This window comes from Variovorax sp. LjRoot130, assembly GCF_964253755.1.
Taxonomy (GTDB): domain Bacteria; phylum Pseudomonadota; class Gammaproteobacteria; order Burkholderiales; family Burkholderiaceae_C; genus Variovorax.
Map to the genome: position 1 here is coordinate 1,581,466 of NZ_CAXURM020000001.1, position 53,735 is coordinate 1,635,200.

Annotated in this window: 61 protein-coding genes (2 of these 61 only partly in view); 39 read left to right on the forward strand and 22 right to left on the reverse strand. The window is 65.6% G+C overall.

Annotated features, from left to right (window positions below; translation table 11 throughout):
* The 6 genes in view from ACSQ86_RS07900 to ACSQ86_RS07925 are tightly spaced (at most 10 nt apart) and all read right to left on the reverse strand, a layout consistent with a single transcriptional unit that may run on beyond the window.
* Window positions 1-643: the 5' portion of an ABC transporter permease gene (locus ACSQ86_RS07900; protein ID WP_436308689.1), read on the reverse strand. 620 nt of this gene lie to the left of the window's left edge; only the first 643 of its 1,263 coding nucleotides appear in the window; the start codon lies at window positions 641-643; its stop codon lies beyond the left edge, outside the window.
* Window positions 640-1,347: an ABC transporter ATP-binding protein gene (locus tag ACSQ86_RS07905; RefSeq protein WP_436308690.1), complete on the reverse strand. Its 708-nt coding sequence runs from the start codon at window positions 1,345-1,347 to the stop codon at window positions 640-642. The genes ACSQ86_RS07900 and ACSQ86_RS07905 overlap by 4 nt, the downstream gene beginning before the upstream one ends.
* Window positions 1,344-1,898, reverse strand: a complete 555-nt coding sequence (locus ACSQ86_RS07910) for a DUF2796 domain-containing protein (protein WP_436308691.1) — start codon at window positions 1,896-1,898, stop codon at window positions 1,344-1,346. Before ACSQ86_RS07910 ends, ACSQ86_RS07905 begins: the two co-directional genes overlap by 4 nt.
* A complete protein-coding gene (locus tag ACSQ86_RS07915; protein ID WP_436308692.1) occupies window positions 1,895-2,806 on the reverse strand; it encodes a sulfurtransferase in 912 nt (303 codons plus the stop codon). Before ACSQ86_RS07915 ends, ACSQ86_RS07910 begins: the two co-directional genes overlap by 4 nt.
* Before the next feature lie 10 nt (window positions 2,807-2,816).
* Window positions 2,817-3,749, reverse strand: a complete 933-nt coding sequence (locus tag ACSQ86_RS07920; RefSeq protein ID WP_436308693.1) for a DMT family transporter — start codon at window positions 3,747-3,749, stop codon at window positions 2,817-2,819.
* 9 nt (window positions 3,750-3,758) lie between these two features.
* Window positions 3,759-4,895 (reverse strand): aromatic ring-hydroxylating oxygenase subunit alpha, encoded by a 1,137-nt coding sequence (locus ACSQ86_RS07925; RefSeq protein ID WP_436292654.1) that lies wholly within the window; start codon window positions 4,893-4,895, stop codon window positions 3,759-3,761.
* 182 nt (window positions 4,896-5,077) lie between these two features.
* Here ACSQ86_RS07925 and xseB point away from each other — a divergent pair, with 182 nt between their 5' ends.
* The 4 genes from xseB (at window position 5,078) to ACSQ86_RS07945 (ending at window position 9,335) form a co-directional block, all read left to right on the forward strand.
* On the forward strand, window positions 5,078-5,353 hold the full coding sequence (gene xseB / locus ACSQ86_RS07930; RefSeq protein WP_436308694.1) for an exodeoxyribonuclease VII small subunit: 276 nt from the start codon (window positions 5,078-5,080) through the stop codon (window positions 5,351-5,353).
* Window positions 5,350-6,267, forward strand: a complete 918-nt coding sequence (locus ACSQ86_RS07935) for a polyprenyl synthetase family protein (RefSeq protein ID WP_093106315.1) — start codon at window positions 5,350-5,352, stop codon at window positions 6,265-6,267. Before xseB ends, ACSQ86_RS07935 begins: the two co-directional genes overlap by 4 nt.
* A 15-nt stretch (window positions 6,268-6,282) precedes the next feature.
* Window positions 6,283-8,166, forward strand: a complete 1,884-nt coding sequence (gene dxs / locus ACSQ86_RS07940; protein WP_436303222.1) for a 1-deoxy-D-xylulose-5-phosphate synthase — start codon at window positions 6,283-6,285, stop codon at window positions 8,164-8,166.
* Between the two features lie 89 nt (window positions 8,167-8,255).
* Window positions 8,256-9,335: a TRAP transporter substrate-binding protein gene (locus ACSQ86_RS07945; RefSeq protein WP_436292656.1), complete on the forward strand. Its 1,080-nt coding sequence runs from the start codon at window positions 8,256-8,258 to the stop codon at window positions 9,333-9,335.
* A gap of 34 nt (window positions 9,336-9,369) precedes the next feature.
* Here the strand turns inward: ACSQ86_RS07945 and ACSQ86_RS07950 are convergent, their stop codons facing one another.
* Genes ACSQ86_RS07950 through ACSQ86_RS07960 form a run of 3 tightly spaced genes read right to left on the reverse strand, consistent with a single transcriptional unit; the run spans window position 9,370 to window position 11,962 of the window.
* On the reverse strand, window positions 9,370-9,831 hold the full coding sequence (locus tag ACSQ86_RS07950; protein ID WP_436303223.1) for a hypothetical protein: 462 nt from the start codon (window positions 9,829-9,831) through the stop codon (window positions 9,370-9,372).
* Entirely contained in the window at window positions 9,828-11,369 is a 1,542-nt protein-coding gene (locus ACSQ86_RS07955; RefSeq protein ID WP_436308695.1) for a TRAP transporter large permease, read from the reverse strand. Before ACSQ86_RS07955 ends, ACSQ86_RS07950 begins: the two co-directional genes overlap by 4 nt.
* 53 nt (window positions 11,370-11,422) lie before the next feature.
* Entirely contained in the window at window positions 11,423-11,962 is a 540-nt protein-coding gene (locus ACSQ86_RS07960) for a TRAP transporter small permease subunit (RefSeq protein WP_093106303.1), read from the reverse strand.
* 168 nt (window positions 11,963-12,130) lie between these two features.
* On the opposite strand from ACSQ86_RS07960, the gene ACSQ86_RS07965 reads away from it, so the two are divergent.
* The 5 genes from ACSQ86_RS07965 (at window position 12,131) to ACSQ86_RS07985 (ending at window position 17,159) form a co-directional block, all read left to right on the forward strand.
* Window positions 12,131-13,423, forward strand: a complete 1,293-nt coding sequence (locus ACSQ86_RS07965; RefSeq protein ID WP_436303225.1) for an SUMF1/EgtB/PvdO family nonheme iron enzyme — start codon at window positions 12,131-12,133, stop codon at window positions 13,421-13,423.
* Window positions 13,424-13,453: 30 nt separating this feature from the next.
* Window positions 13,454-14,110 (forward strand): TetR/AcrR family transcriptional regulator, encoded by a 657-nt coding sequence (locus tag ACSQ86_RS07970; RefSeq protein WP_093106297.1) that lies wholly within the window; start codon window positions 13,454-13,456, stop codon window positions 14,108-14,110.
* Window positions 14,111-14,117: 7 nt separating this feature from the next.
* Window positions 14,118-14,684, forward strand: a complete 567-nt coding sequence (gene dcd / locus ACSQ86_RS07975; RefSeq protein ID WP_093106295.1) for a dCTP deaminase — start codon at window positions 14,118-14,120, stop codon at window positions 14,682-14,684.
* Between the two features lie 13 nt (window positions 14,685-14,697).
* A complete protein-coding gene (gene ypfJ, locus ACSQ86_RS07980; protein WP_436303226.1) occupies window positions 14,698-15,579 on the forward strand; it encodes a KPN_02809 family neutral zinc metallopeptidase in 882 nt (293 codons plus the stop codon).
* Between the two features lie 119 nt (window positions 15,580-15,698).
* The gene (locus ACSQ86_RS07985) at window positions 15,699-17,159 is read left to right on the forward strand and encodes a DEAD/DEAH box helicase (RefSeq protein ID WP_436303227.1); all 1,461 of its coding nucleotides are present in this window, start codon (window positions 15,699-15,701) and stop codon (window positions 17,157-17,159) included.
* Window positions 17,160-17,163: 4 nt separating this feature from the next.
* Here ACSQ86_RS07985 and ACSQ86_RS07990 read toward each other — a convergent pair whose 3' ends face one another.
* Entirely contained in the window at window positions 17,164-18,006 is an 843-nt protein-coding gene (locus ACSQ86_RS07990; RefSeq protein WP_093106288.1) for a symmetrical bis(5'-nucleosyl)-tetraphosphatase, read from the reverse strand.
* 22 nt (window positions 18,007-18,028) lie between these two features.
* On the opposite strand from ACSQ86_RS07990, the gene ACSQ86_RS07995 reads away from it, so the two are divergent.
* Complete coding sequence (locus ACSQ86_RS07995) at window positions 18,029-19,342, forward strand: hemolysin family protein (RefSeq protein WP_436308696.1); 1,314 nt, start codon at window positions 18,029-18,031, stop codon at window positions 19,340-19,342.
* A 44-nt stretch (window positions 19,343-19,386) separates the two neighbouring features.
* Here ACSQ86_RS07995 and ACSQ86_RS08000 read toward each other — a convergent pair whose 3' ends face one another.
* The gene (locus tag ACSQ86_RS08000) at window positions 19,387-19,875 is read right to left on the reverse strand and encodes a thermonuclease family protein (protein ID WP_436308697.1); all 489 of its coding nucleotides are present in this window, start codon (window positions 19,873-19,875) and stop codon (window positions 19,387-19,389) included.
* 268 nt (window positions 19,876-20,143) lie between these two features.
* Here ACSQ86_RS08000 and ACSQ86_RS08005 point away from each other — a divergent pair, with 268 nt between their 5' ends.
* Entirely contained in the window at window positions 20,144-20,806 is a 663-nt protein-coding gene (locus tag ACSQ86_RS08005; protein ID WP_436308698.1) for a hypothetical protein, read from the forward strand.
* Window positions 20,807-20,842: 36 nt separating this feature from the next.
* Here ACSQ86_RS08005 and ACSQ86_RS08010 read toward each other — a convergent pair whose 3' ends face one another.
* Window positions 20,843-21,265, reverse strand: coding sequence for an Hsp20/alpha crystallin family protein (locus ACSQ86_RS08010; protein WP_436303230.1), 423 nt, complete (start codon window positions 21,263-21,265; stop codon window positions 20,843-20,845).
* A gap of 132 nt (window positions 21,266-21,397) precedes the next feature.
* Here ACSQ86_RS08010 and ACSQ86_RS08015 point away from each other — a divergent pair, with 132 nt between their 5' ends.
* Together ACSQ86_RS08015 and ACSQ86_RS08020 are read left to right on the forward strand one after the other, a co-directional pair.
* On the forward strand, window positions 21,398-22,369 hold the full coding sequence (locus ACSQ86_RS08015; protein ID WP_436303231.1) for a DHHA1 domain-containing protein: 972 nt from the start codon (window positions 21,398-21,400) through the stop codon (window positions 22,367-22,369).
* 50 nt (window positions 22,370-22,419) lie between these two features.
* Window positions 22,420-25,317 (forward strand): adenosylcobalamin-dependent ribonucleoside-diphosphate reductase, encoded by a 2,898-nt coding sequence (locus ACSQ86_RS08020; RefSeq protein WP_436303232.1) that lies wholly within the window; start codon window positions 22,420-22,422, stop codon window positions 25,315-25,317.
* A 6-nt stretch (window positions 25,318-25,323) separates the two neighbouring features.
* On the opposite strand, the gene ACSQ86_RS08025 is transcribed toward ACSQ86_RS08020, so the two are convergent.
* The 3 genes from ACSQ86_RS08025 to ACSQ86_RS08035 all read right to left on the reverse strand — a co-directional run bounded on the left by ACSQ86_RS08025 (window position 25,324) and on the right by ACSQ86_RS08035 (window position 27,734).
* Window positions 25,324-26,028, reverse strand: coding sequence for a glutathione S-transferase N-terminal domain-containing protein (locus ACSQ86_RS08025; protein WP_436303233.1), 705 nt, complete (start codon window positions 26,026-26,028; stop codon window positions 25,324-25,326).
* 65 nt (window positions 26,029-26,093) lie between these two features.
* On the reverse strand, window positions 26,094-26,948 hold the full coding sequence (locus ACSQ86_RS08030; protein WP_436303234.1) for a methylglyoxal synthase: 855 nt from the start codon (window positions 26,946-26,948) through the stop codon (window positions 26,094-26,096).
* A gap of 18 nt (window positions 26,949-26,966) precedes the next feature.
* Window positions 26,967-27,734, reverse strand: coding sequence for a class I SAM-dependent methyltransferase (locus tag ACSQ86_RS08035; RefSeq protein WP_436303235.1), 768 nt, complete (start codon window positions 27,732-27,734; stop codon window positions 26,967-26,969).
* Between ACSQ86_RS08035 and ACSQ86_RS08040 the strand changes: the two genes are divergently transcribed.
* From ACSQ86_RS08040 to ACSQ86_RS08135, 20 genes are all read left to right on the forward strand, one after another.
* Entirely contained in the window at window positions 27,645-28,994 is a 1,350-nt protein-coding gene (locus ACSQ86_RS08040; protein WP_436308699.1) for a lanthionine synthetase C family protein, read from the forward strand. The two genes, ACSQ86_RS08035 and ACSQ86_RS08040, sit on opposite strands and share 90 nt — an antisense overlap.
* Window positions 28,995-29,058: 64 nt before the next feature.
* Entirely contained in the window at window positions 29,059-29,379 is a 321-nt protein-coding gene (locus ACSQ86_RS08045) for a class II aldolase/adducin family protein (protein ID WP_436303237.1), read from the forward strand.
* Window positions 29,380-29,409: 30 nt separating this feature from the next.
* Window positions 29,410-29,613 carry a 4-oxalocrotonate tautomerase gene (locus tag ACSQ86_RS08050; RefSeq protein WP_436303238.1) on the forward strand — a complete coding sequence of 68 codons (204 nt, stop codon included), beginning with the start codon at window positions 29,410-29,412 and terminating at the stop codon, window positions 29,611-29,613.
* A gap of 282 nt (window positions 29,614-29,895) precedes the next feature.
* A complete protein-coding gene (locus ACSQ86_RS08055) occupies window positions 29,896-30,429 on the forward strand; it encodes an excisionase family DNA-binding protein (protein ID WP_436303239.1) in 534 nt (177 codons plus the stop codon).
* On the forward strand, window positions 30,426-31,130 hold the full coding sequence (locus tag ACSQ86_RS08060) for a PIN domain-containing protein (protein WP_436308700.1): 705 nt from the start codon (window positions 30,426-30,428) through the stop codon (window positions 31,128-31,130). The genes ACSQ86_RS08055 and ACSQ86_RS08060 overlap by 4 nt, the downstream gene beginning before the upstream one ends.
* Before the next feature lie 108 nt (window positions 31,131-31,238).
* Window positions 31,239-32,924 (forward strand): FxLYD domain-containing protein, encoded by a 1,686-nt coding sequence (locus ACSQ86_RS08065; protein ID WP_436308701.1) that lies wholly within the window; start codon window positions 31,239-31,241, stop codon window positions 32,922-32,924.
* Between the two features lie 185 nt (window positions 32,925-33,109).
* A complete protein-coding gene (locus ACSQ86_RS08070) occupies window positions 33,110-33,334 on the forward strand; it encodes a hypothetical protein (RefSeq protein ID WP_436303242.1) in 225 nt (74 codons plus the stop codon).
* A gap of 480 nt (window positions 33,335-33,814) precedes the next feature.
* Entirely contained in the window at window positions 33,815-34,399 is a 585-nt protein-coding gene (locus ACSQ86_RS08075) for an A24 family peptidase (RefSeq protein WP_436308702.1), read from the forward strand.
* 38 nt (window positions 34,400-34,437) lie between these two features.
* Window positions 34,438-35,289, forward strand: coding sequence for a Flp pilus assembly protein CpaB (gene cpaB / locus ACSQ86_RS08080; RefSeq protein WP_436308703.1), 852 nt, complete (start codon window positions 34,438-34,440; stop codon window positions 35,287-35,289).
* 50 nt (window positions 35,290-35,339) lie between these two features.
* The gene (locus ACSQ86_RS08085) at window positions 35,340-36,836 is read left to right on the forward strand and encodes a type II and III secretion system protein family protein (RefSeq protein ID WP_436310263.1); all 1,497 of its coding nucleotides are present in this window, start codon (window positions 35,340-35,342) and stop codon (window positions 36,834-36,836) included.
* A 10-nt stretch (window positions 36,837-36,846) separates the two neighbouring features.
* Window positions 36,847-37,122: a hypothetical protein gene (locus ACSQ86_RS08090; RefSeq protein ID WP_436308704.1), complete on the forward strand. Its 276-nt coding sequence runs from the start codon at window positions 36,847-36,849 to the stop codon at window positions 37,120-37,122.
* A gap of 124 nt (window positions 37,123-37,246) precedes the next feature.
* On the forward strand, window positions 37,247-37,459 hold the full coding sequence (locus tag ACSQ86_RS08095) for a Flp family type IVb pilin (RefSeq protein WP_436308705.1): 213 nt from the start codon (window positions 37,247-37,249) through the stop codon (window positions 37,457-37,459).
* 153 nt (window positions 37,460-37,612) lie between these two features.
* Window positions 37,613-37,789 carry a Flp family type IVb pilin gene (locus ACSQ86_RS08100; RefSeq protein WP_436308706.1) on the forward strand — a complete coding sequence of 59 codons (177 nt, stop codon included), beginning with the start codon at window positions 37,613-37,615 and terminating at the stop codon, window positions 37,787-37,789.
* Window positions 37,790-37,824: 35 nt separating this feature from the next.
* On the forward strand, window positions 37,825-39,126 hold the full coding sequence (locus ACSQ86_RS08105) for a pilus assembly protein TadG-related protein (protein WP_436308707.1): 1,302 nt from the start codon (window positions 37,825-37,827) through the stop codon (window positions 39,124-39,126).
* A gap of 9 nt (window positions 39,127-39,135) precedes the next feature.
* Window positions 39,136-39,585 (forward strand): TadE/TadG family type IV pilus assembly protein, encoded by a 450-nt coding sequence (locus ACSQ86_RS08110; RefSeq protein WP_436308708.1) that lies wholly within the window; start codon window positions 39,136-39,138, stop codon window positions 39,583-39,585.
* On the forward strand, window positions 39,582-40,016 hold the full coding sequence (locus ACSQ86_RS08115; RefSeq protein ID WP_436308709.1) for a TadE/TadG family type IV pilus assembly protein: 435 nt from the start codon (window positions 39,582-39,584) through the stop codon (window positions 40,014-40,016). The genes ACSQ86_RS08110 and ACSQ86_RS08115 overlap by 4 nt, the downstream gene beginning before the upstream one ends.
* A gap of 17 nt (window positions 40,017-40,033) precedes the next feature.
* Window positions 40,034-41,185 carry an AAA family ATPase gene (locus tag ACSQ86_RS08120; RefSeq protein WP_436308710.1) on the forward strand — a complete coding sequence of 384 codons (1,152 nt, stop codon included), beginning with the start codon at window positions 40,034-40,036 and terminating at the stop codon, window positions 41,183-41,185.
* Between the two features lie 35 nt (window positions 41,186-41,220).
* Window positions 41,221-42,594, forward strand: a complete 1,374-nt coding sequence (locus ACSQ86_RS08125; protein WP_436308711.1) for a CpaF family protein — start codon at window positions 41,221-41,223, stop codon at window positions 42,592-42,594.
* 11 nt (window positions 42,595-42,605) lie between these two features.
* Window positions 42,606-43,598 (forward strand): type II secretion system F family protein, encoded by a 993-nt coding sequence (locus ACSQ86_RS08130; RefSeq protein WP_436308712.1) that lies wholly within the window; start codon window positions 42,606-42,608, stop codon window positions 43,596-43,598.
* Between the two features lie 11 nt (window positions 43,599-43,609).
* The gene (locus tag ACSQ86_RS08135) at window positions 43,610-44,518 is read left to right on the forward strand and encodes a type II secretion system F family protein (RefSeq protein WP_436308713.1); all 909 of its coding nucleotides are present in this window, start codon (window positions 43,610-43,612) and stop codon (window positions 44,516-44,518) included.
* A 19-nt stretch (window positions 44,519-44,537) separates the two neighbouring features.
* Here ACSQ86_RS08135 and ACSQ86_RS08140 read toward each other — a convergent pair whose 3' ends face one another.
* A complete protein-coding gene (locus ACSQ86_RS08140; protein ID WP_436308714.1) occupies window positions 44,538-45,224 on the reverse strand; it encodes a response regulator in 687 nt (228 codons plus the stop codon).
* A 10-nt stretch (window positions 45,225-45,234) separates the two neighbouring features.
* Window positions 45,235-46,920 (reverse strand): sensor histidine kinase, encoded by a 1,686-nt coding sequence (locus ACSQ86_RS08145; RefSeq protein ID WP_436308715.1) that lies wholly within the window; start codon window positions 46,918-46,920, stop codon window positions 45,235-45,237.
* A 223-nt stretch (window positions 46,921-47,143) separates the two neighbouring features.
* Between ACSQ86_RS08145 and ACSQ86_RS08150 the strand changes: the two genes are divergently transcribed.
* Entirely contained in the window at window positions 47,144-48,286 is a 1,143-nt protein-coding gene (locus ACSQ86_RS08150) for a zinc-binding dehydrogenase (RefSeq protein ID WP_436308716.1), read from the forward strand.
* Window positions 48,287-48,354: 68 nt separating this feature from the next.
* Here the strand turns inward: ACSQ86_RS08150 and ACSQ86_RS08155 are convergent, their stop codons facing one another.
* Genes ACSQ86_RS08155 through flgA form a run of 5 tightly spaced genes read right to left on the reverse strand, consistent with a single transcriptional unit; the run spans window position 48,355 to window position 50,495 of the window.
* Window positions 48,355-48,684 (reverse strand): type II toxin-antitoxin system RelE/ParE family toxin, encoded by a 330-nt coding sequence (locus ACSQ86_RS08155; RefSeq protein WP_436308717.1) that lies wholly within the window; start codon window positions 48,682-48,684, stop codon window positions 48,355-48,357.
* On the reverse strand, window positions 48,681-48,932 hold the full coding sequence (locus tag ACSQ86_RS08160) for a type II toxin-antitoxin system ParD family antitoxin (RefSeq protein WP_436308718.1): 252 nt from the start codon (window positions 48,930-48,932) through the stop codon (window positions 48,681-48,683). Before ACSQ86_RS08160 ends, ACSQ86_RS08155 begins: the two co-directional genes overlap by 4 nt.
* 59 nt (window positions 48,933-48,991) lie before the next feature.
* Window positions 48,992-49,450 (reverse strand): flagella synthesis protein FlgN, encoded by a 459-nt coding sequence (locus ACSQ86_RS08165; RefSeq protein WP_436308719.1) that lies wholly within the window; start codon window positions 49,448-49,450, stop codon window positions 48,992-48,994.
* Window positions 49,447-49,743 carry a flagellar biosynthesis anti-sigma factor FlgM gene (flgM, locus tag ACSQ86_RS08170; RefSeq protein WP_436308720.1) on the reverse strand — a complete coding sequence of 99 codons (297 nt, stop codon included), beginning with the start codon at window positions 49,741-49,743 and terminating at the stop codon, window positions 49,447-49,449. The genes ACSQ86_RS08165 and flgM overlap by 4 nt, the downstream gene beginning before the upstream one ends.
* 59 nt (window positions 49,744-49,802) lie before the next feature.
* Entirely contained in the window at window positions 49,803-50,495 is a 693-nt protein-coding gene (gene flgA / locus ACSQ86_RS08175) for a flagellar basal body P-ring formation chaperone FlgA (protein ID WP_436308721.1), read from the reverse strand.
* Window positions 50,496-50,657: 162 nt separating this feature from the next.
* Here flgA and flgB point away from each other — a divergent pair, with 162 nt between their 5' ends.
* The 5 genes from flgB to ACSQ86_RS08200 form a co-directional block, all read left to right on the forward strand.
* Window positions 50,658-51,062 (forward strand): flagellar basal body rod protein FlgB, encoded by a 405-nt coding sequence (gene flgB / locus ACSQ86_RS08180; protein ID WP_436308722.1) that lies wholly within the window; start codon window positions 50,658-50,660, stop codon window positions 51,060-51,062.
* 8 nt (window positions 51,063-51,070) lie between these two features.
* Window positions 51,071-51,487: a flagellar basal body rod protein FlgC gene (gene flgC / locus ACSQ86_RS08185; protein WP_436308723.1), complete on the forward strand. Its 417-nt coding sequence runs from the start codon at window positions 51,071-51,073 to the stop codon at window positions 51,485-51,487.
* Window positions 51,488-51,511: 24 nt separating this feature from the next.
* On the forward strand, window positions 51,512-52,198 hold the full coding sequence (locus ACSQ86_RS08190) for a flagellar hook assembly protein FlgD (protein WP_436295943.1): 687 nt from the start codon (window positions 51,512-51,514) through the stop codon (window positions 52,196-52,198).
* 80 nt (window positions 52,199-52,278) lie between these two features.
* A complete protein-coding gene (flgE, locus tag ACSQ86_RS08195; protein WP_436308724.1) occupies window positions 52,279-53,493 on the forward strand; it encodes a flagellar hook protein FlgE in 1,215 nt (404 codons plus the stop codon).
* 16 nt (window positions 53,494-53,509) lie between these two features.
* Window positions 53,510-53,735: the 5' portion of a flagellar basal body rod protein FlgF gene (locus ACSQ86_RS08200; protein WP_436308725.1), read on the forward strand. 518 nt of this gene lie beyond the right edge of the window; 226 of the gene's 744 nt are visible here — the first part of the coding sequence; the start codon lies at window positions 53,510-53,512; its stop codon lies off the right edge, out of view.

The window sequence follows — 53,735 nt, forward strand, 5'->3', positions numbered from 1 at the left end:
CCCATTCGAGATGGATGGCTTCCATCGCCGGCAGGCCGATGTGCACCGTGCGGTCGACCGGCGTGCCGGTGCGCGCCAGCACGCCCACCACCGTGAAGGGCTTGTCCGCGTGCTCGGCCACGTTGAGCTCGCCGCTGCCGTGCGCGAGCGTGATCTTCTGGCCCACGTGGTAGCCCAGCCGGTCGGCCACCTCGGCGCCGACGACCGCATCGAAGAGCTCGGCTAGGGCCGTGCCCTCGCGCAGCTGCAGCGGCTGGCGCTCGCCGTAGCGGAAGTGCTGGAAGTACTCGGGCGTGGTCGCGAGCACCGCAAAGCCGCGGTGCGAATCGCCGAGCGAGAGCGGCAGGACCCAGTCCACGCCCGGGTGCTGGGCCAGCGCCTGCACGCTCTTCCACTGCATGTTGTTGGTGGCGGCGCCGATGCGGAACACCGAGTAGAGCAGGAGCTGCGAAGAGCCCGTGCGCGCGCCCACGATCAGGTCGGTGCCCGAGACGGAGGACGAGAAGTTCTCGCGCAGCTCGGTGCGGATGCGTTCGACGCCGAGCAGCAGGAAGGTCGACAGCGCGATCGACAGCACCGTGAGCGCGAGCGTGAAGCGGCGGTTCCAGGCGCTCTTCCAGGCGATGCCGAACAAGGCCTTCATGCAGCGGCTCCCACGGCCGCGGCGCGATTGATATCGGGCAGGAGGATGTGGCGGCCGAAGCGCGCCGCGATGCGCTGGTCATGGCTCACGAACACCAATGCGCTGTGACTGGCCTGGCAGGCCGCGACCAGCACGTCGAGAAAAGCCTCGCGCCGGTCTTCGTCGAGCGCCGAGGTCGGCTCGTCGGCGATCACGACCTCCGGCTGGCCGATCAGCGCGCGCGCCGCCGCCACGCGCTGCTGCTGGCCCACCGAGAGCAGCATGGCCTGGCGCTGCCACAGGCTGGCGTCCAGACCCATCCGTTCCAGAAGCTGCTGTGCCTGCACCCGCGCCGAACCCGCGCGCGAGGCCTGCGCCATGCGGCGGGCCGAGAAGCGGCAAGGCAGGAGCACGTTGTCGAGCACGCTGAGGTAGGGCAGCAGGTTGAACTGCTGGAAGATGTAGCCCACATGCGCAACCCGGTTGCGGTCGCGCGCGCTGCCCGAGAGTGCGGCCCAGTCGTGGCCCAGCAGCGTGACGCGGCCTGCACCGGCCACCAGCACGCCGGCCAGCAACGACAGCAGCGTGCTCTTGCCGCAGCCGCTGGGACCGTGCAGGAACACGGCCTCGCCGGCCGCGATCTCGAGCCGCTCGATGTCGATGCAGGGTGCGCCGGCGTCGGGCCAGGCGAAGCGCAGCGACTCGACGCTGAGAACCGGAGTCACTTGCCCCAGGCCAGCCGTGAATTCGGTCGTTTCAGCGTGCGCTTGAACTGGCCTTCGCGCGAAACGATCTGGGCATCGATCTGGCGCATGCCCTTGAAGGCGGTGAACAGGCCGATGTCGATGAATTTCGCCGCTGCCGCATTGGTGCAATTGAAGGCAAAGGTGCCGTCCAGGTCGGCGTGGCCTTCGGCGGCGCCGGTGCCGGCCTCGGCCTTGCCCAGGCCCAGCACCGTCGATTGCAGTGCGATCGGGCCGAGCTTGCAGTTGGCTGCCGGATCGATCTTGAACAGTTGGTCGGCCGCGCGCAACTGGGCGACCGCAGCCTCCGCGGTCTTCTTCTCGGCATCGGTCTTCGGCGCATGCTCGAAGCCGACGAAATTCTCGAGTGGCGACTCCATCGCAATCACGATCGCCGGCCCGTCTATCGCGACGTCGAGCTTGACCTGGCCGTGCACATGCGCGCGTTGCTGTGCCTGCGCCATGGTGGCCCAGGGCGCCGCCGCGAGCAGGGACGCCAGCGCGAGACCGGAAAAAGCGCGTTGGAAATTCATGCTTTCGCACCTTGCCGGGTCGGCAGCCCCGGCGTGTTGCTCCACTCGCTCCAGCTGCCGGCATAGAGCGCGGTCGGCCCCAGCCCGGCGATCTGCATCGCGAGCAGGTTGGGCACGGCGCTCACGCCGCTGCCGCAGTGATGGACGACCGTTGCGGGATCCCGGCCCGCCAGCAGCGCTTCGAACTCGGCGCGCAACTGGGCGGCCGGCTTGAACTTGCCGTCGGGACCGAGGTTTTCGGTGAAGGGCCGGTTCAGGGCCCCGGGGATGTGACCCGCGATCGGGTCCAGAGGTTCCACCTCGCCGCGATAACGTGCTGCGGCGCGCGCATCGATCAGCGTCTGGTCAGCTTTCTCGAGCCGCGAGGCGACGGTCTGCGTGTCGGCGAGCGCGAGCAAGGGCGTGCCGGCGACGAAGTTCGACTGGAAGCGCGCGGGCTCTTCGCGGGCGGTCACTGCGCCACCCGCCGCCTGCCAGGCCTGCAGCCCGCCGTCGAGCACGGCCACGGCCTCGTGCCCCATCCACTTGAGCATCCACCAGAGCCGGCCGCAGTAGTTGGCGCCGTTGCGGTCGTAGACCACGGCCTGCATGTTGTTGCCAAAGCCGACGCTGGACAGCCAGGCCGCGAACTTCTCGCGGCTGGGCAGCGGGTGGCGCCCGCCCGAGGCTGGCGGGCCCTCGTCCGTCGTCACGATTACCACCTCGCCGCGCGCGCCGGGCAGGCCGTGCTTCGCGCTCAGGTCGGTGTCGAGGTTGGCGTAGACCGCGCCCGGAATGTGGGCCGCGCGGTACTGCTCGCCGCCGGCTTCGGGCTTCATCAGGTCGAAGCTGCAGTCGAACACCATCAGCGGTGCGCCGCTGTCCTGCAGCGCCATGAGCTGGTCGACGGAAATCAGGGTCGTGTACATATGAGCTCCTTCAATGCTCTTCCGCAGGCGCCTTGGGCAGCGAGCGCTGGCGCAACACGGTGGCGGCGATCCCGCTCACGACAATCAATGCCATGCCGGCCCAACCGGCCGCGTCGATGCGGTCGCCGAACAGCAGCACGCTGTAGATCGCCGCGAAGACGATGCCCGAATACTGCAGGTTCGCGACCACCAGCGTACCGCTTTCGGTCTTGGCACTGGAATAGGCGCGCGTCATGCAAAGCTGTCCCAGCGCCGCCAACACGCCCACCGGCACCAGCCACAGCGCATGGCGCCAGGTCCATTCGGCCCAGGGCGTGAAGCCGCCCAGCAGGGCGGCCAGCCCGCCCGCCACCGCGGAGCCGAGCGCGAAGTAGAACACCGTGCGCGCCTCGGGCTCGCCGGCCCGCGAGAGCGCCACCACCTGCATGTAGGCGAAGGCGGCGGTCAGCCCGGACAAGAGCCCTATGAGCCCCGCAAAACCCTGGTTGTCGCCCACCGCGGGCTTGAGCATCAGCACCACGCCGCCGAAGCCCGCGAGCACGGTGAGCACCAGCGGGCCTTGCAGCGGCGGCCGCGGTATGCGTCCGTCGCGGCCCGGCACCGGCACCCAGGCGAGCAGGGCGCCCCCGACCAGGAAGGCGGCGATCCAGACGCTGCTCATGTAGTTGAGCGTCATCGCGGTGGCGAGCGGCATGTGCGCGATCGCGTAGAACCAGGCGCCGAGCGAGAACACGCCGATCAAACTGCGCCATGCGTGCATGCCGGGGTAGCGCGTGGCCAGCGTGACGCCGCGGCTTCTCGCCAGCACCCAGAGGAAGACGATGCCGATCAGCCCGCGGTAGAGCACCAGCTCGGCGCTCGTGAACCAGGCCGAGGCGACCTTCACGCACACGCCCATGGTGGCGAAGATCAGTGCGCCCAGCACCATCCAGAGCGCCTGCATCGCGGGGTCTTAAGCCTTCATCTCGTGGCGGTACCACTCATGGAACTGCAGCATGCCGTCTTCCATCGGGCTCTGGTAGGGACCGCTCTCGTCGTCGCCGCGCTGCATCAGCGCGCGGCGGCCGGCGTCCATGCGCTCCGCGATCTCGTCGTCTTCCACGCAGGTCTCCATGTAGGCGGCCTGCTGCGCCTCGACGAACTCGCGCTCGAAGGCGACGATCTCCTCGGGATAGAAGAACTCGACCATGTTGAGCGTCTTCTGCGGGCCCACCGGATGCAGGGTCGAGACCGTGAGCACGTGCGGGTACCACTCGATCATCACGTGCGGGTAGTAGGTGAGCCAGATCGCGCCGTACTTGGGCGGCTTGCCCTCGCGGTACTTCAGCAGCTGCTCCTGCCACTTCTGATAGACCGGGCTGCCGGCGCGGCCGAGCCGGTTGGCGACGCCGACCGTCTGCACCGAGTAGTAGCGATTGAATTCCCAGCGCAGGTCGTCGCAGGTGACGAAGCTGCCGAGGCCCGGATGAAAGGGGCCGACATGGTAGTCCTCGAGGTAGACCTCGATGAAGGTCTTCCAGTTGTAGTTGCACTCGTGCAGCTCGACGCGGTCGAGCGCATAGCCCTCGAAGTCGAGGTCGGCGCGCGGGCCGAGGCTCGCGAGTTCGGCCGCGATGTCGCGCTTCCTGCCCGTGGCGTTCTTCTCGAACAGGAGGCCGTTCCACTCGGTCAGCGGGTAGTTGTGCAGGTTGAGGCAGGGGTCCTGCTCGAAATGCGGTGCGCCGATCAGCTGGCCGGTGGTGCGCGGGTCGGCCGCCGCATAGGTCCAGCGGTGCAGCGGACAGACGATGTTGCCGCCGGTCTGGGCATCGAGCTCGCCGCGGCCCTGCAGGATCAGCGCCTGGCGGTGGCGGCACACGTTGGAAACCAGCTCCACGCCCTTGGGCGTGTGCACCAGCGCGCGGCCCTGCTGCTCCTGCGGCAGGGTGTGGTAGTTGCCCGGCTCGGGCACGGCGAGCCGGTGGCCGACGTAGCGCGGGCCGGCGGCGAAAAGCGTTTGCAGCTCGCGGGCATAGAGCGCCTCGTCGAAGTACGCGGAAACCGGGAGTTGGCTCGAAGCCTGCTGCAGTTGAAGACTTAAATCAGACATGGGTGACCTGACCAAGCTCCCCACAGGGAGAGAAAGAGAACGGAAGGCTGCCGTCGAAGAGGGGTGCGACGGCTCGGTGAAAAATGCCGGCGGGTGCCGGCTTGGGAGACCTGGGATTGTACCCGTGGGCATAGGCTCACGCCCCCCGCCCTAAAATGCCCGGTTTCATCCCCGATCGCCGCATGCCCAAGGTGCCTCCCATTTCTCCGCCGGCCCCGCCTGCCTCGCCTGCCTCGCCCGACACCGGTGCACTGCCCGCAAGCTACGAAGCCGGGCTCCAGGAACTCGAACAGCTGGTGACCGAACTCGAATCGGGCCAGTTGCCGCTCGACCAGCTGCTCGGCAGCTACCAGCGCGGTGCGGTGCTGCTCGCGTTCTGCCGCGACAAGCTGCAGGCGGTCGAAGACCAGATCAAGGTGCTCGACGCGGGCGGCCTCAAGGTCTGGACCGGCGAATGACGGTCGCGGATGCCTTGCGCTGGGATGCCCGACGCCTTGCCGCGTGGAGCGATCCGCAGCTGGCGCGCGTCGAGGCCGCGCTGTCGCAATGGGTCGGCATCGACGCGCCGGTGCTGCTCGGCGACGCGATGCGCTATGCCGTGCTCGACGGCGGCAAGCGGCTGCGTCCCTTGCTGGTGTTCGCGGCCAGCGAGGCCGTCGGCGGCCAGGCCGAGGCCGCGCTGCGCGCTGCCTGCGCGGTCGAGCTGATCCATGCCTATTCGCTGGTGCACGACGACCTGCCGTGCATGGACAACGACGTGCTGCGCCGCGGCAAGCCGACCGTGCACGTGAAGTTCGGCGAAGCCGATGCACTCCTGGCCGGCGATGCCTTGCAGGCGCTGGCCTTCGAATTGCTCACGCCCGATGGCGACGGCATCGCGCCCGTGGTGCAGGCGACCCTGTGCCGCTTGTTGGCCCGTGCGGCCGGCAGCCAGGGCATGGCCGGCGGCCAAGCCATCGATCTCGCGAGCGTCGGCGTGGCGCTCGACGAGGCGCAGCTGCGCGAGATGCATCGGCTCAAGACCGGCGCCCTGCTGCAGGGCAGCGTCGAGATGGGCGCGGCTTGCGGCGGCACCATCGCGGCCGATGCGCTCGCGGCGCTGCGCGACTACGGTGCGGCCATCGGCCTCGCCTTCCAGGTGGTGGATGACATCCTCGACGTCGTCGCCGATTCGCAGACCCTGGGCAAGACCGCCGGCAAGGACGCCGCGAGCGACAAGCCCACCTACGTGTCCCTGCTCGGCCTCGACGGCGCGCGGGCCCAGGCCCGCGAACTGCTGGCCCAGGCGCTGGCCGCGCTCGATCGCAGCACGCTGGCCGATACCGGCGCGCTGCGCGCGCTGGCCCACATGGTCGTGGACCGCGACCGATAACAAAAAAGTCTCCCCATGGCTCCGTTGCTCCCCACGATCCACGATCCTTCCGTCCTGCGGCAGTTCGACCGCGCGCAGCTCAAGCAGCTGGCCGACGAAGTGCGCAGCTGCGTGCTCGACAACGTGTCGCGCACCGGCGGGCACCTGAGCTCCAACCTCGGCACGGTCGAGCTCACGGTCGCGCTGCACCATGTGTTCAACACGCCGCACGACCGGCTGGTGTGGGACGTGGGCCACCAGACCTATCCGCACAAGATCCTGACCGGCCGGCGCGAGCGCATGCCCACGCTGCGCCAGATCGGCGGCATCTCCGGCTTTCCGCAACGCACCGAGAGCGAGTACGACACCTTCGGCACCGCGCATTCGTCGACCAGCATCTCGGCCGCGCTCGGCATGGCGATGGCGGCCAAGCAGAAGGGCGAGGACCGCCACGCGGTCGCGATCATCGGCGACGGCGCGCTGACCGCCGGCATGGCCTTCGAGGCGCTCAACAACGCGGGGGTCTGCCACTGCAAGCTGCTGGTGATCCTGAACGACAACGACATGTCGATCAGCCCGCCGGTCGGCGCGCTCAACCGCTACCTCGCGCAGCTCATGAGCGGCAACTTCTACGCCGCGGCCAAGAACGTCGGCAAGACCGTGCTGCGCGCCGCGCCGCCGCTGTTCGAGCTGGCCAAGCGCTTCGAGCAGCATGCCAAGGGCATGGTGGTGCCGGCCACGCTGTTCGAGCAATTCGGCTTCAACTACGTCGGCCCGATCGACGGCCACGACATCGATTCGCTGGTGCCGACGCTCGAGAATCTCAAGCATCTCGAAGGCCCGCAGTTCCTGCACGTGGTCACCAAGAAGGGCCAGGGCTACAAGCTGGCCGAGGCCGATCCGGTGGCCTACCACGGGCCTTCCAAGTTCGATCCGGCGGTCGGCCTCGTCAAGCCCGCCACGGCGCCCAAGCAGACCTTCACGCAGGTCTTCGGCAGCTGGCTGTGCGACATGGCCGCGCAGGACGGCCGGCTGGTCGGCATCACGCCCGCGATGCGCGAGGGCTCGGGGCTGGTCGAGTTCGAGCAGCGCTTTCCCGAGCGCTACTACGACGTCGGCATCGCCGAGCAGCATGCGGTCACCTTCGCGGCCGGCCTGGCCTGCGAAGGGCTCAAGCCGGTGGTTGCGATCTATTCGACCTTCCTGCAGCGCGCCTACGACCAGCTGATCCACGACGTTGCGATCCAGAACCTGCCGGTGGTGTTCGCGCTCGACCGCGCCGGCCTGGTGGGTGCCGACGGCGCCACGCATGCGGGCGCCTACGACATCGCCTTCATCCGCTGCATTCCCAACATGAGCCTGGCCTGCCCGGCGGACGAGGCCGAGTGCCGGCAGCTGCTCTCCAGCGCCTTCGCGCAGAACCATCCGGTGGCGGTGCGCTATCCGCGCGGCGCTGGCGCCGGCGTCACGCCCGGTCTCACGCTCGACGCGCTGCCCTTCGGCAAGGGCGAAGTCCGCCGCGAAGGCAAGCGCATCGCCATCCTCGCTTTCGGCACCTTGCTCTATCCGGCGCTGAAGGCCGCAGAGGCGCTCGATGCCACGGTGCTCAACATGCGCTGGGCCAAGCCGCTCGACGTCGAGCTGCTGCTGCAGGTGGCCGGCACGCACGATGCCATCGTGACGATCGAGGAGGGTGCCGTCATGGGCGGCGCGGGCAGTGCCGTGCTGGAAGCCTTGCAGGCCGCGCAGGTGGACAAGCCCGTGCTGCAACTCGGCCTGCCCGATCGCTTCATCGAGCATGGCGACCCGGGCAAGCTGCTGGCCAGCATCGGCCTCGATGCGGCGGGCATCGAGCAATCGATCCGGCAGCGCTTCGGCGATGCGTCTGCCGCAGGGAAAACCCCCCCCGGCACGGTGTAAGCACTTTTTACAATCGCGCTCGACTCAACAAGTCAGCAACGCGGCCACAAGCCGCGTTCTCGTTTTTCAATGCACTCGGAGTGAATTCAATGGATCGTCGTTCCCTCATCAAAAACGCAGGCATCGCCGGCGTCCTCGCTGCCGGCATCGCGCCGGCAGTCCATGCGCAGGCCGCGGTTCGCTGGCGTCTGGCATCCAGCTTCCCGAAGTCGCTGGACACCATCTTCGGAACGGCCGAGACGTTCTCGAAAAAGGTGAGCGACATAACGGGCGGCAAGTTCCAGATCTCGGTGCATGCCAGTGGTGAGCTGATGCCGGCCTTGGGTGTGCTCGACGGCGTGCAGAACGCTTCGGTCGAGATGGCGCACACCGCGCCGTACTACTTCTACGGCAAGGACCCGACCTTCGCGTTGGGCTGTGCGGTGCCCTTCGGCATGAACACGCGCCAGATGAACGCATGGATGTACGAAGGCAACGGCCTGAAGCTGATGCGCGAGTTCTACGCCAAGTACAACGTCTTCAGTCTGCCGGGCGGCAATACGGGCGCGCAGATGGGCGGCTGGTTCCGCAAGGAAATCAAGTCGGTCGCCGACCTGAAGGGCCTGAAGTTCCGCACCAACCCGATCGCGGGCAAGGTGCTCGAGCCCTTCGGCATGATCCCGCAATCGATCCCGGGCGCCGACCTGTATCCCGCGCTCGAGAAGGGCACGATCGACGCGCTCGAGTGGGTCGGCCCGTACGACGATCAGAAGCTCGGCTTCAACAAGGTTGCGCCGTTCTACTACTACCCTGGCTGGTGGGAAGGCGGCCCGCAGCTGGACTTCTATATCAATAGCAAGGCATGGGAAGGCCTGCCGGCCGAATACAAGGCGGTGGTCGAGGTGGCTGCTGCGCATGCCCACGTCACGATGACGGCCAAGTACGATGCCAAGAACCCGATCGCGCTCAAGCAGCTGGTCGGTTCCGGCACCAAGCTGCGCCCCTTCACGCAGGACGTGATGAACGCGGCCTTCAAGTCGGCCCAGCAGATCTACGCGGACCTGAACAACAGCAACCCGGAGTGGAAGAAGGTCTACACCGACTACGCCAAGTTCCTGGCCGACCAGAATGCCTGGTTCCGCTTCACCGAAGGCACCTACGATCGCTTCATGCAGCAGCAGAAGCTCTGAGCGCGCTTCGCTTCAAGACAAAAAGCCCCGCCGGTTACGGCGGGGCTTTTTTCATGGCGATGCGCTCGGCGACGCGTTCGGCAAAGCCCGTGAGCAGCCGCGCGTCGGCCGAATGGAACCAGGTGACGGCGCCATTGCGGCGGCGCACCAGCAGGCGCGGCGCAATGACACGCTCGAGCCAGCGCCAGTGCACGAGCTTGAGTTGCGCCACGTCGGCCGCATGCTCGCGCTTGGTCCAGAGCCAGGTCTGCGTGAGCACATCGCCTTCGAGGCGCGTGCGGCTGTAGACGATCCAGTAGCCGACCCAGAGGATGCACAGGGCCGCCACTCCAAAAACCAGGAGGCTGGGCGTGGACCAGTCGACGCTCCGCAGCGACGGCAGGCTCCAGAGGCCGAAGCCGATCAGGTCGATCACCAGAACGACCGCCAGCGTTCGCACGAAAGGCGGGTAGGCCGGGCTCTCCAGCGCGACAGGGGCGTCGACTGCGTCGCTCACTGCTTCTTGTCGGCGCCAGGGCTCGGGGGCTCGGGCTCCGGCATCGGCAGGGCGTCGGGCTCGGCCGGCTTCTGGGTGCCGAACGGATCTTCCATGTTGATGCTGCTGCCCGGCCCCTGCGAGTCGGCCGGCATCTCGAGCTGCACCTTGTCGACGTCGACCTCGATCTTCTTGTCGAGGAACACGGTAACGGCCTGCGGGAAGAAGATCACGATCGCCACCAGCAGCAGCTGCAGCCCGACCCACGGGATCGCGCCCAGGTAGATGTCGCGCGAATCGATCTTGCGCGGCAGCGCGTTGTTCTTGAACAGCGTGTCGGCGATGCCGCGCAGGTAGAACAGCGCGAAGCCGAAGGGCGGATGCATGAAGGAGGTCTGCATGTTCACGCACAAGAGCACGCCGAACCACACCATGTCGATGCCGAGCTTGGCCGCGACCGGCCCGAGCATCGGCAGGATGATGAAGGCGATCTCGAAGAAGTCGAGGAAGAAGGCCAGGAAGAAGACGAAGATGTTGACGACGATCAGGAAGCCGATCTGTCCGCCGGGCAGGCCCGAGAGCATGTGCTCGATCCACTTCGCGCCGTCCACGCCCTGGAACACGAGCGAGAACACGCGCGAGCCGATCAGGATGAAGACCACCATGGCGGTGAGGCGCATGGTGCCGTTCATCGCTTCCTTGAGCATCGGCCAGTTGAGCCGCCGGTGGAGCGCGGCCAGCAGCAGCGAGCCGACGGCGCCCATCGCGCCGGCCTCGGTCGGCGTCGCGATCGCATGCTCCATGAAGGGCAGGCCGCCCATCGAGCCGAGCACGGCGAAGATCAGGATGGCCGAGGGGATGATGCCGCGCAGGCACTTGCCCCACAGCGCCCAGCCGACGAGCGTGCGTGCGGTGACCGGCACGCCGGGCACGTAGCTCGGGCGGATGCGCGAAACCAGGAAGGTGTAGAGCGCGAAGATCAGCACCTGCAGGATCGAGGGCCCCCACGCGCCCTTGTACATCTGGCCGACGTCGGTGCCGAGCTGGTCGGCCATGACGATCAGCACGAGGGAAGGCGGCACCAGCTGCGTGATGGTGCCCGAGGCCGCCAGCACGCCGGTGGAGTAGCGCATGTTGTAGCCGTAGCGCATCATCACCGGCAGCGAGATCATCGCCATCGCGATCACCTGGCCGGCCACGGTGCCGGTGATGGCGCCGAGGATGAAGCCGACGATGATCACCGAGTAGCCGAGGCCGCCGCGCACCGGGCCGAAGAGCTGGCCCATCGAGTCGAGCATGTCCTCGGCCAGGCCGCACTTCTCGAGCACGGAGCCCATCAGCGTGAAGAAGGGGATTGCCAGCAACGTCTCGTTGGACAGGATGCCGAACACGTTGAGCGGCAGGTTGGCCATGAAGCCGGCCGGGAACCAGCCCATCTCGATCGCGATGAAGCCGCTGAGCAGGCCCAGCGCCGAGAGCGAAAACGCGACCGGAAAACCGATCAGCATGATCACGATCAGCCCCGCGAACATGATCGGGGCGAAATTTTCCATCTGCATTTCTTATCCTGCGAAGCGGTGCGTGGGACAGCGGGGACTCGTGGCGGCGGTGCTCACTGCACCGGCTTCTCGTAGTGCGTGTCCATCTCGATCAGGCCGCGCAGGTAGGCGACGCGCTTGATGATTTCCGCCACGCCCTGCAGGAACATGGCGCCGAAGCCCAGCGGCATCATCAAGGCCGCGGGCCAGCGGATGAGGCCGCCGATGTTGCCCGACATCTCACCGCTCCTGAGCATGCCGAGGAAGAAGGGGAGGGTCAGCCAGAAGAGCAGGCCCATCACCGGCAGCAGGAAGAAGACCAGGCCGAAGAGGTCGACGTACACCGGGCCATTGCGCCTGAGCTTGCCGTAGATGATGTCCACGCGCACGTGTTCGTTGAGCTTGAGCACGAGCGGCGCGCCGAGCATCACGGTGGCGGCGAACAGGTACCACTGGATCTCGAGCCACGCATTGGAGCTGAAGTCCAGGCCGTAGCGCACGAAGGCGTTGCCGGCGGAGATCACCGAGGCGGCGAGGACGGCCCACGCCGCCACCTTGCCGAACTGGGCACTGATCCAGTCCATGGCCAGCGCGAATTTGAGGAATGCGGACAAGGCTTGTCTCCCTGCGGGAAAAGTTCTGGCGCCAGTCGGGGGGGGGGTCGGCGCAAAGCCCGCAATGGTAACGCCGTGCTGCAAGGCCTCGACAGGGCGCGAGCGACGGGTTTACCCGTGGAGTTCCATGGCCGTAGCGAGCCGCAAGGCAGGTGGCCATAATGGCCCATGCCTTCGAGCCCGCCGTCCAGCACGCCCTTCGGCACCCCCAGCCTGCCTTTTTCGATCGATTCGCCCGACATGCGTCGTGCGGGCCGCGAACTGCTCTCGCTGGCGCTGATCGATGCGCGCAATTACACGCTGCATCTGCTTTCGCTTTACGAACAGGCGCTGGGTTCTGCTGCGTTGGCCGTTCCCCGCCAGGACGGGGTCGAGCCGCCGGTGTGGTTGGCCGGCCACATCGGCTGGTTCGCGGAATGGTGGATCGGGCGCAATACCCAGCGCGCCTTCGGGGTCGACTGCCCGGTGCGTCCGACGCGGCTGGCTGCGATCGAACCGCAGGCCGACGCGTGCTGGAATCCGGCGCAGATCGCCTGGGTGGACCGCTGGTCGCCCCAGCTGCCCGATCTCGCGCAGACCAAGGCCTATCTGCTCGACACGCTGGAAAGCACGCTCGAACTGCTCGAACATGCAGTCGAGACCGATACCGGTCTTTACTTCTACCGGCTCGCGCTGTTCCACGAAGACTTGCGCGGTGAGCAACTGGTGGTGATGGCCCAGACGCTGGGTTTGCCGCTGGGCATCGAGCAGGAGCCGGCCGCGGTCGAGCGCGAGCCGCTCCTCATGCCGGCCACCGCCTGGGAGCTGGGCGTGGCCGACGCCGGCTTCGCGTTCGCGCAGGAGCGAGGCGTGCTCCAGGTCGAAGTGCCGGAGTTCGAGATCGACGCCCAGCCCGTCACCTGGAGCCAGTACGTGGAATTCGTCGACGACGGCGGCTACGACCGCGAGGACTTGTGGCATCCCGAAGGACTCCTGTGGCTCGAGCGGCAGGCCGAAGGGCGGCGCGGCCCGCGCCATGTGGCCCAGATCGGCGCCGCGCGCCATGGTGCCGGCGGTTCCGTGCTGCAGCAGCGTTTCGGCCGGACGGTGCGCGCGGCGGGCAACCAGAGCGCGGTGCACGTGGCCTGGTGGGAGGCCGATGCCTGGGCGCGCTGGGCCGGGCGCCGTCTTGCGACCGAGGTGGAGTGGGAAATCGCGGCCCACACCGCCGCGCGCCGCGGCTTCCGCTGGGCCGACGTCCATGAATGGACCGCGGGCACGCTGAAGCCCTGGCCGGGCTTCCGTGCCGATCCCTGGAGCGGCGGCACCGAGTTCGATCCGCAGCCGGTCTTCGGCCAGGCCCACGTGCTGCGCGGCGCATCGCTCGCCACGCGCGCGCGCCTGCGCTCGCCGAAGCGCCGCGGCTTTGCGATGCCGCAGCGCGACGACGGTTTCTTCGGGTTCCGCACTTGCGCATATTGACAACAACATCAACGGAAAGGGCGCTGCCGAATGGCTCGCGTGCGTGACCCGGCCGGCTACGACGGCCAGCGAGAAATGATTCTTTCCAATGCGGCGCAGCTGTTCGCGCAGCGCGGCTTTGCGGGTACTTCGATGAACGAGGTGGCCGCAGCCTGCGGCGTGTCGAAGGCCACGCTCTATCACTACGTGCGCGACAAGCACGACCTGGCGGTGCGCATCGCCGAGGAGCACGTGCAGAGGCTCGAGTCGGTGGTGCAGGAGGTGCTGCGCGAGCACCAGGCGCCCGAGGCCCGGCTCGCCGAACTCATCCGGCGCTTCGTGGCGGAGTACGCGATTGCCCAGAACGCCCAGCGCGTGCTGACCGAAGACGTGCGCTTCCTGCGCGAAGAGGACCAGGAGCGCATCTTGAACGTGGAGCGGCGCGTGGTCGCGGCCTTCGCGCGCACCATCGCCGAGGTGCGCGGCGAGGATCCGCAAAGCAAGCTCGGCAAGCCGATGGCGATGCTGCTGTTCGGCATGATCAACTGGATGTTCACCTGGCTCAAGCCGGGGCGCGAACTCGATCACGACGCGATCGGCGCGATGGTGTCCGAACTCTTCTTCGGCGGCGTTCGGGCCGTGACGCTTCCGGAGGCGCTCGCGGCCGATCAGCGGCATGCCACAATCCGCGGCACCCCCGCAGCGTAGACCTCACATGAGCATCAAGAGCGACAAATGGATCCGGCGCATGGCCGAGAAGAACGGCATGATCGAGCCCTTCGAACCAGGCCAGATCCGCGAGCAGGACGGCCATCGCATCATCAGCTACGGCACCTCGAGCTACGGCTACGACATCCGCTGCGCGCCCGAGTTCAAGGTCTTCACCAACATCCACAGCACGGTGGTCGATCCGAAGAACTTCGACGAGAAGAGCTTCGTCGATTTCCATGGCGACAGCTGCATCATCCCGCCCAACAGCTTCGCGCTGGCACGCACGATGGAGTACTTCCGCATCCCGCGCAACGTGCTGACCATCTGCCTGGGCAAGAGCACCTATGCGCGCTGCGGCATCATCGTCAACGTCACGCCCTTCGAGCCCGAATGGGAAGGCTACGTGACGCTGGAATTCAGCAACACCACGCCGCTGCCGGCCAAGATCTATGCCGGCGAGGGTTGCGCGCAGGTGCTGTTCTTCGAGAGTGACGAGGTCTGCGAAACGAGCTACAAAGACCGCGGCGGCAAGTACCAGGGCCAGCGGGGTGTGACACTGCCGAAGGCCTGAGCAGGAGAGCGTCATGAAGTGGGAAGGCAACCGCGAATCCGACAACGTGGAAGACCGCCGGGACGAAGGCGGCGGCGGCTTCGGCGGCTTGCCGATCGGCGGGCGGAGTGTCGGCATCGGCACCATCGTCGTGGCACTGCTTGCGGGCTGGATCTTCGGCATCAATCCGCTCACGCTGCTCAGCATGTTCGCCGGCGGCGGCGAAGCGCCGATCGTCCAGCAGCAGCAGCGGGCTCCGGCGCCGCCGGCCAACGACGAGGCGGCACGCTTCGTCTCGGTCGTGCTGGCCGACACCGAGGACGTCTGGACCCCGATCTTCCAGCAGGCCGGTTCGACCTACCGCCAGCCCAGGCTGGTGTTGTTCCGCGGCGCCACGCCCACGGCCTGCGGCACCGGCCAGAGCGCCATGGGTCCCTTCTACTGTCCGGGCGACCAGAAGGTCTACATCGATCTCGGCTTCTTCGACACCCTGAAGCGCGAACTCGGCGCCCCGGGCGAGTTCGCGCAGGCCTACGTGATCGCGCATGAGGTCGGCCACCATGTGCAGAACCAGCTCGGCATCACGGGCAAGGTCGATTCGATGCGCGGCCGCATCAGCCAGGCCGACAGCAATGCGCTGAGCGTGCGCGTCGAACTGCAAGCCGACTGTTTCGCCGGCGTCTGGGCCAACAAGGCGCAGAACGCGCGCCAGATCCTCGAGCAGGGCGACGTGGAGTCGGCGATGAACGCCGCCGCGAAGATCGGCGACGACGCGCTGCAGCGTTCGGCCGGCCGGGCGGTGGTGCCCGACAGCTTCACCCACGGCACCAGCGCCCAGCGCCAGCGCTGGTTCACGAACGGGCTGAAGAGTGGTTCGATGAAGGCCTGCGACACTTTCAATACCCGCAATCTTTGAGGCGCAGGGGCTCGATGGCCCGTTTTTACTGCGATGCCTGCTATCGAAAAGATAGCTGGCCGCGAAGTCACCGCACTGTCATCGCCGTCTTTTGCCGCAGTGCGACAATACCCGGCTTCATGACAAGCTCCTTCTCCAATCTTTCCCTGGCCGAACCGCTGGCGCGCGCCGTGGCCGAAATGGGCTACGAAACCATGACGCCGATCCAGGAGCAGGCCATTCCGGTGGTCCTCGCGGGCCAGGACGTGATGGGCGCGGCGCAGACCGGCACCGGGAAAACCGCTGCCTTCTCGCTGCCGCTTTTGCAGCGCATGCTCAAGCACGAGAACAGCTCGACCTCGCCGGCGCGCCATCCGGTGCGTGCCCTGGTGCTCCTGCCCACGCGCGAGCTGGCGGACCAGGTGGCGCAGCAGGTCAAGCTCTACGCCAAGCACACCCAGTTGCGCAGCGCGGTGGTGTTCGGCGGCATCGACATGAAGCCGCAGACGCTGGAACTCAAGAAGGGCGTCGAGGTGCTGGTCGCCACGCCGGGCCGGCTGCTGGACCATATCGAAGCCAAGAACGCGGTGCTCAACCAGGTCGAATACGTGGTGCTCGACGAGGCCGACCGCATGCTCGACATCGGCTTCCTGCCCGACCTGCAGCGCATCCTCTCGTTCCTGCCCAAGCAGCGCACCACTTTGCTGTTCTCGGCCACCTTCTCGCCCGAGATCAAGCGTCTCGCGGGCAGCTACCTGCAGAACCCGGTCACCATCGAGGTGGCGCGGCCGAACGAAACCGCTTCCACCGTCGAACAGCATTTCTACAGCGTGAGCGACGACGACAAGCGCCGCGCGCTCAAGCAGATCCTGAAGCAGCGCGGCCTCAAGCAAGCCTTCGTCTTTGTCAACAGCAAGCTGGGCTGCGCGCGGCTTGCGCGTTCGCTCGAACGCGAAGGTTTGAATACCACCGCCCTGCACGGCGACAAGAGCCAGGACGAGCGCCTGAAGGCGCTCGCGGCCTTCAAGGCCGGCGAGGTCGACCTGCTGGTGGCCACCGACGTCGCGGCGCGCGGCCTCGACATCAAGGACGTGCCGGCGGTCTTCAACTTCGACATTCCGTTCAACGCCGAAGACTACGTGCACCGCATCGGCCGCACCGGCCGCGCCGGCGCCTCCGGCCTGGCGGTGAGCTTCGCGAGCGGCGGCAACGACGTGCGCCTGGTGGCCGACATCGAGAAGCTGATCAAGAAGAAGATCGAGCTGGAACCGATCGAGTTCGAGGAAGACCGCCCGCGCGGCCGCATCAACGACGGCCGCCGCCACTGGCGCGACGAAGGCGAGGCCGGCGATGCGCGCGACGTGCTCGACCAGCCGCGCGAACGCAGCGAAGCCCGTCCTGTGCGCAGTGGCCGGCCGCACCGCGCACCCGCGGCACCGCGCGATCCCTTCTTCGAGCAGCCCTACGAAACGCCGGAGCGCGAAGCCGCGCCGGCCTGGGAAGCGGCCGCCAAGACCACGCCCTCGCGCGGCATCTCGAGCAACATCAAGAGCAAGCGCAAGGTCGCGGCGCTGTTCAAGACCGCAGCACAGCCGAATTAGGGGCTCAGCCCGGCTTCTGCGCTGCCGGGCAGCGGGCCTGGATCAGTTCGCGCTCCTCGAGCGTCGCGCCCATGCGCACCGCGCTCAGGCAGCCGCCCCAGACGCAACCGGTATCGGTGGACAACAGGTCGGGCCGAGAGAGCCAGCCCAGCGTCGACCAGTGCCCGCAGGCGATGGTGGCGGCTTGCGTCCTGCGGCCAGGCACGTCGAACCACGGCATGAAACCCGCGGGCGCGGACGCGGTCCCGTCCTTGGTTTCGAATTCCATCAGGCCATCCGTCGTACAGAAACGCAGCCGCGTGAGCGCATTGACGATCGCGCGCAGCCGCGCATGGCCACTGAGCGTGTCGCTCCACTGCGCGGGCTCGTTGCCGTACATCTCGTGCAGGAATTCGCCGGATGCGGAACCGCGCAGCACCGACTCGACCTCGGCCGCGTAGACCAGCGTATCGGCCACGCTCCACTGCGGCAGCACGCCCGCATGCACCATCAGCAGGTCGCCGCCGCCCACCGAGCGGTGCAGCGCCATGGGCTGCTGGCGCAGCCAGTCGAGCAGGGCCTCGCGGTCGGGCGCTTCGAGCACGCCGTGCAGCGTGTCCTTGCGCCCGAGCTTGCGCGCGCCCTGTGCGACGCCGAGCAGGTGCAAGTCGTGGTTGCCGAGCACGGTCTTCGCCGCGCCGCCGTAGCGCTGCACGCGCCGCAGCACCTCGGCCGACGCGGGGCCGCGGTTGACCAGGTCGCCCAGGAGCACCAGGGTGTCGCGGCTGGGAGAGAAAGCGATGTCGTCGAGCAGGCGCTGCAGGGGCTCGTCGCAGCCCTGCACATCGCCGATCAGGTAGAGTGCCATCTCCCCATTCTCTCCCGCATACATGGATGTTTTTCTGCTGGCCTTGCTGACCACGCTCAACGCGTTGTTCGCAATGTCCGAAATGGCCCTTTCCACCAGTCGTCGAGCGCGGCTCGCGGCGCTGGCCGAAGCGGGGGATACGGGGGCGGAGGCTGCGCTCAAGCTGATGGAGGATCCGACGCAGTTTCTCTCCAGCGTGCAGATCGGCATCACCTCGATCGGCATGTTGAGCGGCATCGTCGGCGAGGCGGCCTTCGCGGCGCCGCTCGCGTACTGGATGGAAGGGCTGGGTCTGGGTGCGGGCGGTGCGAGCTTCGTGTCGACGGCCATCGTGGTGACCTGCATCACCTTCTTCACGATCGTCTTCGGCGAGCTGGTGCCCAAGCGCATCGGCCAGCTCTACCCCGAGCCGGTGGCGCGCTACGTGGCGCGGCCGATGCGCGCGCTGGCCACCGCCGCCAAGCCCTTCGTGCTTTTGCTGTCGGGTGCCACGGCCGCCATGCTCAAGTTGCTGCGCATCGATTCGAGCGCGGCCCGCATGATGACCGAGGAGGAGATTTCCGCCAGCCTCGAGGAAGGCGTCGATGCCGGCGTGATCGAAATGCACGAGCACCAGATGGTGCGCAATGTGTTCCATCTCGATGATCGCCGGCTGAGCTCGCTGATGGTGCCGCGTGCCGATATCGAATGGCTGGAGGCCTCTTTCACCGTCGCGCAGAGCCTGCAGAAGGTGTCTGCTGCGAGCGCGCTCAACCTGGTCCACTCCTGGTACCCGGTGTGCCGCACCTCGCTGGACGATGTGGTGGGCGTGATCAGCGTGGCGCACCTGTTGACGTTGAGCCCGACGCACGAGGGCACCATCGAGTCGGTGGTGCAGCCCGCGGTGTTCGTGCCCGAGACGCTCACCGGCATGGAGCTGCTGGAGCAGTTCCGCACGCGCGCCGGCCGGCTGGTGTTCGTGGTCGACGAATACGGCGTGGTGCAGGGCCTCATGACGCCGCGCGACTTGCTGGAAGCGATCACCGGCGAGCTGCAGACCGCCACCCAGGGCGATGCCTGGGCCCACGAACGGCCCGACGGCGTGTGGGAGCTCGACGGCCTGATGCCGGTGTCCGAACTGCGCGCGCGGCTCGGCATCCGCGAGCTGCCCGAGGAGGAGCGCGGGCGCTACAACACCGTGGCGGGTTTGCTGATCTTCGTCTCCGGCCATCTGCCCGAGCTCGGCGAGCGCATCGATTGCGAGGACTGGAACTTCGAGATCACTGCGATCGACGGCAGGCGCATCGACCGCGTGCTGGCGCGTCCGCTCAGCGTGGCCGCGCACGCCGCGAGCTGATCGCCGGCGGCGTCGAGCAAAAGCCTATCCGCCGAGCCTCATTTTCACCGGGGGTACGGATGCGCCGGCCGCCATTTCCAGGGCGGTACGGGGTCGCGTTCGGCCCACAAGCCCACGCGCCTGGCCCTGGCCTCGCGTTCGGCGAAGCCGTACTGGCCGCGCTCGGTCGGGCTCTGCTCCGAGGCATGGGCGCGCGACCACCAGGCCATGCCGAGGGTGAGCATGGCGAGACCGACATCGAGCGTCTTCGGGCAGCGGGCGTCGGTGCAGGACGCGGGCGCCACCCACACTTCGCAGACGCGACGGTCGTAGCGGTCGGTCTGGCCGCAGTCCAGCCGCGCGGTCTTGCGGTAGGCGATGTCCGAAAGCGCGCGCTTGGCGCGGCGGCCGTAGGGTTGGCCGATCTCGGGCGCATCGATGGCATGCAGCCGCACGGTGAGCCGGCGGTAGGCGTCGGGCTCGCCGCAACGAAGCTTGAGGGTGTCGCCGTCGCTGACGGCGACGACGAGGCAGAGGAGGGCAGCAGAAAGCATGGAGGCAAACCGGGCGATGCTAACGCGACTTCCCGGCGCCAGAGCCCCCTGATCAGCCCTCGCATGCGCGCTGGAGTTCGGCGGGGCATCGATGAAATGGCGAAGCGCTTGTCCCGGTTGTGAGAATCAGCCTTGCACGCCGGTCGGCCTGTGGCTTCAAAGCCCCGAATGGCGAGGTTTGCATGCGAATTCCTCAAAAGTCGCTTTGGAAAGTAACTATTTGTGTGATTCAATCGACCCCCGGAGTGAGGACCAGTCGAGGGATTTCATGAAGAAACTGCTGAGCATCGTGTGCGCGACAGCCTTGGTCTGTGGATGCGCAACCCGGCCCCAGGAGGGCCCCGGTTCGGGTTCCGGCGCGGACTACGTGCCCATGGTGGCGCCGTCGGCGGTCGAAAGCTCGGTCTACGACCAGGACGTGGCCAAGTGCCGCGCGAACGCGAAGAACGTGCCTTTCAATGCCAGCCAGCACGACGATGCGCTGGTCGTGGTCGACGGGGGCGTGATCGGCGTCGGCATCCTGCAAGGGTGGCCGACGCTCGTCGGCGGCGTGGTGATCGGCGGGCTGGTCGGCTTCAACCACTGGGTCTACACGCCCGAGCGGCGCGCCTGGAAGACCAAGCAGGAAACCGTGATGGCCAACTGCATGGCGCAAAAGGGCTACATCAACACCGACCCTAGCGTGCGCGTCACCTGGGTGCCGCCTGCACTGCGGGCGGTGGAAAGCATCCGGCCCACGGGCCGGGACACCTACAACGTGGAGCAGCTCGCCAAGGCGCAGCGTTGCAATGCCACGCCGCAGGCGACGCTGGTGGAGAAGGGGCCGGGCTTCGAGCGCCACACCGTGGCCTGCACCAACGGCCAGGTCATGGCGGTGCGCTGCGAGTTCGGCCAATGCCGGGTGAGCCAGATGACGGCGCTGCGCAGCTAGTCGCCAGCAGCCAATACCGCTTGTAGAGCGGGCCCCCTAGTCGATCTTCAGCACGCGGCTGGAGCTCCCCTGCCGCTTGGGCAGCGTGAGGCGCAGCACGCCGTCCTCCAGCTTGGCGACGGCGGTCTTTTCGTCCACGTCGCTGCCGAGCGTGAAGCCGCGCGACACGCTGCCGTGATAGGTTTCTTTCGTCAGCGTGCGGCCGTGCTTTTCTTCCAGCTCCTTCTTGATCTCGGCGGCGATGGAGACGTAGTTGCCGTCGATCGAGACGCGGATGTCCTCCTTCTTCGCGCCCGGGATCTCCGCGCTGACCAGGTATTCCTTGTCGTTCTCGCTGATGTCGACGCGAATGTCGGACGGCACGTCCACCTCATCCAGCATCTGCAGCGGCCGCGCCCAGCGGCGCATCATTTCGGGGAACAGGTTGTCGATGCGCTCGAGACGGGTAAAGGCATTCATGGTGAATGGCTCCAGGTAGGTTGAACAACACGTCGCTCCGTTCCATGATTCATGAACGGCGACACCCAAGGAATATGGTCGACCCTTGCCAAGCCCCTGGCGTGCCCGCGGAATTCGGCTAGCGGAAGAGAGATGGCCCAACGATTCGATGTCTGCAACGGCGATGCCGACGGCCTGTGCGCTGCCGTGCAATGGCGGCTGCACGAGCCCGCGCCCGCGGCGCTGCTGACCGGCCTGAAGCGCGAGATCGCGCTCGTCGGGCGCGTGCCCGCGAAGGCCGGCGACGAGCTCAATGTCTTCGACCTGTCGATGCGGCCCAACCGGGGGGCCTTGCAGCGCCTGCTCGACGCCGGCGTGCGCGTGCGCTATTTCGACCATCACGTGGTGGAGGACATGCCCGCGCACCCGCTGCTCGAGTCGCACGTCGACACCGCCACTGACGTCTGCACCAGCCTGCTCGTCGACCGCCATCTCGGCGGCACCTTTCGCGCCTGGGCGCTGGTGGGCATCTACGGCGACAACCTGGCCGCGGTCGCCGACCGGCTGGCGCTCGATTCGAACGTCGACGCCGGCGACTGCGCGCTGCTGCGGCGGCTCGGGGAAGCGATCAACTACAACGCCTACGGCGACGAGGAGCGCGACGTGCACATCGCGCCGCGCGACTTGCACGCCATCATGCTGCGCTACCGCGACCCGCGCGACATGCTGGCCTACGAGCCCGTGGTCGACGAGATCGATGCGCAGCGCCACAGCGATCTGCAGCAGGCGCTTGCCGTTGCCCCGCTCTGGCAGGATGCGGGCGCCAGCGTGCGCGTGCTGCCGGATGCGCCATGGAGCCGCCGCGTGCTCGGTTGCATCGCCAACGAGCTCGCGAACGCCGAGCCGCAGCGCGCCCATGCGGTGCTCAAGCAGCAGGGCAAGGGCTATTCCGTCAGCGTGCGCGCGCCGCTGGCGTCGCCGTCGGGCGCCCACGCGCTGTGCAGCCGCTTCGGCGGCGGCGGGCGGGCTCGGGCCGCCGGCATCGACGGGCTTGCGCAGGATGAGCTGGAGCGCTTTATCTGCGCCTTCGCGAACGCACGCTGGGGCGAGCCGCCCGGCCCCTGACGCACATCGGTCGCCTCGACGAAGATGCAGGACGCATCAGGAGCGAAACCATGGATCCTCAGGCCAACTCGACGAGTTCGATCAGTGCGCCCGCGCTGCCGCTGCAGCCGATCAGCGAGGAAGTGCTGCTCGAGAAGTACGCCAAGGGCAATGAACGCAGCATCGACGACGTTCGCCGCCGTGTCGCGCGGGCATTGGCGCAGGCCGAGCCGCCCGAGGCACGTGCGCAGTGGGAAGCGCGCTTCCTGCAGGCCTTGCAGGACGGCTTCCTGCCCGCGGGGCGCATCAATTCGGCGGCCGGCACGGCGTTGTCCGCCACGCTGATCAACTGCTTCGTGCAGCCGGTCGGCGACTCGATCGCGCAGGAGGAAGAAGGCCATCCGGGCATCTACACCGCGCTCACCGAGGCCGCCGAGACCATGCGCCGCGGCGGTGGCGTGGGCTACGACTTCTCGCGCATCCGGCCGCGCGGCGCCTGGGTCGGCAGCACGCAGTCGAGCGCCTCGGGGCCGGTGTCGTACATGCGGGTGTTCGACCGCTCCTGCGAGACGGTCGAATCGGCCGGCGCGCGCCGCGGCGCGCAGATGGGCGTGCTGCGCTGCGATCATCCGGACATCGACGAGTTCGTGCATGCCAAGGACCGGGGCGACCTGGCCAACTTCAACATCTCGGTGGGACTGACCGACGCCTTCATGCAGGCCGTGCAGGAGGACCGGCCGGTCGATCTGGTGCACCGCGCGGCGCCGGGCCCGCGGCAGAAGGCCGGCGGCGCCTACCAGCGCGACGACGGCCTGTGGGTCTATCGCACGCTGCCGGCGCGCGCGCTGTGGGAGCAGATCATGCGTTCGACCTACGACCATGCCGAGCCCGGCGTGCTGTTCCTCGACCGCATCAACGCCGACAACAACCTCTCGTACTGCGAGACCATCGCCGCCACCAACCCCTGCGGCGAGCAGCCTTTGCCGCCCTACGGTTGCTGCTGCCTCGGCTCGATCGACCTGACGCGCTTCGTGCGCGATCCCTTCGAGCCGGCCGCGCGCTTCGACGAGGAGGCCTTCGCGCGCCTGGCCCGCATGGCCGTGCGCATGCTCGACAACGTGCTCGACATCAGCGTCTGGCCGCTGGAGCGCCAGCGCGAAGACGCGCGCAACAAGCGCCGCATCGGCCTCGGCTTCACCGGCCTGGGCGATGCGCTCGTCATGCTGAACCTGCGCTACGACAGCGCCGCCGCGCGCGCCGCGGCGCGCCGTATTGCCGAAGTGCTGCGCGATGCGGCCTACGGTGCGTCCGCGGACCTGGCGGCCGAGCGCGGCGCCTTCCCGCTCTTCAACGCCGACCTCTACTTGCGCCGCGGTACCTTCGCCTCGCGCCTGCCAGCGCCGTTGAAGGAGCGCATCCGCGCTGCAGGCCTGCGCAATTCGCACCTGCTTTCCATCGCGCCGACCGGCACCATCAGCCTGGCCTTTGCCGACAACGCGAGCAACGGCGTCGAGCCGGCGTTCTCGTGGACCTACACGCGCCGCAAGCGCAGCGCCGAGGGCACTTTCGAAGAACACGTGGTCGAAGACCATGCCTGGCGGCTGTACCGGCATCTGAAGGGCGAGCAGGCGCCGCTCACCGAGGCCTTCGTCACCGCGCTGCAGATGAGCGCGCAGGCGCACGAGGAGATGGTCGCGGCGGTGGCGCCTTACGTCGATACCGGCATCTCGAAGACCGTCAACGTGCCGGCCGACTACCCGTATGCGGATTTCCAGGATCTGTACCTGCGGGCATGGAAGTCCGGCCTGAAGGGACTCGCGACCTACCGGCCCAACACGGTGCTCGGCGCGGTGCTCAGCGTCGATGCAGCCGCCGCGGCGAAGGCGCAGGCGCCGGCAACGCTCGACGCCCCGCACCTGAACCAGCGCCTCGCGCTCGAACGCATGCCGCGGCCGGTGCTGGCCTCGCTGCGCTGGCCCGGGCGCCCGGAGCTGCCCGGCGGCAACGCGGCCTGGACCTACATGGTCCGGCATCCCTTCGGCGAATTCGCGCTCTTCATCGGCGAGCTGCCCGAGGACGGCAAGCCCGCGCCCTTCGAGGTTTGGATCAACGGTGCCGAACAGCCGCGCGGGCTCGGCGCGCTGGCCAAGACCTTGTCGATGGACCTGCGCGCCAAGGACGCGGCCTGGGTGCGCCTGAAGCTCGATGCGCTGGCCACCGTGCAGGAAGAGCGCGCGTTCGAGATGCCCTTTCCGCCCCATGGGGAGATGCGCCGTTTTCCCGGTGTGGTGGCCGCCACGGCCGCCGTGATCCGCTGGCGTTGCGAGCAGTTGGGGCTGTGGGCGGAGGGCGAATCCGCGCCCACGCCGGTGATCGACGCGATGTTCAGCCGCGAGGAGCCGCAGACCGGCCCGAACGGAACGCTCGCCTGGTCGGTGGACGTGCACAACCCGGCCAGCGACGAGGCCTTCGCGCTGACGCTCAAGGAGGTGCTGGTGCCGGACGGGCAGGGCGGCACGGTCACCCGGCCTTGCGCGCTGGGGCTTTCGGGCAACTGCCCGCGCGCGATGGACGGGCTCGCGCGCGTGCTCTCGCTCGACATGCGCGTGCTCGACCCGGCATGGATCGGCATGAAGCTGCGCAAGCTCTTGAACTACGCCGAGCCGCTCGGTCACTTCATGGCTTTCGTGCCGGGCTTGCCGCACGGCCAGCAGCGGCAGCAGACCTGGCCCTCGACGGTGGCGTACCTGGCGCGCCTGATCATCCACCGCTACGCGATGCTCGGCGTGCTGGACGAAGAGGGCTACCCGCTGCAGGAGATGGGCATCCTGCAGCTGCCGGCATCCACGCCCATGCAGGCGGAGCCGATGGCCGGCGCGCGCTGCCCGGAGTGCGGCAACGCGACGATGATCCAGAAGGACGGCTGCGACTTCTGCACCGCCTGCGGACACATCGGCAGTTGCGGCTAGCGGGGTTCAGTCCCGCTGGGGAATGCCCAGGCCTCGCGCGACGGCCGGCCGTGCGAGAAACATCTCCAGCGCCCGCGTGACCTGCGGGAAGTTCCGGATCTCGACCAGGTCCGCCGCTTCGTAGAAACCGATCAAATTGCGCACCCAGGGAAAGGTGGCGATGTCGGCGATGCTGTAGGCATCGCCCATGATCCAGCTGCGGCCCGCGAGCCGCCCTTCGAGCACGCCGAGCAGGCGCTTGGCCTCCTCGACGTAGCGGTCGCGCGGGCGCTTGTCTTCGTAGTCCTTGCCGGCGAACTTGTTGAAGAAGCCGAGCTGGCCGAACATCGGACCGATGCCGCCCATCTGGAACATCAGCCACTGGATGGTTTCCCAGCGGCCGGCCGCGTCCTTCGGCATGAGCTGGCCAGTCTTGTCCGCGAGGTAGAGAAGGATCGCGCCCGATTCGAACAAGGCCAGCGGCTTGCCGCCCGGACCGTCGGGATCGAGGATGGCCGGGATCTTGTTGTTGGGATTGAGCGAGAGGAACTCGGGCGACATCTGGTCGTTCGTCGAGAAGCTGACCAGATGCGGCTCGTAGGGCAGGCCGGTCTCTTCGAGCATGATCGAGACCTTGACACCGTTGGGCGTCGGCAGGGAATAGAGCTGCAGCCGATCGGGATGCCGGGCGGGCCATTTCTTGGTGATCGGAAAAGCCGATAGGTCGTTCATGGTGTTGCGTGTCCTTGATGCCGCGGAAACGGCTGAAGGCGGGGATTCTGCCTTCGGCCGGCGGTTCAGGAGAAGGTTGAAGCCCAGCGCTCGGCCATCGCCGGGGAGTTGAAGCAGGTGGTGTCCCGCGTCGTGCTGCATACGGCGCGTTCGAGCAGCTGGATGTCGGCCTCGTGCTGGCGCGCGACATGCGGGTCCTCGAAGAAGATGGCTTTCTGGCAGCGGCGGTCGAGCACCAGCTCGGCGATCTGCGCATCGCCGCCCAGCGGACCGCTGAGATAGCGCTGGACCCAGGGCTGGTCCTTGGGCCAGCCGCGCGACCAGGCCATGTCGTTGAGCCGGCCGCCCGTCGTGCCCGTCCCGACACGCGCCTTGAACCTCGACAGCAGGTCGAAGTGGGTCGCCGCGAACTCGACCATGCGGTCCTTCAAGGCGTCGTGCGCGATCAGGGCGACCGTCTGCGAGTCGATCGCCGAGAGCCGGGTTTTCTCTTCCGAAGCCAGGCCCGCATGCGCGAGTTCCACCGCCACCCATTCGGCGGCACCTGCGACCGTGGAGACGAAGGGCTTGCCGTGGACCACGCACTGGCGCTTGAGCGCCAGCGCTTCCGGATACAGCGAGGACGGATCCACAGGATCAATCAGGTAGATCACGCCATCGAGTTCGCTGGCGGTGGCGAGGCCGCCGGCAATATGCGACACCAGCCGCATCACGCCGCCGTCCCGGCCGTCGGGATAGCGCACCAGGCGGTCGTAGCCCGCGAGCAGGCCTTGCCGCATCAGCGCATCGTAGGTGCCGCCGACCGCGTGAAGCTCGAGTTGCAGCGCGCGGATGCCGTCGTCGCAAACAGCGGCCCAGTGGGCCAGCCCACCGCTCGCGTCCTGGCGATGCAGCCTGCTGGCGATCAGTCCGAAACGCATGGCCGTCACTCCTGTTGATCAAGCCGGTTTGACGGCCGTGTACTCGGAGAAGATGCCGAGTTCGACATGGCGATGCGCGTCCTCGAAGCCGGCGGCGCGCAGCGCGGCCAGCACCGATTCCGGGGGAATGCAGGCCTCGATCGTGTCCCAGTAGTAGCGCCAAAGCTCGGCGGTGTCGCGCCGGCGCGCCACGATCCGCGCGATCACCGGCACGACAGTGCGCATGTAGGTCTTCAGCAAGGCCGTGCCGATCGGTCCCGCAGGCTTGGTGATCTCGAGCACGAGCAGCCGGCCGCCCGGGCGCAGCACCCGGAAGAATTCGGCAAAGGCCGCATTCACGTCGGCGATGTGGCGCAGCGCATAGCCCATGCTGAGGAAGTCGCTGCCGGCCTCCGGCAGCGGCAGCGCTTCGGCCCGGCCGCGGATCAGCTCGACCCCAGGCAGTGCCACCTCGCGCATCATGCCCGGACTGGGATCGATGCCCACCAGCCGGCCGTGCGGGCCGATCAGCGCGAGCGCCTCGCGCGCGACCAAGCCGGTGCCGATGCCGACGTCGAGCACCTGCGCGCCGGCTGCGAGCCCCGCTCGCAGCAGCGCGGCGCGCCGGTAGCGCGGCCCCGAGCCGAGCGCGAGCAGCCGCTCGATGCGCTCGTAGTCGGGCGCGGTGTCGTCGAAGATGCGGCGCAGGAACCGGTCGTGCTCGACCTCGTCGCCGTAGTAGGCCGGCAGCGGTGCGTGCGGCGGCAAAACCTCGATGGGAGCGATGGACGGGCTTGGTTTCTGCATCGAAGCCATTATCGTGAGCTCCACCTCGTCATCCTCGCCGACACCGCCATGCTCTTTTCGACGGACCGCCATGAACCACTGAGCCCGATCGCCTGGGACGAAGCGCTTGCCCGCGAGACGATCGAGCGGATCGTGCGGCAGACGGAAGCGCGCTTCTCTCCCGAGCTGCTGTGGCCGACGCATCCCAACGACAGCGCCGATCCCGCGCCTTCCTGCATGCTCTATTGGGGCGCCTGCGGCGTGTTCTGGGCGCTTCGCTACCTGGAGGCGCGCGGTGCGTGCCGGCTGCGGGGCGACTACGCCCCCTTCGTTCATTCACTGCTGAAGCCGAACCGGAAGGCGATGGGGCACCGCGGCCCATCGGCCTTCGGCAGCTACCTGATGGGCGACAGCGGCATTCAGCTCCTGCGCCATTGGAACGATCCTTCGGAAGAAACGGCGGCCGAGTTGGCCGTGCTCATCGAGGCGACGATGGACCATCCCGCGCGCGAACTCATGTGGGGTTCGCCGGGCACGCTGCTCGCTGCTCTCTTTCTTCAGGAACGGACGGGTGACCCGCGGTGGGCCCGGCTCTATCAGGCAACCGCACGCAAGCTCTGGTCGCAGCTCGAATGGTCGTCGGCGTTTGCCTGCAGCTACTGGACTCAGGACCTGTACGGGAACACACACACCTTCCTGGATGCGGTGCATGGCTTCGTGGCGACCGCGGCGGTACTCATACGGGGACGGCATCTGCTGGACGGTGCCGAATGGGCCGCGTGGCAGCAGTGCATCGCCGACACCGTTCGGCAGACCGCGGAATGGGACGGCCAGCATGTCAACTGGCGGCCGAAACTGGACTCTGCGCCGGTCAGCGACTTGGCCACGAAGCTCGTGCAGTTCTGCCACGGCGCGCCCGGCTTCGTCATCTGTCTCGCGGACTTCCCCGATGCCTCGTTGGACGACCTGCTCCTGGCCGGCGGCGAAACGACATGGGCCGCCGGTCCGCTCCGCAAGGGCTCCAATCTTTGCCATGGAACAGGCGGCAACGGCTATGCCTTTCTCAAGCTCCATCGCCGCTTCGGCGATGCGCGGTGGCTGGAGCGGGCACGCGCATTCGCCATGCACGGCATCCGGCAGACCGACGACGACCTCGCAAAGTTCGGCGACCTGCGCTACTCGCTCTGGACCGGAGACTTGGGCTTCGCGATCTACCTGTGGGATTGCATCCACGGGACCGATCGCTTCCCCACCTTGGACGTGTTCTTCGCGGGCGCGTGAGTGGCCGCATCCGAGATCACCGCATCGAGCCTGGTCAAGGTGAATGTGCGCGGCGAGGTGGTCGATGCTGGGTGTCGATGAGCAGCAACGGCTCGTCTCGGACCTCGGTGCGCTCGACGGCCTGATCCTCGACAACCACGGCACGCTGGTCGTGGGTCGCACCGTGGCCGAGGCCTGGATGCTGATGCACTTGCTCGAGCGCGCTGCGCAGGCGCAGTTGCGTGCCATGGCGGCCACCGGCGGCGCGGTGCGCGTGGTCAGCGACGAACTCGCTGCACGCACCCACGGCGAATGGGTCGGCGACGGCAGCGGGTGGGACGGCGACGTGGAATGGCCGGCCCTGCTGCGGCGGCTCGACCGCGCCTCGCCCGGCTATCGTGATTGATTGACTGAACCATTCATCTGGAGAACAAGCATGCCAACCATCCGCGTCGAGATGTTCGATGGCCGTACCGTCGAGCAGAAGCGCGCACTCGCGCAGGCCCTGACCGAAGCCACCGTGCGCACACTGGGCGGCTCCCCCGACGCCGTCGACATCCTGTTCTACGACATTGCGAAGCACGACTGGGCCACCGGCGGCAAGCTCTGGAGCGAGCCCACGCCGCCGCCGGCCGGGTGAACGCGAGCGGCTGCTGCGGGGCACGTCCGTAGCGGCGCGTAGGTGTCCCACTCGCCCTTCATGCCCGGGTCCCCATGTCGGCGCCGAACAGATCCCTCGCCCAGGGCCTGCGCAAGCTGCACTTGCGTGGTATGTTGGTCTTGCGAAACAAGGCGATGCGCTCGCCTTCAACTCGCTAGCCGCGGTCGCGGTCTGGAGGCGAGCAGGCACGTATTCGCCGAGCGCTGCTTGCTGTTTCGAGTATTTCGAATATTTCGATTTCGTGATAGCCTCGACCACACCATGAGCACGAAGCAATCGCCCGCCCGTTCCAGAAGGACATCGACCGCCAGGGGTGCCGCCAAAGCCGGATCTGCCCCCCAGAAGGCGAAGGCTTCGCCGCGTTCATCGCGCGTTGAGCCGGTGTTCAGGCTGTCGTTCGCTGTCGAGCCGTTCATCGACATCGTCGGCCGACACGTCAAGATCAATGACAAAGCCCGACAGGCGATCGAGATCGACTTGACCGAAGCCCTTGGCCATGGCGGTGTGGTGTTGACCGCTTCGAGCGTCACCCCGGCTGAGCAGGCTGCTGCAGAGGCTGCCGTGGCCGATCCGGTTCTGACGACGGAGCAAGCGGCTCAACTGGCCGGCGTCAGCAGACCCTTCATGGTCAAGCTGATTGATTCCGGGGCGGTGGAGTTGCATCAGAGGGTGGGCAATCAGCGCAGGCTTCTGCGTAGCGCCGTGTTGCGCTGGCGTGCCGACGAGCGCTCGCGTCAGCTCAAGGCCTTGAAGCGCGTGTCCGAGGATTTCGACGGGGAAATCTTCTCCTCGTGATCATTCCGGTCGTCGCCGATGCCGACACGCTGTTTCCGGCCACCACGCGCGGCTTGTTGATCTACCTGGACTACCGCGGCGTCATCAAACTTCACTGGTCGCCGCTCATACTCGACGAAATGAGTCGCGCGCTGGTGGATGCCGGACGCAAACATTCATTGGCCGATGCGAAGGCGCATGAGAAACGCATGTGCGACGCACTTCCGAATGCAACGGTGGCCGCTGCGGTCGTCCAGTCTCTCTTCAAGGATGTAGCGCATGCCGTCAATTCGCCCAAGGACATCCATGTTGCGGCATGCGCCCGCTCACTGATAGCTGCGAATGCCTATCCAGCCTCTGAGGCTGTTGTGCTGACGACGCGCAACACGAAGGATTTCAAGAAAGGAGCTCTGGCAGGGCTCGGCATCGAGTTGCGTAAGCCGGATGCGTTTCTCCAGAGGCATCTTTGCGATGCAAGCGCAGGACTTTGCTTTCGCGTTCAATCACTTCCGGAGAGACCTCGTGTCGAAGCCGCAGCCGGAGGTCTTGCTCGAGAAATTGCGCCTGGATGGTCAGGAGGAGACAGCCCGGGCGCTACTCGCGGCACACCGGGCTGGCGTGGTGAAACTTTAAAAGGCACGGCCGCCTGCGTGCGCGGCGTGGTCAGGGCACAAACATGCTCCACGGCGTCTCGTTCTCGCGCAACCCACGCCGCTTCGTGATCTCCCCCAACGCCTCCCCCGCCTCGAACCGCGCAATCATCTGCTCCGGATCGGTCCCTCGCTAAGATCGCGCCGTACCGTCGCCGCCACTCCCAACAAGGAACCCCAGTGACCATCAACCTGCAAACGCTCAAGTGCGGGGAATGCGGCAGCGGCGTGCTCGAGCGCTCCGGGCTCAACCAGTACACCTGCGCGCATTGCGGCTCGGTCTCGATCGTCGAAGACGACGTGTCCGAGCGGCTGAGCCGGGTGCTCGACCAGGTCAAGGACGAAGCCGCGCGCCGGCTGGCGGCGGAACAAACGGCGCGCGGCCGGCAGGTCGGCCGGTCGTTGGCCATCGCCGCGGCGGCCGGCGTGGTGCTGATCACCGGCGTCTTCGTGGTCACGGCCTTCATCGTGGACCGCAAGGAGCCGTCCGGAGCGGGCAGGCCGGTGGTGGCCTCGATGGCGCCGCGCACGATCCCGATCGACGGGCTCAAGCTCGATTCGCCGCGTCAGGTGCTGGTGGGCGCCGGCACCTCGGCTCGGCCCAGGCTGCTGGTGATGGCGCGCAATGAAACCGGCACGCCGCTCGAGCGGCCAAGCGTCAAGGCCATCTTCTACGACGGCGAAAGCCGGATCGGCGAGCGCAGCGAATCGGTGCCGATCGGCACGCTGATGCCGGGCGAATCGGCGCCGCTCCTGATCGACCTGCCGAGCGACAAGACCGTCACGCGCCAGGAGCTTCAGGTGGCCTCGCTGTCGGCACCGTACCGGACCGTGGAGGGGCCGCGGCTGCAGTTCACGCGCGTGCGCCTGGTGCAGCAGGAGGGCGAGGTGCGACTGGTCGGCCGCATCGTCAACGCGCGCAAGGATGCCGCGGCGCTGACCGCCGTGGAAGTGCTGGTCACGCTCTACGACGACGCCGGCGCGGTTATCGGCTTCGGCCGCGGCTTCTCGCAGGCCAATGAGATCAAGCCGGGCGAGCGCAGCGCGGCGGAGGTGCGCATCGAGCGCTTCGGCAGCCGCCAGGTGCCGATCGCGGCATGGGACTACCGTATCGACTACAACCTGAGCGAAGGGGAGCAGCAGGGCCGCACGCGCGTGCTGAGCAGCAACCGCGTGATCCGCACGGCCGGGGCGCCGGAGGCCTTCCATCCATCGCTGCGCCTCGGCAGCGAGGACCTGCTGGCCGACGAGGCCGAGCGCTTCGATCTCGCGCAGATCGAGTTGCTGCCGCTGGTGCCCGCGCACAACATCACGCAGCGGCCGGTCTACCTGGCCGAGGTGGTCAACCGCAGCAGCGAGGCCATCGCCCTGGCGCCGGGCGCGGTGATCTCGCGCTACGACGGCAACCGGCTCGACGGCACCACGGCCGTCGCCGGCCCGGCCTACCTCTACCCGGGCGAGCGCTTTCCCGTCCTGCTGGAGCCGCGCGACACCGACCGCATCTCGGCCACCCGCGTGGAATGGAAGCCGATGCGCCGCGCCGCCATGCCGGGGCCTCGCATGCCACTGCAGGTGCGCGTCGAAGACACCCGCGCGGCGACGAGCAGCGTGCTGGTCAACTTCAGCCGGCGCTACACCTACAAGTACGTCGACGTCAGCGGCACGGTGACCAATCCGGGCCATGCCATCGTTCGCAAGTCGCGGCTGTGGGTGAGCCTGCGCGACGGCGAAGGCAGGCTAGCCGGCTTCACGCTGCTCGACAACCTGCCGGCCATCGCCCCCGGCGAGAGCGTGCCCTTCCAGGCCAAGGTGAATCAGTTCGGCCGCGACTTCGCGAGCGTGGAGACGCTGTACCAGAGCGAGTAGCTGGGGCGGGGTCGAGGCAGGTTCGCCGCCGTCAGGCCCCACTGTGCAAAGCTTCTCGAAATGCGCGGCTTTGTAGGTAGAAAGGCCCAGACTTCGACCAAAGTCGTAGCCGCTTCGACGCGGCACTCGGCACACTCGCGCCCTTGTCTCTCGGACAGCCACTCCAAATCGATAGAGGGAACGCGATGGAACCGATGCACTGGGAATACATAGGCGCCTTGGGCGGCGTGATCGGCATCGGCTGGCTGGTGGTGGTGCCGATGTACCGCGGCTGGAAACCGTTGAACAAGAGGATGACCGACCGGGTCAGGGAAACCACGACGCTGCTGGCGGCGCTGGAGTGCGATCACGCGGGTCGTTCGTCGCGCCGGTTGCCGGCATCGCGCTGCTGCCCGACGAGCATTCGCTGAGAGAGGCGCTCCCCCGCGCGACGCCTCTCACCCTCTCCGACAAACCCCCGCAACTCGCCGATCGCGGCCGCTCTGGATTCCTGAGCGGACGCCGGTCGGCGCAGTCACGCCTGGAGGCCTGCCGGCGGCCTCAGAGATGAGTACTTTGGTAGGCGTTTTGTCATGCGCCGACCCGGATCGAAAGAGGCGATCTGTCCCGCCCAAATAGGGGCGCAACGCTCATGTATCCATTTGTTTGCATCTCTACATTAGATCCAAGCCAAACGCTTGGCGGGTAATTCCGATCAAGTCCTCCAACGAAAGAGCAACGCGGAGAAATGCATGCGATTTGCGAGGCATCTGTCGCATACGTTCGCCGATCTATTGAAAGAAGAAGCGGGCGCCTCGCTCATGGAATATGCACTCGTGGGTTCGCTGATTCTGGTCGTTTGCATGCTTTTATTGCTCGCTTGGCACAAACAGAACTGAAGGAAATTGAACATGCAAGAATTTCACGCGTTGCTCGAACTTCTGGCCATGCTGGCAACCGACCCGCGCATCGTGGTGTTGTTCGTGCTGCTCGTCGTCGCCTCAATCAGCGATTACCGCACCTACAGAATTCCCAATTGGCTGACATTCGGCGGCGCTGCTTTTGCGCTGGTCTACAAGACCGTCATTGCCGTGTCGCCGCCAACGGCTTTTTTGCAGGCGTTCGGGGGGCTTTTCCTTGGCTTTCTGATCATGCTGCCGGCCTATGCGCTGGGTGTCATGGGCGCAGGTGATGTGAAGCTGATGGCGATGGTCGGTGCGTTCCTAGGGGTCCACGAAACACTTCAAGCCGTCCTCTTCGCTTTCATCGTGGGCGGAATAGCCGCGCTCGGATTTGCATTACTCAGGGGCAAGCTGGGGCGCATGCTGCGCAACGCAAGAACAGCGGTATTCGGCTTGGTGGCATCGACGTTCGCAGGCTTCAGGCCCGATGGTCGAATTGAGGCGAGCCAATCGATCGGAAAACTCCCGTATGGCATCTGCATCAGCATCGGGACGATGGGTTACGTACTAGGTCGGCAATTGGGCTACGCATAGCCGGCGCAGATCGCAAACATCAATTAGTGGAGCATTAAATGAGAAATATCAAGGCAATGGGTCTTCTAATTCTGGCATTGATGATCGGCCTGGCCGCTGCCGTCTATGCGTCTGGCTGGGTATCGCGGCAAGGAAACATTGCTTCCAACAAAGTGGTGGTTGCCGTGGTCGATATCGAACTCGGCAGCAAGATCAATGCGCAAATGCTGTCGACGACCGATTGGCCGAGCGGGTCTGTCCCGGTCGGGGCCTTCAACGACCTCAAGGACGTGCAGGACCGCGTCGCCAAAGTCAGCGTGCTGCGCGGCGAGGCGATCCTCGAAGGAAAGCTGGCACCGGTGGGAACCAAAGGCGGCCTCTCCGCGGTCATCGCCCCCGGCAAGCGGGCCATGACGGTGCGCGTCAACGACGTGGTCGGCGTCGCCGGCTTCGCACTCCCCGGCAACTACGTCGACGTCATGGTGAACGCGCAGCAGGAAAGGGCCAAGGGCGAAGAAGCAAAGCAGATCAGCAAGACCGTCCTGGAGCACGTGCTGGTCCTGGCCATCGCACAGGAAGCGAGCCGCGACGACACCAAGCCCAAGGTGGTCAACGCCGTGACGCTCGAGTTGTCGCCGGAGGATTCCGAAAAGCTCGATCTCGCCCGCAGCGTCGGCACGCTGTCCCTGGTGCTGCGCAACCAGGTGGACAAGACAACGGTCGCGACCAACGGAATCACCAAGCGCCAGCTCTTTGGCGACAAGGAAATCCTGCCCGTATCGGTGGTGGCCGCTGCCCCGGCCCCTGCCACGGCCAAGCCCAGGGCATTCATCAGCAAGCCTGTGGTGGCGCCCGCCATGGAATGCGTGGAAGTCATTCAGAGCTCCGGTCGAGCCCTCAATTGCTTCTGACCGAAAAACACAGAGGAGAAGTTCAAGTGCACAACAACCACAAGTCCCTGGTGCTGCTCGCGGCGCTGGCGTTGACTGGCCCATCTTTTGCGGCCGACGACCCTCCCGTCACTTCGGCGGCCCCCAGTGCAGTTCCTGCCAGTCCTGCAAGTTCCGGCGGCACCAAGCGCTGCACGTCCGTGGTCCACGACGACCGCCCGACCTACGTGACGCTCGGGAAATCCACTGTCATACCGCTCGATGTGCGGGTTGCCCGAATCATCGTGAGCGGCCAACCGCCGAGCAGAGCCCCTGCACCGAGCGCCGCCGCGACGGCCGCGCCTGGGGCGGCACCAGCGCCGGCGCCGGCGCGCCCCGCCCCTGCCTCCCAAGCGAATGCAAACGACGGGGTAGCCGACATGGAAGTCATGCTGCTCAGCCCGACCGACCTGTTCTTCAGGGGAAAGGTCGCGGGATCGATGAACGTGATCCTGCAGAACGCGCAGGGCGCCTGCTTCATCAAGGACATCATCGTCACGATCGATTCGGGCGCGCTGCAAGCGAAGCTGACCGAACTGATGCCCGAGGAAAACCGCATCAAGGTGCGGGGCGCCGAAAGAGCGATCGTGCTTACCGGCGAGATCAGCGACGCGCTGAAGCTGGACGACGTGATGAGCCTGGCCACCTCCTACGGCGACGGCAAGAAGGTGGTGAACCTGCTGCGCATCACTTCGCCGCAGCAGGTGATGCTCGAAGTCAAGATCGCCGAAGTCAGCAAGACCTTGCTCGACAGGCTGGGGTCGAGCATCGCTGCGCGCAGATTCACCAACGGCGCGACCAACACCTATACGCTGATCTCCAGCTTCCTGAGCGGAGGTGGTGCATTCGCAGAAGCGCTGCGGGTCGGCAAGACGGCGATCTCGCTCGACGGCCAGAAAGACGATGGCCTGGTGCGCGTCCTGGCCGAGCCCAACATCATGGCCATCAGCGGGCAGCAGGCCAGCTTCTTGTCGGGCGGCAAGATCTATATCCCGGTCTCTCAGACCCAGAGCGGTGGCATCCCCACCATCACGCTGGAAGAAAAGGAATTCGGCATCGGCGTGAAATTCACGCCCACGGTGCTGAACGGCGGCCGGATCAACTTGAAGATGGTGTCCGAGGTCTCGGATCTGTCGCAGACCGGCTCACCCTTCACGACAGTCACTGGCGTGACCTCCGTACTGCCGTCGCTCACCGTGCGCCGGGCCGACACCACCGTGCAGCTCAATGACGGTCAAAGCTTCGTCATTGCCGGCCTGATCAAGAACAACGTCACCGAAACGGTGAAGCGCTTTCCGGGACTCGGCGAGGTGCCGGTGGTGGGCGCGCTCGCTCGCAGCACCGAGTTCCAGAACGACCAGACGGAGTTGCTGTTCGTGATCACGCCGCGCCTGGTCAAGCCGTTGTCCGAAACGCCCCGGTTGCCCACGGACAACCACGTCGTGCCCAGCCGCGCCGAGGTCTATTTGAACGGTGCCCTGGAAAGCTCGCAGCCGGCCCCTTTCCCTCCCGCTTCCGAAACCAAATAAAGAGGACGTCATGACCAAGCTTGCCATTGCACTTCTTATCGGCCTGGTAGCGGGCTGTTCATCGGTGACTCCCCATTACGACGCGCGCTTCGGCGACGCCGTTCGGGATGCCAAGAAAAAAATGATCATCAATCCGGACGCCGGCAAGAATCCCGACCCGGTGGTTGGAATGGACGGAAAAGCGGCGCGGGAGACGATCATTTTTTATCAAGGAACCTACAAGACGCCGCCACCGGTGGTCAATGTCATCAATATTGGCGGCAGCATTGCTGGCGGCGCGAAGTAGCGTCAGAAATAACATCTTGGATCGGAAGAATTTCATAGAAAGGAGTTGGAACCCATCGAGTATCAAAAATCCTCTACCAACCAAATTCAACAACCAATTTTTTTATCAATTCACAGGTATACAAATGAACAAACTTTTTAATGCAACTCGCAATTCGATCGGCTCCTTTCTGCAAGACGAAGAGGGCGCTCAGATCGTCGAGTACGCGCTGATCATCGCTGTCGTATCGCTCGTCCTGATCGTCGCGCTGCGGGACTTGAATGGCAATTCATTTACTACATTTATCACCATGGTTGGGACTTGCTTGACCGACGGGTTGGCCTGCGGCGCACCGTAATGGACCAGTAGCGTGCAGTCGGTATGGCAGGCGGTGGCGCCGCGCCCTTTTCGTGGCGCCGTCGCTTGCCTAGCCGACGCGGCTAATTGGTAGTGCTAGTCCGTTCGCCGGCCAAACCTAGGCTCCAATTTGGTTCCAAAAAAGGAAAATCAAATGTTAACCGCATTTTTGACGGACGAAGAAGGCGCTCAAATCGTGGAATACGCGTTGATCATTGCGGTGATATCGCTCGCATTGGTCGTGGCGCTCCAGCCTCTGACACTCGGCGCCGGTATTGGTGGCTTGATCCAGCAACTTACCAACTGTCTGACCACGGTCTCATGTCCGTAGTCCATTAGCGAGTCTCGATCAGCAGAGGACCTCTCATGTCAAGCGTTGCCATTCACCGTTCCCCTCGTCGCCGTCAGCGTGGGGCCGTGATCATTACAACGGCGCTAGCGTTGCTGTTTCTGCTCGGCTTCATGGGGATTGCATTGGATTTCGGCCGCCTCTTTGTTGTCAAAACAGAGTTGCAAACCGCGATGGACAGTTGTGCGTTGGCGGCGGCGGGGGAATTGGACGGGCAGAGTACTGCATTCGAACGCGCCAGAAGCGCCGGCAAGACGGCCGGAAACCTGAATCGCGTCAACATGCAGTCTGCCGACTGGAGCGGCCAGGGCCAAATCGTCGACGCAGACATCACCTTCAAGGATCCCGCATATGTGACGACCGGCGATTTCGCGGTCGCCAAGTATGCGCAGTGCCAGCACACGCAGCCGAATGTGAATATGTGGTTGTTGGCGGCCATGGGCGCCTTTTCGGGCGACACGGCAGGCAACCCCGCAACCCACAATGTGGCGGCGACGGCGGTCGCCACCCGGGCCAGCGCGCAGACCACCTGCCCCGTTCCGGTGGGGCTCAAACCCAAGCCAGGCGGCACCGCCCCGAACTACGGGTTCGCTGTGGGCGAATGGGTCACGCTGATCAATGAACAAGGCGCAGCGGCAGGCGGCGAGATCGGATGGGCCAATCTGGACGGGTCCAACAACGCAGCCGAAACGGAAGCCGAGTTGAACGGTTATTGCGGAACGAAAGTGGGCGACACCTTGGGAACGCCTGGTGTGAAGGCTTCCGTCGCCGATGCCTGGAATTACCGCTTCGGGATCTACAAGAACACCGCCGATCCGGCCGCGACTGTGAGCAACCCGGACTTCACCGGTTACGCCTACACCGCGACCAACTGGCCGGCCCAGCAGAGTGCCTACGATGGTCCAGCGCCTGGCGCCGTCGCGCCGACCGCGGAGAATTTCCTGACCAAGCGCCAGGCATTCGCCTCCTGCGCCGACACCGGGACTAAGGTCAAGGGCGCCAACAGCTGCGAGTCGATCTCGGCCCCTTATTTGTCGTTGAACAGCTTCCAGAAGCTGGCTGCACCGGGCAACACACCGGGCGGGCATAAGCAATATGGACGCAGTCGACGCATCGTCACGGTACCGGTGATCAATGGCGCCAATCAGGTCATCGACTATGCATGCATGCTCATGCTGCAGCCCCTGTCGATTCCGATGACGAACGTGCAACTGGAATTCAGGGGCAATGCCTCGGCCACCGATCCGCCCGGCCCCTGCACCACCAACGGACTTCCAGGTGGCGCTGCCGGACCGCTTGTGCCGGTTCTGGTGAAGTAAGGAGTCGACATGAAAGCCAAACAATCCGGAGTGGCATTGGTCGAGCTGGCCTTGATCATTCCCCTTTTGTTGCTGCTGACCTTTATCACCACGGAGTTCGGGCGCGCGATGTATGAGTACAACGCCGTTACGAAGTCGACGCGGGACGCCGTGCGCTATCTCTCATTTCAAACGCCGGGCACACACATTGCAGAAGCTCAGAATCTGATGGTCTACGGCAATCTTGCGGGCACAGGAACGCCGTTGGTGCGCGGACTCAGCCTTGCCAATGTGCCGGCGGCAAGCTGCTGCACCTGGCAGACGGCGGGCACCAACCCGGTCATAAATACCGTGACCGTCCGTATTAGCGGATTCACCTTTCACTCGCTTTTTATCAGCGTCTTCGGCGTCGTCTTCGGCGATGCCAATGGCGACATTGTCTTTAGCGACATCACCGCAACGATGAGAGGTGCGACATGAAAAGAAAGCAAACCGGTGCGACCATCGTGGAATTCGCGCTGGGACTGATCATATTTTTCATGTTCCTGTTCGGAATCACGGACTTCGCCCGCATGCTTTTCACCTGGAGCGCCGCGAACGAGGCGACCAGGGCCGGCGCGCGGTATGCGGTGGTTTGCGATGACACATTCCAACAGGCGCAGGTGTTGGCAAAGATGCAAGCGCTGCTGCCGCAGATCAACGCCATCGATGTGGCATGGATCCCGTCGGGATGTAACGCAGCGACCTGCGAAGGCGTCACCGTGACGATCACCAGTCTCAACTACCAATGGATTTCTCCTATTGCCGGTGCAGCTCGGCTCGCGCCTATTCCGATGCCGACCTTTTCCACCTTCCTGCCCCGGGAAGTCATGCATCAGGACCTGAATAGTAATGTGATCTGCACATCATGAACATGGATGGATAGACAATGAAAATCGCCCTTATTTCTCCCAGCAAGAATCATCTCCAGGAAATGAGCCGGGTGCTTGAGGCTCATTCGCACACCGTGGTCCTGTTCGACGGCGGAAAGAGCAAAATGCGCCAGGTTGCCGAGCAGGAGCAACCGGACCTGATGGTGGTGGATGGCATGTGCTGCGATCCCAATGAACTGGCGCTGGTCGAATACGTCACCACGCACCACCCCAAAGTGGCCGTGATTCTGCTTTGTGCCACCCAGACGCCGGAATTCCTGATCAATTCCATGCGCGCCGGGGTGCGAGAGGTGCTCCCTTCGCCGGCCACACCGGCTGCGCTGGAGGCTGCGGTGAACCGCATGGCGGCCAAGCTCCTGGGGCTTCACGGCGCCACGGCCGGAAAGGTGCTGGCATTCATGCCCTGCAAGGGTGGCAGCGGCGCGACCTTCCTGGCAACGAATCTCGGCTTCCAGCTGGCCGAAACCAGTTCGGTGCTGCTGATCGATCTGAATCTGCAGTTCGGCGATGCCCTGTCTTTCGTCAGCGATGGCAAGCCCGCTTCCACGGTGGCGGATGTCGCGCACGACATCAGCAGGCTGGATGCCTCCTTCCTGGTGGCAAGCACGGTCAAGGTCGCGCCCAACTTCAGCATCCTGGCCGCGCCGGAAGACATGTCCAAAGCCATGGAGGTCAAGGCGGAACATGTCGACGCCATTCTCGCCCTGGCCGTGACCTTGTACGACTTTGTCCTGCTCGATATCGATCGCAATCTGAACACGCTGGCGATCAGGGCGCTGGATCGCGCCCACCGGATCTACCCCGTGCTGCAGGCAGGGCTGCCATCGATTCGAAATGCAAGCAAGTTGTTGGCGGTATTCAAGTCGCTGGGCTATCCGGCAACCAAGACCGAGCTGATCGTCAATCGCTTCGAGAAGACGAGCGAGATCAGCATCAGCGACATGCGGCGCTCGCTGGGCTCCGTCGCGCTGCTCACGATCCCGGACTCCTACAAGGAAGTCAACAACTCGATCAACCGCGGTGTGCCCCTGGTGGAAATCTCCCGCACCAATCCTGTCGCCAAGGGTCTGGCAGATTTGGCGCTGGCGCTGGCTCCGCGGCAAGACCAGAACAGCAGTTTCTTCGCCCGTCTCTTTCGGAAAGCCTAACCGTCTTCTCCTGTAACTCACAAGGCAGGTACCCCATGTCATTTCGAGAAAAACTGGACGCTGTCGCGATGGAACCCATCGTGCGCTCGCAGGCTCAGCCCACGGCCGACGCCTTCAGGAATCCGGTCGCCACCGATTCCTACAAGTCGCTGAAAGGTAGGATGCACCTGAAGCTGCTCGAGAAGTTCGACCTGGCGGCGCTGGAGACTCTGGCGCCCGAGGTATTGCGGCAAGAGATTTCCGCCATGGTCGGACGCTTGCTGCTGGAAGAGCAGGAAGCCCTCAATGAGATCGAACGACGCACTCTCATTCGGGACATCCAGCATGAAATGCTGGGCTTTGGCCCGATTGAACTGTTGATGGCCGATCCCACCGTTTCCGACATCCTGGTCAACTCCTACGAGCAGATCTACGTCGAACGCAAGGGGAGACTGGAACTCACCAACGTCACCTTCACCGACGAGAAGCATCTGCTGCGGATCATCGACAAGATCGTGTCGCTGGTGGGGCGGCGCATCGACGAGTCGAGCCCCATGGTCGACGCCCGGTTGCCCGACGGGTCCCGCGTCAATGCGGTGATTCCGCCCGTGGCGCTGGACGGGCCGATGATGTCCATTCGCCGCTTCGCTCACATCCCACTCAAGATGGAGAACCTGGTCAACGACCTGAAGAGCCTGACGCCGCAAATGGCCTTCATGCTGGAAGGCCTGAGCAAGGCCAAGGTCAACATGATCATTTCCGGCGGAACAGGTGCGGGCAAGACCACATTGCTCAATATCCTGTCTGGCTACATCCCGGAATCGGAGCGCATCGTCACCATCGAGGACGCGGCCGAGCTGCAGATGCAGCAGCCGCACGTGGTGCGCATGGAAACGCGCCCCATGAACATCGAGGGCAAGGGCGAGATCACGCAGCGTGCCCTGGTACGCAATGCGCTGCGCATGCGGCCCGACCGGATCGTGATCGGCGAGGTGCGCGGCGCCGAGGCGGTCGACATGCTGCAGGCCATGAACACCGGCCATGAAGGCTCGCTGACGACGATCCACGCCAATACGCCGCGGGACGCATTGTCCAGGCTGGAAAACATGATCGGGATGGCCAATCTCAATCTGCCGCATCACGCGGCGCGCCAGCAGATCGCGTCGGCCATCACGGTCGTGATCCAGGGGCTGAGACTGATCGACGGAAAGCGAAAGATCACCAGCATTCAGGAAATCACGGGCATGGAGGGCGATGTCATCACCATGCAGGAGATCTTCGCGTTCAGGCAAACCGGCGTGGGAGCCGAGGGCGAGGTGCAGGGCTATTTCCACGCGACCGGCGTACGGCCGAAATTCGCCGAGCGCCTGCGATCGTTTGGTGTCCTGCTGCCAGACGCCATGTTCGATCCGAGCAAGCGCTACGAGTAAAGGAGTCGATCATGTGGAAAGACATCGGGGGCAATGCCTTCCTGGTCGTTGCAGTACTGGTTTTCGTGGCCGTGCTTCTCCTTCTGGAAGCCCTGTATCTGATCTGGAAGTCGTACAAAGGGCCCGAGGCCAAGAAGCTCGAAAAGCGACTGCGGGCGCTGTCGGCCTCTCATGACGCGACCGCTCAGGCGCAGTTGCTGAAGGAGCGCATGCTCAGCGAGGTGCCGGCTTTCCAGCGGCTCCTGTTCAGTATTCCGAGAGCGCAAAGCCTCGACAAATTCATCCTCCAGTCCGGTCTGAACTGGACGGTCTCGAAGCTGCTGCTCTCGTGCGCAGGGTTCGGGGTGATCGGCCTCGTCTTGATGACCGGCGTGGCTCATCAGCCCCTTCTGATGGGCGCCGCCGGGGGAGCAGTGCTGGCGGCGGCGCCGCTGCTGTATCTGCAGCACAAGCGAAGCAGCCGGCTGGCCAGGCTGGAGCGGCAATTGCCCGACGCGCTCGACCTCGTGACCCGGGCGCTGCGATCCGGGCATTCGTTTTCATCCGGTTTGCAAATGATCGGCGAAGAAATGGCGGAGCCCATTGCCAATGAATTCCGCATCGTCAGCGACGAAGTCAACTTCGGGGTGTCGCTGCAGCAAGCGCTGACCAACCTGAGCGAAAGAGTCCCGCTCACTGACTTGCGCTATTTCGTCGTAGCGGTACTGGTCCAGCGTGACTCCGGCGGCAACCTCACGGAGGTGCTGGGCAATCTGAGCCGCTTGATTCGCGAGCGCCTGAAGCTGTATGGAAGGGTCAGGGTCTTGTCGTCGGAGGGGCGACTGTCGGCCTGGATCGTGGGTTCGATGCCATTCGCGCTGGCAGCTGTGATGAACCTGGTGAATCCGGGCTTCATGTCGCCCTTGTGGAAGGATCCGATGGGCATCTCCATCATCAAGTACATGCTCATCCTGATGGCTTTCGGCGTCTTGATGCTCAGAAAAATAATCAAGATCCGGGTATAGAGGAGAAAAACATGCTGCTATTTCCCGCGCTCATCTTCTTCGCCGTGGTCTTGACACTCGCAGGAGTGTTCCTCTGGCTGACCCCCAGCAAGACAGAACAGCGGCTGCAGGCCATGTCCAATCCGACAGGCAAATCGCAGTGGACGGAATCCGTGGTGAAAATCGTCGGCCCCTTCGCTCAGCTTTCGGCGCCGCCGATCGATGGTGAGGCATCGCCGCTGCGCGTCAAGTTTCTCAATGCAGGTATCCGGCATCCCGACGCGCATCTGATCTTCTTCGGATCCAAGACACTGCTGCCCCTCGCTCTCGCAGGATTGGCCTTTATTGCCCTGAGAGCGTCGAATCAAACGTCAGGCTTGACGCTGGTGATGTACCTTGCCATGGCGGCATTGGTCGGGTGCTATCTGCCGAATTTCGTCCTGTACTGCGTCACCAGGAACAGAAAGCGGGAGATCTTCGAGAACTTCCCTGATGCTGCCGACTTGATGCTGGTTTGCGTCGAGGCAGGCCTGGGGCTCGATGCCGGGCTGGTGAAGGTCACCGATGAAATCAGGATAAAAAGCGTCGCCCTGGCGGAAGAACTTCACTGGACAAATCTCGAGATGCGGGCAGGCGGGACGCGAGAGAAATCGCTGCGCAATCTGGCAATGCGCACGGGCGTCGAGGAAATCGGCACCTTTGCCACCATGCTGACGCAGGCCGACAAGTTCGGAACAAGCATCGGCGAATCGCTTCGGGTTTTTTCCGATGATCTGCGGCACAAACGGCAGGTGCGTGCGGAGGAGCTGGCCGCCAAGATTCCAACCAAGATGCTCATTCCGCTGGTCTTGTGCATATTCCCATCCATCCTGATGGTGATCCTTGGCCCGGCGGCCATTCAGATCGTCCGAACCCTCGTCCCCCTGTTCGGCGGACGATGATAGAAAGGCGGCGCTGCCGTCAGGACGGTAGCTTGTCCAGGTGATGCTTCACGGCGTAGACATACAGCTCCAGCCGATTGCTCACCCCCAGCTTCTGGTAGATCGAAGTCAGGTGGTTGCGCAGGGTGTGCTCGGTGATGAAGAGCCGTTCGGCCAGCGCCTTGTTCGATGCGCCGTTTCCGTCGACCACGGTGTGGATGATCTTGCGTTCCTTGCAGGTCAGTGCTGCCTGCTTCTCCGCCTCGGGGTCGACCTTGGGCGTCCGCTTCGAGTCGACGAACTCCGCGAACACGCGGCCCATCGTTTCGTTGTCCACGCACAGTTCGCCCTTGTGCATTCTTTCGATCGCCTGGAGCACCTGGTCCGCGGCTGCATCCTTGCGCAACACACCCCGGGCGCCGCCGAGGACCGCCAGGTCGAGGGTTTTTTGCTGGCGCTCGCCGGTCAGGATCATTACGCGGGAGACCGAGTTGGACAGCAGGCCGGGAAGAATATCCAGGGCGCTTTTTCCTCCCAGGTCGAGATCCAGCAGGATGACGTCGGGAATCACCTGGTCGACCTGCTCGAGCGCTTCTTCGCAGTTTCTCGCCGTCCCGACCACCTGCATTCGCGGCTTCTCGCCATCGATCAATCTGGACAATCCCCACAGCATCGTCTGGTGATCATCGACAAGCATGACACCGATGGGTTTTTCAACTGGCTGCATGTTCCACCTCCTAGATGGGTATCTCAACGTGCACGGAAGTGCCGCCGCTCGTTCCCCGCACCACTTGCGCGTTGCCGCCGAGCGCGGTCGCGCGTTCCGTGATCGACCTCGGCTGGAATGCGACCGACTGTGTTCCGTCGCATTCGTTCTCGATCTGGATACTGAGCAAGCCGTCCACGCATTCCAGCTTGACGGCGCCGTGGTGCGCGAAGGTGTGCTTGCAGATGTTGCTCAAGCCCTCGCGCACGATCTGCAATATCTCCGCGGTCAGGCGGTCGCTCACGTTGAGCTCGCCTTGCACGGAGACGGCGATGTCGATCCCGTAGAAATCCCTGGCCTGCGCCGCCTGCTGGCGCAGGACCAAGAGGAAGACTTGTTCCGTCTTGCCCAGGCCGTTCTTGACCGTACCGGCATAGCGGCGCAGATCGCCGATGACCTTGGCGGCCATGTCCGCCAGCTTGTCGAGATCCTCAACCAGCGGGTTGTCGGCGGCCGCCTTGTTGCGCAGAGCACTGAGGCCCATCTTCAGTCCGATGTAGGGCTGGATGGCCGTGTCGTGAAGATCCAGCGCGATCTTCTGGCGTTCCTGCGAAGCCGCATCCGAGGCCATCCGGTCCAGCAGTTCGATGTTCTCGATCACGGGGAAGGCCTGGGCAGCGATATGGCTCAGGAAGAGCGCATCGGCCTTTCTGAACCCGGCCTGGCGGGAGAAAAGGTAGATGCGGCCTTCGCTCTTTCGGAGCGACACCGGCGCGCTGATGAACGCACCGGCATCCAGCAGCTCGGCCAGGCTGCTACAGGCTGCTTCCTCGTGCCTGTTCCATCTTCCCTTGGCGCTGTCGTATGCCGCGGCACCGGTGAACGAGAACAGGGCCGGCCAGATCGGGCGGTTGTAGGCCACGATGCGATCCTGCGGGAGCGCCACGAGAGGCGCCGCCGCGTCCACGCTGATCCGTTCGGCATTGATCGAACGCTTCGCGTCGCCCTCCCTGATGGTGCGCAGGAAGTAGGCGCCCGACTCCTTGTCCCGGACGATCAGCAAGCAGCAGCTTCCCTGGAAGAACACCTGTGTCTTCTCCAGAATGCTGGTGACGGTGTGATCGACGCCGAAGCGCGGATTCGATACGCGGCTGACGTCGCGAAGCAGCGCGAGCCGCCGTTTCAGTTCGACCTTCGAGCCGCCCCAATGGATGCTCATGTAGCCGAACGCAAGCAGGAAGGTGGCGCGCAGCAGCAGGCGGGGGAGCTCCTGCTCGGTCGTCGTTCCCAGTCCGCAGGCGGCGAACAATCCGACCGAAGCGAGGGTGACGCGCGCGCCCTCGTTGAAGCCCCATCGGAAGGACGAGGTGAGGATGGCGAAGAAGAAGAACAAGAAGAAGAAGCTGTGGATGCCGTCCGTGAAAAGAACGATCAGCCCATACCAGAAGACATCCAGCCAGTGAATCAGCTTGCTCTGCGAGAACGGCGCATCGAGCTGCGTATAGAGATAAACGGCCAAACTGTGCAGGATGTAGCCGAAGAACAGCAGCCAGGTGAAGCCCCCGATGCCCCTCAAGCCCGCAGGATCGACAAAAATCGCGAGCAGGGCGGAGACGGACAGCACGAGCCGCATCCTGGCCACCATCCGCGCATCGGCGGCGTCGGCGGCAAGGCTCGCATCGAACTCGTTTTTCCTGTCCAGCCTGTGCACCAGCATCGGGCGTCTCCTCCTCCCACGATGGGAAATCGTGGGCTTTCTGCAGCCAATTTCTGCGCGTGGTAATCGTATGTGAAGAAGTCACATATTACTACTTAGGTAAACAGAGTAAGACTTTTGAAAGGATTTGTCAGTCGTTCTGCGCAAGAAGTCACGCGCCACCGGGGAGGCGCACCGGCGCCGAGCCCTCCTATACTGGCCGGCCCCAGCCCGGAGACACGCCATGCCCGCCGAGATACCCCGCACCACCCTGCAGCTCCGCTCCCTGATCAAGCGCAGCGGCGAGCTCGAACTCTCGCTGGCCGAAGAACCGGTTCCCGAGCCCAAGCCCGACGAAGTCATCGTGCGCGTCGAGGCCGCGCCCATGAACCCTTCGGACCTCGGCCTCCTGTTCGGCGCCGCCGACATGGCCACGGCCAAGGCCTCGGGCACGCCGGCGCGACCGGTGGTGACGGCCAGCGTCCCCGAGGCCGCGATGAAGAGCATGGCCGCGCGCCTGGATGCGTCGATGCCCGTGGGCAACGAAGGCGCGGGGGTGGTCGTGGCGGCGGGTTCCTCGCCCGCGGCGCAGGCGCTTCTGGGCAAGACGGTCGCGCTGATCGGCGGCGCGATGTACACCCAGTACCGCTGCATCCCGGTCGCCCAATGCATGCTGCTGCCCGAGGGCACGACGCCGGCCGAGGGCGCATCGTCCTTCGTCAATCCGCTCACCGCGCTCGGCATGGTCGAGACCATGCAGCGCGACGGCCACAAGGCGCTGGTGCACACGGCCGCGGCCTCCAACCTCGGCCAGATGCTCAACCGCATCTGCATCCAGGACGGCATCGGCCTGGTGAACATCGTGCGCAAGAAGGAGCAGGAAGAGATCCTGCGCGCGATCGGCGCCCGGTACGTGTGCAATGCGAGCGCGCCCACCTTCATGCAGGACCTGACCGACGCACTGGTCGCCACCGGCGCCACACTGGCCTTCGACGCCATCGGCGGCGGCAAGCTGGCCGGTCAGATCCTGAGCTGCATGGAAGCGGCCTTGAACAAGAGCGCCACCGAATACAGCCGCTACGGCTCCACCACCCACAAGCAGGTCTACATCTACGGCGGCCTCGACCGTGGCCCCACCGAGTTCGTGCGCAATTTCGGCATGGCCTGGGGCATGGGCGGCTGGCTGCTCTTTCCCTTCCTGCAGAAGATCGGCCCGGAGGGCGCGAAGAAGCTCAAGGAGCGCGTGGCGGCCGAATTGAAGACCACCTTTGCGAGCCGCTACACCAAGGAGGTGTCGATGTCGGAGGCGCTGCGGCTAGAGGAGATCGCGGTCTATGCGAAGCACGCGACCGGGGAGAAGTATTTGCTCAATCCAAGCAAGGGTTGAGTGCCGGCACCCACTGAATAGAGAAAAGCAAGCTGGCGCGCAACAACGCGGGAGGCTTGAGAGGTCCGTCAGGTTGAATCCGACGCCTGCATCCACGCCGGGATATCGCGTTGGCCATGCAGCACGCGCCAGACATCGATGTGATCGGCATGCTCGATGTAGAACACGAGATAGGGATAGCGCGTCAGCGGCCAGGAACGAAGGCCCGGCAGGTTCAGCTCATGGGCGTGGCGTGGCGAACCGGTGGACGGATGACGGCCAATGTGGGCGTAGGCCTGCTCCAAGGCATCAACGAATCCGAGTGCGGCGTGTTCGGCGTCTTCCGCCAGGTAATGCGAGATTGCTTCTTCGACGTCCCGGTTCGCCTGTTCGCGCGGAACAACGCGCCTAAGCTTCAACTGCGAGCACCAGTCCTGGCTGCCTTTCGCGCCCGGTTACGCAGGCTCTCGAAATAGCCGGCATCAGCCGGCGCCCCGGGTGCGGACTCAGCGCCTGCCATTAACAGCTCCCGCAGATGCAAACGCTCCTGGTCTTTGCGAATCAGTTCTCGTACGTATTCGCTGCTGGTGCCGTAGCCGCGTTGATCGACCTGCTTGTCGACGAATGCCTTGAGGGTGTCGGGCAGAGAGATGTTCATCGTGCTCATGGCCCAAGGCTAAATCGAATGGCAAAATTTGGCAAGGTTCAGGCCCCTTGCGGCAGAACCTACCCCAGCGCCAGCCGCGTCCCCGAAGCGCCCGCCGCCTTGCGGATCCCGTCCGGCCCGTAGAAGGGCTGCTTGCTCGCCCGCAGATAGTCGAGCGCGTTCTGGGTGAAGTCCAGATGGCCGTAGACCATCGATCCGATGTGGCGGTTGTCGGCCTTGGCGCGGTCCGCAAGTTCCAGCAGCGCCGTCCAGGCCTCTTGCGATGCTTCGCCGGCGGCGGCTGCCGCTTCATCGGCACCGGCACGGCCGGGTTCGAAGCCCAGCGCCACCTGGGCCGATTCGCGCGCCTGGTCGAGCGCGCCCAGGCGGTCGAGCAGGGCGGCCTTCTGTTCGGTGAGCGGGCCGAGGTCGGCGAAGAGATTGTTCTTCATCGCCTGCGCCTCCAGGTCCAGAACCGCAAGGAATTCTTCGACGCAGGACTTCTCGGCCAGCAAATGGGGCAGCAGGATCACGTTCACAGGTCTTTCTTGGCGCCGAGCAGGTCGCGCACGCTGGCCAGGAGGCCCTTGGCGATCCGCTCGGGATGGATTTCGTAGCGGCCGGCGCGGATGTCCTCGCGGATCGAGGCGACGCGCGCGGCATCGAAGTCGGTGCTGGGCGAGCTGGGTAGCGAATGAACCTGGCCCGTGGAAACCTGCACCGATTCCTTGGCGACTTCGGCGACATCGGCGCCGGTGGCCGGCAGGGCCTTGCCGCCCTTGGCGGTGCGGGAGAGCGGTGTGGCCGACGGGGCGGATTGATCGATTTTCAAGATGGTTCCTCAGGGGCTGACCCGTTTATCGGCAGTTTAGGGCGGAACTTTAGGGTCACCTATTGCGAGAGTCGGATCTGGCCGCCTTCGTCCGCCACGCCGCTGACCAGGCGGCCGTCGCGCGTCTTGGCCTGCACGGTCGCGCCGATCTCGGCGCGGGTGATGGCCCGGGCCTCGGTGCTGACGGTGAAGCCCGGCCCAACGGCCACCACCTGCACCGTCTGGCCCTGCTGGATCACGACCACGCCGCGCACCAGTTCGCGCCGCACGGGCGCGCCGGCGGCGATGCGGTTGACGGCCACCACGCCCCTGAGTTCGGCGGCATCGGTCACGACCGAGCGCGGCAGCGCGCTGAGATCGCCCGTGCGTTCGGCCAGGTCGCCGGCGCCCAGGGCCTGGCCGGCCTCGATGGCGCGCGCGGCCACGAAGTAACGGCTCTCGATGGCGACGCGCGCCTGCACGAAACGCGTCCAGGGCTTGTCGCCGGCGCAGCGCAGGCCCACCGATACCCGGCCCGAGGGCGCGGCGCCCCTGGGCAGGAAAGCCTGGAGCGATTCGCAGGGAGGCAGCGCGCCCGAAGCCGGCATGTTCACGTCGATGCGCACCTTGCCCGGGAGGCCGGCGGTCTGCGCTTGCAGAAACTGTTCGATGACGGCGAGCGCATCCCCTGGCGCAGCCGCGGCCGGCGCTGCGGCCAGCGCCGCGAGCAGCAGCAGGAGGAGACGGCGAAAGGAGCGGGTTGTTTCCATCATCGGTCCAGCGATTCTAGGAATGCGTGGCTCCGCCTGAAGGTGCGAAGTGCACCCCAAATGCCCCTTTGTTCGGCCCATTGCAAACACGACCCGTGCATAGACTCGCTTTCCATCAGTCGCCATGCCCGCCTGGGACGCGACACCTCCAACTGATGGAACAACATGATCGACAAGCTGGATGCGGCGCTTCGCTTCAACCGCGAAGCACTCAATCTCCGGGCGCAGCGCCAGGAGGTGCTGGCGGCCAACATCGCCCATGCCGACACGCCCAACTACAAGGCGCGTGACTTCGATTTCGCGAGCCGGCTCTCGCAGGCCGTGGAGCAGGGCCGCGCCGCGCAGTCGGTGACGCTTTCCACCACCTCCGCGCGCCACCTGCAGGCCGAAGCATCGGCAGTGCCCGATGCCGACCTGCTCTATCGCGTGCCAAGCCAATCCAGCATCGACGGCAACACCGTCGAGATGGATGCCGAGCGCATCAACTTCGCCGACAACGCGCTGCGCTACGAGGCCAACCTCACGGTGCTCAGCGCCAAGATCAAGTCGCTGCTGTCGGCAGTGCAGTAGGAACCACCATGCCCTTGCCCAGCGCTTCCATGAACATCTTCAACGTGGCGGGCTCCGCCATGGCCGCGCAGTCGCAGCGCATGAATGTGACCGCGAGCAACCTGGCCAATGCCGAGAGCGTGGCCGGTCCGGACGGCCAGCCCTACCGCGCCAAGCAGGTCGTCTTCGAGGTCGCGGCCTCGGGGCAGCAGGACATCGGTGGCGTCAAGGTCGCGGGCGTGGTGGAAGACCCCTCGCCCATGAAGATGGTCTACGACCCGAAGAACCCCCATGCCAATCCCGCGGGCTACGTGACCATGTCCAACGTCAACGTCGTCGAAGAGATGACCAACATGATTTCCGCCTCGCGCAGCTACCAGGCCAACGTCGAGGTGCTCAACACCGCCAAGACGCTGATGGTCAAGACGCTGACGATCGGCCAGTAAATCCCAACCACAAGAAGCGAACCCATGGCCATCGACGACTCCCTCGCCATCACCGGCACGAACACCACCAGCTCGGCGCAGAGCAACAACAGTGTGAGCGGCGCCGACAGCGAGCAGCGCTTTCTCAAGCTGCTGGTGACGCAGCTCAACAACCAGGATCCGCTCAACCCGATGCAGAACGCCGAGCTCACCTCGCAGCTCGCGCAGATGAGCACCGTGAGCGGCATCGAGAAGCTCAACGGCACGCTCTCCGGCCTGGTGAACCAGACCGGCGCCAACCAGGTGCTGCAGGCGGCATCGCTGATCGGCTACAACGTGCTGTCGCCCGGCAACGAGATCGCCACCAAGGCGCCGGAAGCGGGCAAGGACCCGGCGGTCGTGCCCTTCGCGGTGCAGCTGCCGGGCTCGGCCGGCGACGTCGAGGTGAAGATCGTCGACGCCGCGGGCAAGACGGTGCGCACCCTCAACCTCGGCTCGTTGCCCGAAGGCGTCAACGCCGTCACCTGGGACGGCAAGGCCGACGACGGCACCGTCGCACCGGCCGGCAGCTACACCTTCACGGTGGCCGCTGACAACAACGGCACCACGGTCGAGGCGACCGCGCTCACCTTCTCGCAGGTGGCCGCCGTCAAGCAGGGCACGAGCGGCGTCACGCTCGAGCTGGCCTCGGGCCGCAGCATCGGCCTGTCCGACGTCCGCATGTTCCTCTGAGTCCTTCGCATGCCTTTCCCCTCGGCGGCCGCCGCCCGGCTGCAAGCCGTTCTTTCATCGCCTCGAAACAAGGATCGATCATGAGTTTTTCCCAGGGCATCAGCGGCCTGTCTGTCGCCGCCGCCAACCTCGACGTCATCGGCAACAACATCGCCAACTCGGGCACTGTGGGCTTCAAGTCGGCCGCCGCGACCTTCCAGGACGTGTATGCCGGATCGCGCATCGGCCTCGGCGCCTCGGTGGCCGGCGTGACGCAGAACTTCACGCAGGGCGTGACCCAGACCAGCAGCCGCCCGCTGGACGTGGCCATCCTCAACGGCGACGGCTTCTTCCGCCTCTCGAGCCCGAGCGGCGAGATCATGTACTCGCGCAACGGCCAGTTCACCAAGGACCAGGACGGCTACATCGTCAACGCCGCCGGCCTGCGGCTGACCGGCTTCGGCGTGTCGGCCACCGGCGGCATCGAAGGCGGCACGCCCTCGGCGATTCGCATCCCGACCACCGCCATGGACCCGAAGGCCACCGCCGGCGTGCAGGCCGAGTTCAACCTCGACTCGCGCAGCGTGACGCCCACCAAGACGCCCTTCAACGTGGCCGACTCGGACACCTACAACTACTCCAACGCGCTCGGGCCGGTCTACGACTCGCTGGGCAATCCGCACGAGCTGGGCGTCTTCTTCGTGAAGACCGGCGCCAATGCGTGGAGCGTCTACGGCGCGGCCGACGGTGCCGCGCTCAACGCCGGCGCGCCGATCTCCACCATGACCTTCGACGCCAACGGCAAGCTGCTGACGCCCGCCGGCGGCACCATCACGCTGCCGGCGATGACCTTCCCCAACGGTTCGGCGGCGATGAACGTCACGGTCGACCTCTCGGGCACCACGCAGTTCGGCAATGCCAACGCGATCAATAAGCTCAACCAGGACGGCTATACCTCGGGCTCGCTGACCGCCTACTCGATCAACCCCGACGGCACCATCACCGGCAAGTTCTCCAACGAGCAGACCCAGCTGCTGGGCCAGGTGGTGCTGTCGAGCTTCGCCAACCCCAACGGCCTGGAGCCCAAGGGCAACAACGTCTGGGCCGAGACCCAGGCTTCGGGTCAGGCGCTCACCGGCACGCCGGGCGCAGGCACCAAGCAGGGCTCGCTCGCCTCGGGCGCGCTCGAGGCTTCCAACGTCGACCTCACTTCCGAGCTCGTCAACCTGATCGTGGCCCAGCGCAGCTACCAGGCCAACGCGCAGACGGTGAAGACGCAGGATCAGGTCGTCCAGACGCTGATCAACATCCGCTGAGCGGCAGGAGCACCCCGTGGACCGCATGCTGTATGTCGCCATGAGCGGCGCCAAGCAGGCCATGGAGCAGCAGGCCACGGTCGCCAACAACATGGCGAACGTCTCGACGCCGGGCTTTCGCGCGCAGGTCAACAGCTTTCGCGCGGTGCCGGTGGTCGGCGAAGAAGCGCAAACGCGCGCCTTCGTCGCCGCCATCACGCCGGGCGCCGACTTCAGCCACGGTCCGCTGACCGAGACCGGCC

What these genes read in the sequence shown, in the direction of transcription:
- ACSQ86_RS07910 (WP_436308691.1), bottom strand. Translation starts at nt 1,898, where the DNA reads ATGAATTTCCAACGCGCTTTTTCCGGTCTCGCGCTGGCGTCCCTGCTC.
- ACSQ86_RS07915 (WP_436308692.1), bottom strand. Translation starts at nt 2,806, where the DNA reads ATGTACACGACCCTGATTTCCGTCGACCAGCTCATGGCGCTGCAGGAC.
- ACSQ86_RS07920 (WP_436308693.1), bottom strand. Translation starts at nt 3,749, where the DNA reads ATGCAGGCGCTCTGGATGGTGCTGGGCGCACTGATCTTCGCCACCATG.
- ACSQ86_RS07925 (WP_436292654.1), bottom strand. Translation starts at nt 4,895, where the DNA reads ATGTCTGATTTAAGTCTTCAACTGCAGCAGGCTTCGAGCCAACTCCCG.
- xseB (WP_436308694.1), top strand. Translation starts at nt 5,078, where the DNA reads ATGCCCAAGGTGCCTCCCATTTCTCCGCCGGCCCCGCCTGCCTCGCCT.
- ACSQ86_RS07935 (WP_093106315.1), top strand. Translation starts at nt 5,350, where the DNA reads ATGACGGTCGCGGATGCCTTGCGCTGGGATGCCCGACGCCTTGCCGCG.
- dxs (WP_436303222.1), top strand. Translation starts at nt 6,283, where the DNA reads ATGGCTCCGTTGCTCCCCACGATCCACGATCCTTCCGTCCTGCGGCAG.
- ACSQ86_RS07945 (WP_436292656.1), top strand. Translation starts at nt 8,256, where the DNA reads ATGGATCGTCGTTCCCTCATCAAAAACGCAGGCATCGCCGGCGTCCTC.
- ACSQ86_RS07955 (WP_436308695.1), bottom strand. Translation starts at nt 11,369, where the DNA reads ATGCAGATGGAAAATTTCGCCCCGATCATGTTCGCGGGGCTGATCGTG.
- ACSQ86_RS07965 (WP_436303225.1), top strand. Translation starts at nt 12,131, where the DNA reads ATGCCTTCGAGCCCGCCGTCCAGCACGCCCTTCGGCACCCCCAGCCTG.
- ACSQ86_RS07970 (WP_093106297.1), top strand. Translation starts at nt 13,454, where the DNA reads ATGGCTCGCGTGCGTGACCCGGCCGGCTACGACGGCCAGCGAGAAATG.
- dcd (WP_093106295.1), top strand. Translation starts at nt 14,118, where the DNA reads ATGAGCATCAAGAGCGACAAATGGATCCGGCGCATGGCCGAGAAGAAC.
- ypfJ (WP_436303226.1), top strand. Translation starts at nt 14,698, where the DNA reads ATGAAGTGGGAAGGCAACCGCGAATCCGACAACGTGGAAGACCGCCGG.
- ACSQ86_RS07985 (WP_436303227.1), top strand. Translation starts at nt 15,699, where the DNA reads ATGACAAGCTCCTTCTCCAATCTTTCCCTGGCCGAACCGCTGGCGCGC.
- ACSQ86_RS07990 (WP_093106288.1), bottom strand. Translation starts at nt 18,006, where the DNA reads ATGGCACTCTACCTGATCGGCGATGTGCAGGGCTGCGACGAGCCCCTG.
- ACSQ86_RS07995 (WP_436308696.1), top strand. Translation starts at nt 18,029, where the DNA reads ATGGATGTTTTTCTGCTGGCCTTGCTGACCACGCTCAACGCGTTGTTC.
- ACSQ86_RS08000 (WP_436308697.1), bottom strand. Translation starts at nt 19,875, where the DNA reads ATGCTTTCTGCTGCCCTCCTCTGCCTCGTCGTCGCCGTCAGCGACGGC.
- ACSQ86_RS08005 (WP_436308698.1), top strand. Translation starts at nt 20,144, where the DNA reads ATGAAGAAACTGCTGAGCATCGTGTGCGCGACAGCCTTGGTCTGTGGA.
- ACSQ86_RS08010 (WP_436303230.1), bottom strand. Translation starts at nt 21,265, where the DNA reads ATGAATGCCTTTACCCGTCTCGAGCGCATCGACAACCTGTTCCCCGAA.
- ACSQ86_RS08015 (WP_436303231.1), top strand. Translation starts at nt 21,398, where the DNA reads ATGGCCCAACGATTCGATGTCTGCAACGGCGATGCCGACGGCCTGTGC.
- ACSQ86_RS08020 (WP_436303232.1), top strand. Translation starts at nt 22,420, where the DNA reads ATGGATCCTCAGGCCAACTCGACGAGTTCGATCAGTGCGCCCGCGCTG.
- ACSQ86_RS08025 (WP_436303233.1), bottom strand. Translation starts at nt 26,028, where the DNA reads ATGAACGACCTATCGGCTTTTCCGATCACCAAGAAATGGCCCGCCCGG.
- ACSQ86_RS08030 (WP_436303234.1), bottom strand. Translation starts at nt 26,948, where the DNA reads ATGCGTTTCGGACTGATCGCCAGCAGGCTGCATCGCCAGGACGCGAGC.
- ACSQ86_RS08035 (WP_436303235.1), bottom strand. Translation starts at nt 27,734, where the DNA reads ATGCAGAAACCAAGCCCGTCCATCGCTCCCATCGAGGTTTTGCCGCCG.
- ACSQ86_RS08045 (WP_436303237.1), top strand. Translation starts at nt 29,059, where the DNA reads ATGCTGGGTGTCGATGAGCAGCAACGGCTCGTCTCGGACCTCGGTGCG.
- ACSQ86_RS08050 (WP_436303238.1), top strand. Translation starts at nt 29,410, where the DNA reads ATGCCAACCATCCGCGTCGAGATGTTCGATGGCCGTACCGTCGAGCAG.
- ACSQ86_RS08055 (WP_436303239.1), top strand. Translation starts at nt 29,896, where the DNA reads ATGAGCACGAAGCAATCGCCCGCCCGTTCCAGAAGGACATCGACCGCC.
- ACSQ86_RS08070 (WP_436303242.1), top strand. Translation starts at nt 33,110, where the DNA reads ATGGAACCGATGCACTGGGAATACATAGGCGCCTTGGGCGGCGTGATC.
- ACSQ86_RS08075 (WP_436308702.1), top strand. Translation starts at nt 33,815, where the DNA reads ATGCAAGAATTTCACGCGTTGCTCGAACTTCTGGCCATGCTGGCAACC.
- cpaB (WP_436308703.1), top strand. Translation starts at nt 34,438, where the DNA reads ATGAGAAATATCAAGGCAATGGGTCTTCTAATTCTGGCATTGATGATC.
- ACSQ86_RS08090 (WP_436308704.1), top strand. Translation starts at nt 36,847, where the DNA reads ATGACCAAGCTTGCCATTGCACTTCTTATCGGCCTGGTAGCGGGCTGT.
- ACSQ86_RS08095 (WP_436308705.1), top strand. Translation starts at nt 37,247, where the DNA reads ATGAACAAACTTTTTAATGCAACTCGCAATTCGATCGGCTCCTTTCTG.
- ACSQ86_RS08100 (WP_436308706.1), top strand. Translation starts at nt 37,613, where the DNA reads ATGTTAACCGCATTTTTGACGGACGAAGAAGGCGCTCAAATCGTGGAA.
- ACSQ86_RS08105 (WP_436308707.1), top strand. Translation starts at nt 37,825, where the DNA reads ATGTCAAGCGTTGCCATTCACCGTTCCCCTCGTCGCCGTCAGCGTGGG.
- ACSQ86_RS08110 (WP_436308708.1), top strand. Translation starts at nt 39,136, where the DNA reads ATGAAAGCCAAACAATCCGGAGTGGCATTGGTCGAGCTGGCCTTGATC.
- ACSQ86_RS08115 (WP_436308709.1), top strand. Translation starts at nt 39,582, where the DNA reads ATGAAAAGAAAGCAAACCGGTGCGACCATCGTGGAATTCGCGCTGGGA.
- ACSQ86_RS08120 (WP_436308710.1), top strand. Translation starts at nt 40,034, where the DNA reads ATGAAAATCGCCCTTATTTCTCCCAGCAAGAATCATCTCCAGGAAATG.
- ACSQ86_RS08125 (WP_436308711.1), top strand. Translation starts at nt 41,221, where the DNA reads ATGTCATTTCGAGAAAAACTGGACGCTGTCGCGATGGAACCCATCGTG.
- ACSQ86_RS08130 (WP_436308712.1), top strand. Translation starts at nt 42,606, where the DNA reads ATGTGGAAAGACATCGGGGGCAATGCCTTCCTGGTCGTTGCAGTACTG.
- ACSQ86_RS08135 (WP_436308713.1), top strand. Translation starts at nt 43,610, where the DNA reads ATGCTGCTATTTCCCGCGCTCATCTTCTTCGCCGTGGTCTTGACACTC.
- ACSQ86_RS08140 (WP_436308714.1), bottom strand. Translation starts at nt 45,224, where the DNA reads ATGCAGCCAGTTGAAAAACCCATCGGTGTCATGCTTGTCGATGATCAC.
- ACSQ86_RS08145 (WP_436308715.1), bottom strand. Translation starts at nt 46,920, where the DNA reads ATGCTGGTGCACAGGCTGGACAGGAAAAACGAGTTCGATGCGAGCCTT.
- ACSQ86_RS08150 (WP_436308716.1), top strand. Translation starts at nt 47,144, where the DNA reads ATGCCCGCCGAGATACCCCGCACCACCCTGCAGCTCCGCTCCCTGATC.
- ACSQ86_RS08160 (WP_436308718.1), bottom strand. Translation starts at nt 48,932, where the DNA reads ATGAGCACGATGAACATCTCTCTGCCCGACACCCTCAAGGCATTCGTC.
- flgA (WP_436308721.1), bottom strand. Translation starts at nt 50,495, where the DNA reads ATGATGGAAACAACCCGCTCCTTTCGCCGTCTCCTCCTGCTGCTGCTC.
- flgB (WP_436308722.1), top strand. Translation starts at nt 50,658, where the DNA reads ATGATCGACAAGCTGGATGCGGCGCTTCGCTTCAACCGCGAAGCACTC.
- flgC (WP_436308723.1), top strand. Translation starts at nt 51,071, where the DNA reads ATGCCCTTGCCCAGCGCTTCCATGAACATCTTCAACGTGGCGGGCTCC.
- ACSQ86_RS08190 (WP_436295943.1), top strand. Translation starts at nt 51,512, where the DNA reads ATGGCCATCGACGACTCCCTCGCCATCACCGGCACGAACACCACCAGC.
- flgE (WP_436308724.1), top strand. Translation starts at nt 52,279, where the DNA reads ATGAGTTTTTCCCAGGGCATCAGCGGCCTGTCTGTCGCCGCCGCCAAC.